Origin of the sequence: Streptomyces sp. NPDC102402, assembly GCF_044765765.1 — a bacterium.
GTDB lineage: Bacteria > Actinomycetota > Actinomycetes > Streptomycetales > Streptomycetaceae > Streptomyces.
Genome location: NZ_JBIWKR010000019.1, coordinates 57,672 through 115,342, shown reverse-complemented (window position 1 = coordinate 115,342; position 57,671 = coordinate 57,672). Strand labels below are relative to the sequence as shown.

34 protein-coding genes and 1 pseudogene (2 of these 35 cut by a window edge) are annotated in these 57,671 nt (G+C 73.3%); 29 read left to right on the top strand and 6 right to left on the bottom strand.

Annotation, left to right across the window (positions count from 1 at the left end):
* The 6 genes from ACIRJR_RS33490 to ACIRJR_RS33465 form a co-directional block, all read left to right on the top strand.
* A protein-coding gene (locus ACIRJR_RS33490; RefSeq protein ID WP_403787855.1) for an SDR family NAD(P)-dependent oxidoreductase crosses the window boundary here: on the top strand, positions 1 to 2,095 show its 3' end. 3,443 nt of this gene lie to the left of the window's left edge; the window shows 2,095 of its 5,538 coding nt (coding positions 3,444-5,538); its start codon lies off the left edge, out of view; its stop codon occupies positions 2,093 to 2,095.
* A gap of 13 nt (positions 2,096 to 2,108) precedes the next feature.
* Entirely contained in the window at positions 2,109 to 3,302 is a 1,194-nt protein-coding gene (locus ACIRJR_RS33485; protein ID WP_403787852.1) for a cytochrome P450, read from the top strand.
* Between the two features lie 85 nt (positions 3,303 to 3,387).
* The gene (locus ACIRJR_RS33480) at positions 3,388 to 4,695 is read left to right on the top strand and encodes an activator-dependent family glycosyltransferase (RefSeq protein ID WP_403787849.1); all 1,308 of its coding nucleotides are present in this window, start codon (positions 3,388 to 3,390) and stop codon (positions 4,693 to 4,695) included.
* Positions 4,692 to 5,435, top strand: coding sequence for a class I SAM-dependent methyltransferase (locus tag ACIRJR_RS33475; protein ID WP_403787846.1), 744 nt, complete (start codon positions 4,692 to 4,694; stop codon positions 5,433 to 5,435). The genes ACIRJR_RS33480 and ACIRJR_RS33475 overlap by 4 nt, the downstream gene beginning before the upstream one ends.
* 7 nt (positions 5,436 to 5,442) lie before the next feature.
* Positions 5,443 to 6,114: a 4'-phosphopantetheinyl transferase gene (locus ACIRJR_RS33470; protein ID WP_403787843.1), complete on the top strand. Its 672-nt coding sequence runs from the start codon at positions 5,443 to 5,445 to the stop codon at positions 6,112 to 6,114.
* 422 nt (positions 6,115 to 6,536) lie between these two features.
* Positions 6,537 to 8,480: a helix-turn-helix domain-containing protein gene (locus tag ACIRJR_RS33465; RefSeq protein ID WP_403787840.1), complete on the top strand. Its 1,944-nt coding sequence runs from the start codon at positions 6,537 to 6,539 to the stop codon at positions 8,478 to 8,480.
* Positions 8,481 to 8,997: 517 nt separating this feature from the next.
* Here the strand turns inward: ACIRJR_RS33465 and ACIRJR_RS33460 are convergent.
* Positions 8,998 to 9,690, bottom strand: a pseudogene (locus tag ACIRJR_RS33460) (transposase); the annotation flags it as partial.
* 408 nt (positions 9,691 to 10,098) lie between these two features.
* Here ACIRJR_RS33460 and ACIRJR_RS33455 point away from each other — a divergent pair.
* Positions 10,099 to 12,633 (top strand): beta-glucosidase, encoded by a 2,535-nt coding sequence (locus ACIRJR_RS33455; protein WP_403787837.1) that lies wholly within the window; start codon positions 10,099 to 10,101, stop codon positions 12,631 to 12,633.
* Between the two features lie 26 nt (positions 12,634 to 12,659).
* Complete coding sequence (gene hflX, locus ACIRJR_RS33450; RefSeq protein ID WP_403787834.1) at positions 12,660 to 14,069, top strand: GTPase HflX; 1,410 nt, start codon at positions 12,660 to 12,662, stop codon at positions 14,067 to 14,069.
* Positions 14,070 to 14,169: 100 nt separating this feature from the next.
* On the opposite strand, the gene rfbH is transcribed toward hflX, so the two are convergent.
* On the bottom strand, positions 14,170 to 15,471 hold the full coding sequence (gene rfbH, locus ACIRJR_RS33445) for a lipopolysaccharide biosynthesis protein RfbH (RefSeq protein WP_403787831.1): 1,302 nt from the start codon (positions 15,469 to 15,471) through the stop codon (positions 14,170 to 14,172).
* Between the two features lie 210 nt (positions 15,472 to 15,681).
* Here rfbH and ACIRJR_RS33440 point away from each other — a divergent pair, with 210 nt between their 5' ends.
* From ACIRJR_RS33440 to ACIRJR_RS33425, 4 genes are all read left to right on the top strand, one after another.
* A complete protein-coding gene (locus ACIRJR_RS33440; RefSeq protein WP_403787828.1) occupies positions 15,682 to 15,864 on the top strand; it encodes a DUF5302 domain-containing protein in 183 nt (60 codons plus the stop codon).
* 282 nt (positions 15,865 to 16,146) lie between these two features.
* Positions 16,147 to 17,985: a polyketide synthase gene (locus ACIRJR_RS33435; RefSeq protein WP_403787825.1), complete on the top strand. Its 1,839-nt coding sequence runs from the start codon at positions 16,147 to 16,149 to the stop codon at positions 17,983 to 17,985.
* Positions 17,982 to 18,806: a 4'-phosphopantetheinyl transferase family protein gene (locus tag ACIRJR_RS33430; protein WP_403787822.1), complete on the top strand. Its 825-nt coding sequence runs from the start codon at positions 17,982 to 17,984 to the stop codon at positions 18,804 to 18,806. The genes ACIRJR_RS33435 and ACIRJR_RS33430 overlap by 4 nt, the downstream gene beginning before the upstream one ends.
* Before the next feature lie 192 nt (positions 18,807 to 18,998).
* Positions 18,999 to 19,454, top strand: coding sequence for a nuclear transport factor 2 family protein (locus tag ACIRJR_RS33425; protein WP_403787819.1), 456 nt, complete (start codon positions 18,999 to 19,001; stop codon positions 19,452 to 19,454).
* Positions 19,455 to 19,463: 9 nt separating this feature from the next.
* On the opposite strand, the gene ACIRJR_RS33420 is transcribed toward ACIRJR_RS33425, so the two are convergent.
* Entirely contained in the window at positions 19,464 to 19,769 is a 306-nt protein-coding gene (locus ACIRJR_RS33420; RefSeq protein ID WP_403787816.1) for a hypothetical protein, read from the bottom strand.
* A 256-nt stretch (positions 19,770 to 20,025) separates the two neighbouring features.
* On the bottom strand, positions 20,026 to 21,381 hold the full coding sequence (locus ACIRJR_RS33415; RefSeq protein ID WP_403787813.1) for a lysine N(6)-hydroxylase/L-ornithine N(5)-oxygenase family protein: 1,356 nt from the start codon (positions 21,379 to 21,381) through the stop codon (positions 20,026 to 20,028).
* A gap of 297 nt (positions 21,382 to 21,678) precedes the next feature.
* Here ACIRJR_RS33415 and ACIRJR_RS33410 point away from each other — a divergent pair, with 297 nt between their 5' ends.
* Positions 21,679 to 22,350 (top strand): FMN-binding negative transcriptional regulator, encoded by a 672-nt coding sequence (locus ACIRJR_RS33410; protein ID WP_403787810.1) that lies wholly within the window; start codon positions 21,679 to 21,681, stop codon positions 22,348 to 22,350.
* Here ACIRJR_RS33410 and ACIRJR_RS33405 read toward each other — a convergent pair whose 3' ends face one another.
* Positions 22,351 to 23,124, bottom strand: a complete 774-nt coding sequence (locus tag ACIRJR_RS33405) for an LmbU family transcriptional regulator (protein WP_403787807.1) — start codon at positions 23,122 to 23,124, stop codon at positions 22,351 to 22,353. It abuts the gene before it with no gap.
* Positions 23,125 to 23,546: 422 nt separating this feature from the next.
* On the opposite strand from ACIRJR_RS33405, the gene ACIRJR_RS33400 reads away from it, so the two are divergent.
* The 12 genes from ACIRJR_RS33400 (at position 23,547) to ACIRJR_RS33345 (ending at position 51,140) form a co-directional block, all read left to right on the top strand.
* On the top strand, positions 23,547 to 24,680 hold the full coding sequence (locus ACIRJR_RS33400) for a serine hydrolase domain-containing protein (RefSeq protein ID WP_403787804.1): 1,134 nt from the start codon (positions 23,547 to 23,549) through the stop codon (positions 24,678 to 24,680).
* Positions 24,681 to 24,940: 260 nt separating this feature from the next.
* The gene (locus tag ACIRJR_RS33395; RefSeq protein WP_403787801.1) at positions 24,941 to 25,210 is read left to right on the top strand and encodes a hypothetical protein; all 270 of its coding nucleotides are present in this window, start codon (positions 24,941 to 24,943) and stop codon (positions 25,208 to 25,210) included.
* On the top strand, positions 25,207 to 26,196 hold the full coding sequence (gene argB / locus ACIRJR_RS33390; protein ID WP_403787798.1) for an acetylglutamate kinase: 990 nt from the start codon (positions 25,207 to 25,209) through the stop codon (positions 26,194 to 26,196). The genes ACIRJR_RS33395 and argB overlap by 4 nt, the downstream gene beginning before the upstream one ends.
* 320 nt (positions 26,197 to 26,516) lie before the next feature.
* Positions 26,517 to 26,732 carry an MbtH family protein gene (locus ACIRJR_RS33385; protein WP_403787795.1) on the top strand — a complete coding sequence of 72 codons (216 nt, stop codon included), beginning with the start codon at positions 26,517 to 26,519 and terminating at the stop codon, positions 26,730 to 26,732.
* Positions 26,733 to 26,861: 129 nt separating this feature from the next.
* Positions 26,862 to 27,182, top strand: coding sequence for a hypothetical protein (locus tag ACIRJR_RS33380; RefSeq protein WP_403787792.1), 321 nt, complete (start codon positions 26,862 to 26,864; stop codon positions 27,180 to 27,182).
* 363 nt (positions 27,183 to 27,545) lie between these two features.
* Positions 27,546 to 29,126 carry an amino acid adenylation domain-containing protein gene (locus tag ACIRJR_RS33375; protein WP_403787790.1) on the top strand — a complete coding sequence of 527 codons (1,581 nt, stop codon included), beginning with the start codon at positions 27,546 to 27,548 and terminating at the stop codon, positions 29,124 to 29,126.
* Positions 29,127 to 29,157: 31 nt separating this feature from the next.
* The gene (locus ACIRJR_RS33370; protein ID WP_403787787.1) at positions 29,158 to 29,391 is read left to right on the top strand and encodes a phosphopantetheine-binding protein; all 234 of its coding nucleotides are present in this window, start codon (positions 29,158 to 29,160) and stop codon (positions 29,389 to 29,391) included.
* Between the two features lie 239 nt (positions 29,392 to 29,630).
* Positions 29,631 to 30,818 carry an NAD(P)/FAD-dependent oxidoreductase gene (locus ACIRJR_RS33365; RefSeq protein ID WP_403787784.1) on the top strand — a complete coding sequence of 396 codons (1,188 nt, stop codon included), beginning with the start codon at positions 29,631 to 29,633 and terminating at the stop codon, positions 30,816 to 30,818.
* A 40-nt stretch (positions 30,819 to 30,858) separates the two neighbouring features.
* The gene (locus ACIRJR_RS33360; RefSeq protein ID WP_403787781.1) at positions 30,859 to 38,649 is read left to right on the top strand and encodes an amino acid adenylation domain-containing protein; all 7,791 of its coding nucleotides are present in this window, start codon (positions 30,859 to 30,861) and stop codon (positions 38,647 to 38,649) included.
* Between the two features lie 12 nt (positions 38,650 to 38,661).
* Entirely contained in the window at positions 38,662 to 46,428 is a 7,767-nt protein-coding gene (locus ACIRJR_RS33355) for an amino acid adenylation domain-containing protein (protein ID WP_403787778.1), read from the top strand.
* A 4-nt stretch (positions 46,429 to 46,432) separates the two neighbouring features.
* Positions 46,433 to 50,317, top strand: a complete 3,885-nt coding sequence (locus tag ACIRJR_RS33350) for an amino acid adenylation domain-containing protein (protein ID WP_403787775.1) — start codon at positions 46,433 to 46,435, stop codon at positions 50,315 to 50,317.
* Between the two features lie 103 nt (positions 50,318 to 50,420).
* Positions 50,421 to 51,140 carry a thioesterase II family protein gene (locus ACIRJR_RS33345; protein ID WP_403787772.1) on the top strand — a complete coding sequence of 240 codons (720 nt, stop codon included), beginning with the start codon at positions 50,421 to 50,423 and terminating at the stop codon, positions 51,138 to 51,140.
* A gap of 212 nt (positions 51,141 to 51,352) precedes the next feature.
* On the opposite strand, the gene ACIRJR_RS33340 is transcribed toward ACIRJR_RS33345, so the two are convergent.
* On the bottom strand, positions 51,353 to 52,855 hold the full coding sequence (locus ACIRJR_RS33340; RefSeq protein ID WP_403787868.1) for an FAD-dependent monooxygenase: 1,503 nt from the start codon (positions 52,853 to 52,855) through the stop codon (positions 51,353 to 51,355).
* Positions 52,856 to 53,195: 340 nt separating this feature from the next.
* On the opposite strand from ACIRJR_RS33340, the gene ACIRJR_RS33335 reads away from it, so the two are divergent.
* The 4 genes in view from ACIRJR_RS33335 to ACIRJR_RS33320 are tightly spaced (at most 46 nt apart) and all read left to right on the top strand, a layout consistent with a single transcriptional unit that may run on beyond the window.
* Entirely contained in the window at positions 53,196 to 53,516 is a 321-nt protein-coding gene (locus ACIRJR_RS33335) for a phosphopantetheine-binding protein (protein WP_403787769.1), read from the top strand.
* Positions 53,513 to 54,763, top strand: a complete 1,251-nt coding sequence (locus tag ACIRJR_RS33330) for a cytochrome P450 (protein WP_403787766.1) — start codon at positions 53,513 to 53,515, stop codon at positions 54,761 to 54,763. Before ACIRJR_RS33335 ends, ACIRJR_RS33330 begins: the two co-directional genes overlap by 4 nt.
* Entirely contained in the window at positions 54,760 to 55,494 is a 735-nt protein-coding gene (locus tag ACIRJR_RS33325; RefSeq protein ID WP_403787763.1) for a thioesterase II family protein, read from the top strand. The genes ACIRJR_RS33330 and ACIRJR_RS33325 overlap by 4 nt, the downstream gene beginning before the upstream one ends.
* Before the next feature lie 46 nt (positions 55,495 to 55,540).
* Positions 55,541 to 57,671, top strand: the 5' portion of a protein-coding gene (locus ACIRJR_RS33320) for a type I polyketide synthase (protein WP_403787760.1). It continues 938 nt past the right edge of the window; 2,131 of the gene's 3,069 nt are visible here — the first part of the coding sequence; its start codon is at positions 55,541 to 55,543; the stop codon falls past the right edge of the window.

Here is a 57,671-nt window from a genome sequence, read left to right as displayed (position 1 = left end):
CTGGCGGCTGCTGGCCGAGGTCCTCGGCGGCTCCGAGGACCAAGTGGCCGTCCGTGGCGCTCGCACCCACGGCCGCCGGCTCGCCGCTGCCCCCGCGCCGTGCGTCACCGCGCCGTACCGTCCCCGTGGCACCGTCCTGATCACCGGCGGCACCGGCGCCCTCGGCGGCCATCTCGCCCGCCGGCTCGCCCGCGAGGGCGCCGAGCACCTGCTGCTCGTCACCCGGCGCGGAGCCCGTGCACCCGGTGCCGCGGACCTGGAGGCCGAACTCCTCGCCCTCGGAGCCAAGGCCACCTTCGCCGCCTGCGACGTCGCCGACCGCGACGCGCTCGCCGCGCTCCTCGGAGAGATCCCCTCCGACGCCCCACTCACCGCCGTCTTCCACGCCGCGGGCGTGCCCCAGGTCAGCCCGCTCACCGAAACCGGACCCGAACTCGTCTCCGACGTCTACGCCGGGAAGGTCGCCGGTGCCCTGCACCTCGACGAGCTCACCCGGGACCTCGGCCTCGACGCCTTCGTCCTCTACTCCTCCGGCGCGGGCGTGTGGGGCAGCGCCGGACAGTGCGCCTACGGCGCCGCGAACGCCGGGCTCGACGCCCTCGCCGAACGGCGCCGCGCCGAGGGCCTGCCCGCCACCTCCGTGGCCTGGGGCCTGTGGGGCGGCGGCGGCATGGGCGACGGCGAAGGCGCCGCGTACCTGCGCCGCAGGGGGGTGCGCCCCATGGACCCGCAGGACGCTCTCACCGAGCTCTTCCGCGCCGTCGCCGCGGGCGAGGCCCAGATCACCGTCACCGACACCGACTGGGAGCGGTTCGCCCTCGGGTTCACCTCCCGCCGGCCCAGCCCGCTCATCTCCGCTCTCGCCTCCGCCGCTCCCGCCTCGGCCTCTGCCTCCTCCGCCCCGGCCGCCGGTGACGGGGCCGCGACCGGTCCCCGGCCGCGCGACCTGCGTGCCGAACTCTCCGTTCTCGGCCCGGCCGAGCACACCGCGGCCGTCCGGAACCTGGTCCGCACCGAGGCCGCCGCCGTGCTCGGGTACGAGAGCCCCGACGAGGTCACCGCCGACGTGCCCTTCACCCTGGCCGGGTTCGACTCCCTCGCCGTCGCGGAGCTGCGGCGCCGGCTCATCACCGCGACCGCCACCGATCTGAACCCCGAGACCTTCTACGACCACAACACCCCGGACGCGCTCGCCGCCCACCTGCTGGACCTCCTCCAGGAACCGGCCGCCCCGGCCGGCCCCGCGGACGCGGGCCCCGGCGACACCACACTGGTCGCGGTCTACCGTTCCGCGGTCGCCGACAGCCGGGTCGCCGAAGCCGTCGAGGCCCTCGGCGCCGTATCCGCCCTGCGCCCGGCCTTCACCGACCCCGCGCAGCAGCCCGTCACCCCCGTCCGGCTGGCCGACGGCCCCGCCGGGGACCAGGGCCCGCTGCTCATCGCGGTCACCGGCACCGCTGCCGTCTCCGGCCCGGCCGAGTTCGCCGCCTTCGCGGCAGCCCTCGCCGGCCGCCGCACCGTGGTCGCCCTGCCCCAGCCCGGCTTCCGGCCCGGCGAACTGCTGCCCGGCACCCTCGAAGCGCTGTGCGGGGCCCACGCCGAGGCCATCGCCCGGTACGCCGACGGGCGGCCGTACGCCCTGGTCGGCCACTCCGCCGGGGCCAACGCCGCCCACACGCTGACCCGGCACCTGGAGGCCCGCGGCACCGGGCCCACCGCCCTGGTGCTGGCCGACGTCTACACCCCCAGCGCCCCCGGGGCCATGGGCACCTGGCGGGACGTCATGCTCCGCTGGGCGACGGACCGCACGGTCGTACCGCTCGACGACACACGGCTCACGGCCATGGGCGCGTACCACCGGCTGCTGCTGGACTGGACCCCCCGGCCCACCCGCGCCCCGGTCCTGCACCTGCGGGCGGACGAACCCATGGCCCCGTGGACCGACCCGGTGACGGACTGGCGGTCCGTCTGGAACGGCGCCCACACCGTCACCGACGTACCCGGCAACCACTTCACGATGATGACCGAGCACGCCCCGACCACGGCCCGCACCGTCGATGCCTGGCTCGATGTGCTGGCCGGCGGTGACCGATGACGAGGAGTCGCACATGACAGCCGAGCTGCTGACCGACGCCCCGGTCCGCGAGACCGCCCTTGCGCGTGCCCGCCGGGCCCGCAGGGACCAGCTCACCCGCGCCGCCCAGTGGTTCGCGGGGACCCGGAACGACCCCTACGGCCTGATCCTCCGGTCCGGCACCGAGGACCCCCGCCCCTACGAGGAGCGCGTCCGCGCCGAGGGGCCGCTGTCCTACAGCGAGCCGCTCGACACCTGGGTGACGGCCGACCGCGCCGTCGCCCAGGAGATCGTCGCCGGCGCAGCCTTCGACGGCCCCGCCCCGGAGGCCGCCCCTGACGGGCTCGCCCAGTGCGGCGCGGTGCTCGACGTGGACCGGGAGACCGCCGCCCGCCTGGCCCCGCTCACCTCCCTCGGCAGCCCCCTGCTGTGGGCCCCCGAGGAGGGGTGCGTGGAGAAGCGGACCGTGACGCTCGCCCGCGCGATCCTCGCCGGACTCGGCGACCGCTTCGACCTCACCGAGGACTTCGCGCGCCGACTCGTCGGCCAGGTGATCGCCGAACAGCTCGGCCTGCCCGAGGGCGCCCACGAGCGGTTCGTCCAGATCCTGCCCGACTGCCGGCACGCCCTCGACGGGCTACTCTCCCCCCAGCTCCACGCAGTGGGCCGCGCCGCCGAGCGGGCCGAGGCCACCCTCTCCACGCTGCTCGCCGAAGGCCTCCACGAGGCCGGCGCCGACAGCGTCCGGGCCGCCCGGATCCTCGCTGTCAGCGCCGCCGAGACCACCGCCGTGCTCGTCACCAACGCCGTGCGCGGGCTCCTCGCCGAGCCCGGCGCGTGGAAGCGGCTGGCCGCCGGTCCCGCCCTGGCCGCCGGCGTCGTCGAGGACACCCTGCGCACGGACCCGCCCGTCCGGCTGGAGACCCGCAGCGTCATCGCCGACACCGTCCTCGCGGGCACCGCACTGCCTGCCGGCAGCCGCGTCACCATCCTCGTCGCCGCCGTCAACCGCGACCCCGGGACGCCCGCGGGCGCCGCTCCCTTCGGCCTCCCCGCCGACCTGCACTTCGCGCTCTCCGGCCAGCTGGTCACGGTGATCGCCCGCGCGGCGCTCGGCGCGCTCGCCGAGGCCCTGCCCGAGCTGCGCACCGCCGGCGAGGAGGTCACACGGCCGCGCTCACCGGTCCTGGGCGCCCCCGCGTCCTTCCCCGTCGCCAGGACCGCCTGATGGCCGGGGCCGGCGGCGGCGAAGGCACCGCCCGGCGAAGACCACCACCCCGACCGCAACGAGCCATACGAGGGCGGACGATGCCATGCGCGTACTGATCACGTGCTTCGCGCACAACACTCACTACTACAACCTGGTGCCGTTGGCCTGGGCGCTGCGCGCGGCCGGGCACGAGGTCCGGGTGGCCAGCCAGCCGGCGCTCACCGAGGTGGTCAACGGCTCCGGGCTGGCGGCCGTGCCCGTCGGCGACTTCGACTCGATCGTCGAGCTGATGACGCAGATCGGCGGCGACCCCACCCCGTACCAGGCGGGCTTCGACTTCGCCGAGACGGTCACCGAACCGATCGGCTGGGAGCACGCCCTCGGCCAGCAGACCATGATGACGGCCATGTCGTTCGCGCCGCTCAACGGCGACACGACCATCGACGACATCGTGGAGTTCGCCCGCGCCTGGCAGCCCGACCTGGTGCTCTGGGAGCCCTTCACCTACGCCGGGCCCATCGCCGCGCACGTCACGGGCGCGGCCCACGCCCGCCTCCTGTGGGGCCCCGACGTGATCCTCAACGCGCGCCGTCAGTTCCTCGAACTGCTGGCCGCACAGCCCGAGGAGCGCCGCGAGGACCCCATGGCCGAATGGCTGGCATGGACCCTCGAACGCTTCGGGATCACCCCCGACGCCGCGGCCGTCGAGGAGATCACCCGCGGGCAGGCCACCGTCGACCCGGCTCCCGCGAGCCTGCGCATACCCGTGCCCGGCGAACTCCTGCCGATGCGCTACGTCGCCTACAACGGCCCCGCCGTCATACCGGACTGGCTGCACACCCCGCCCGCCCGGCCACGGGTCTGCGTCACCCTGGGCGTCTCCGCCCGCGAGACCTTCGGCCGCGACGCGGTCCCCTTCGAGGACCTGCTGCACGCCCTCGGCGACATCGACGCCGAGATCGTCGCGACCTTCGACGCGACCCAGCTCGAGGACCGCGAGGCCCTCCCCGCCAACATCCGCGTCGTGGACTTCGTCCCGATGGACGCCCTGCTGCCGACCTGCGCCGCGATCGTCCACCACGGCGGCGCCGGCACCGGCTACACCGCGACCCTGCACGGCGTACCCCAGATCATCGTGGCCTCCCTGTGGGACGCGCCCCTCAAGGCCCGCCTGCACGAGCAGCAAGGGGGCGGCATCGACCTGCCGCCCGAGAAGCTCGACGCCGCGTCCCTGCGCGAGGCGGTCGTACGGGCCCTCACCGACCCCTCGATCACGGCGGCCGCGCACCGGCTGCGGGACGAGGCCCTCGCGGACCCCTCGCCGGCGGAACTCGTCCCGGCCCTCGAACGACTGGCGGCCCGACGGGGCCGCCCGCACACCGCGCACCCCAGCCAAGGAGAGACGACGTGACCACCATCGAAGCCCCCGCGGACCGCGGCTACGCGGACGGCATAGCCCGCCTCTACGACCTGGTCCACCAGGGCAAGGGCAAGGACTACGAGCGCGAGGCGGCCGACCTGGCCGCCCTGGTCTCCTCCCGCACGCCCGGTGCCCGCAGCCTCCTCGACGTGGCCTGCGGCACCGGCCTCCACATGGAGCACCTCGCCCGGGCGTTCGACACCGTCGAGGGCGTGGAGATCTCCGCGGACATGCGGGACATCGCCGTGCGCCGCAACCCGGGCGTGCCCGTCCACCTCGGAGACATGCGCGACTTCGCGCTCGGCACCACGTTCTCCGCCGTCACCTGCATGTTCAGCTCCATCGGCCACATGCGCGACCAGGCGGAACTCGACGCGGCCCTGGCCCGCTTCGCGGACCACCTCGAACCGGGCGGCGTCGTCGTGGTCGAACCCTGGTGGTTCCCCGCCACGTTCACCCCCGGCTTCGTCGGCGCGTCCATCACCGAGGCCGAGGGCAGGACCGTCTCCCGCGTCTCGCACTCGCGGCTGGAGGACGACGCCACCCGCATCGACGTGCACTACCTGATCGCCGAGCCGGGCCGGGACATCACGCACCTCTCCGAGACCCACCTCATCACCCTCTTCACGCGCGAGGCCTACGAGCAGGCCTTCGTCCGTGCCGGCCTCGCCGTCGAGTTCCAGGAGGGCGGCCCGTCCGGGCGAGGGCTCTTCATCGGCACCCGGCCGTGACCCCCGCATGATCGAGGCGATACTCCCGCCCGGGGCGGTCTCGGTCGACACGGCCGGGGAGTTCCCGCCGGAACTGCTCTTCGCGGGGGAGCGGGCACTGATCCGCGACGCCGTCGAGGAACGGCGGCGCGAGTTCGCCACGGTCCGCGTGTGCGCGCACCGGGCGCTCACCGCCCTCGGCCGGGCCGCCGAACCGGTGCTCACCGGGCGCCGCGGCGAACCCCTGTGGCCCGTCGGCACGGTCGGCTCCCTCACGCACTGCGAGGGCTACCGGGGCGCCGCCCTGGCGCCCGCCTGCCGGTGGCGGGCGCTGGGTATCGACGCGGAGCCGCACCTGGCACTGCCGCCGGGCGTGGCCCGTGCGACCGCCTCGGCCGCCGAACGCGAGCAACTGCGCGAACTCGCCCGCCGCCACCCCGGCACCCGCTGGGACCGGCTGCTGTTCAGCGCCAAGGAATCCCTGTTCAAGGCCTGGTCCCCGCTCACCCGCCGGACCCTGGACTTCGACTCCGCGGAACTCGAACTCGACCCGGCGGCACGCTCGTTCACCGCCCGGCTGCGGATCCCCGGACCGGTGCTCGACGGCCGTGCCCTGACCGCGCTGGCCGGCCGGTGGACGGTGGCGGACGGACTTCTCCTGACCGCGGTCGCCGTCCCGGGCCGCCGCTCCGGGCGGTGACCGGGACGGGCCGCCGCTCCTGACGGTGACGGTCCGCCGCCCCTGCCGGTGAGGGGCCGCCGCTCCTGACGGTGGCCGGGAGGGGCCCGCCGCCCTCGGGAACCGCCTGCGCCGTGAGGCAGAACGGCTTGTGATCCGGCGGAGGAACGCCCCGCGCCGCTCCAGGGGCATCCCGCTCGCCGAGGCCCTCGCACGCCCCCGCCGCCCCGCCCCGGGGCGAACTGACCAGCGTAGGTACGGAGCGCGCGTCCTCTCAAGGTGCGGGGAGCACACCGCGTGGCCCCGACCGGGGCCGCCCGTGGTGGCCCGGCCACCGCAGGCGGCCGCCGCCAGGCCCGCCGGGGGCGGTTGACGCTCCGTCGACGGGCCGGTTACGTTCCCCCGGGACGTCATGATCAGGTCGAATCCGCCGGGGGGCTGGGATGACAGGGGAGGACCCGCAGACGGGGACCGAGGTCCTGCGCATCCTCGAACTCCTCGCGGAGGAGGCACCGGCCCACGCGTACGACCAGGTCCTCGCCCAGGCCCGCCGCTCCGGCGCGGCACCCCACCGGATCGACCAGCTGACCCGTGCCAAGGGCCTCGCCCTGGAAGTCAACGCCCTCTTCGACCGGCGCCGCCAGCGCGAGGCCGAACTCGCGGCGCTCGTCGACACCGCCCTCGACCTCACCGCGCCCTCCCGGCTCGACGCCACCCTGCGCCTGATCACCCGCCGAGCCCGGCTGCTGCTCAACACGGACCTCGCCTGCACCGCCCTGGCCGACGAGGCCACCGGAGACCTGACGGTCGGCACCGCCGACGGCTCCGTCAGCGCGCGCACGGCCGGCCACCGCATACCCGCCGCCGCGCTGCACGGCGACGCCGGCGGCGAACTGCCCGGCCCCTTCTGGACCGCCGACCACCTCGCCGACGACCAGGCCGGCCACACGGCCGCCCTCGGCGACTTCCTGCAGGCCGAGTCCCTCCACGCCGTGCTCGGCGTACCGCTGCGCGCCGACGACCGGTTCCTCGGCTTCCTCTACGTCGCCGACCGCAGGACACGGCACTTCACTCCCGACGACGTGTCACTCATGTCCTCCCTCGCGGGGCTCTCCGCCTTCGCCATCAAGACCGCCCGCCTGCTGGAGACCGTGCAGGCCGCCAACACCGTGCTGGAGGACGCCGGGACCAGGGCCCGCGCCGGACTCAGCGACGCACTGCGGGCCAAGGAACTCCAGGACGGTCTCGTCCGGCTCGTCCTCGAAGGCATCAGCATGGACGAACTCCTGGCCCGCGCCGCCGCCGAGCTCGGCGGCGGCCTCTCCGTCTGGGGCCAGGGAGGTGAACGCCTCGCCGGCCACGGCCACACCCCCCGCCCCGACGGCGCCGAACTGGAGCGCGTACGGCTCAACGCCGCGGCCAGCGGCATCGCCTGCCCCCTGACCGGCGGCACCCTGGTCGTGCCGCTCTCCGCCCGCTCCGAGGACGTCGGCTCGCTCCTCTTCCACCCCGCAGAACCGGACACCGGCACCGGACCCGGCGAACAGGTCCTGCTCTCCTACGCGCGCACCGTGTCCCTGCTGCTCGTCATGCAGCGGTCCACGGACGCCGGGGGACAGGCCGACGACGACCTCCTGGAGGACCTTGTCACCTGGGACGGGCCGGCCGAGGGCCTGGAGCGGCGCGCCCGCCGGCTGGCGGCCCGGCTGGAGCGCCCCCACGTCATGGTCGTCGCCCGGCCCCGCAACGCGGCCGCCGACCTCGTCGAGAGCTGGGCCGCCGGCCACGTCCGTCGCCACCGCGGCATGAAGACCGTCCAGGGCGACCGGCTGGTCCTGCTCCTGCCCGGGGACGACCCGGCCGCCCGTGCCGCCCAGGTCCGCGCGGAACTCGCCGAGACCACGGGCGCCCCCGTCACGGCCGGGGCCGCCCGGGTCGCCAGAGGCGCGGACGCGCTCCGCCGCGCCCACCAGGAGGCCGTCCGCTGCCTGGACGCCCTCACCGCGCTCGGTGGCACCGGGCGCTCCGCCGCCGCCCGCGACCTCGGGTTCATCGGCATGCTGCTCGCCGAGGAACACGACGCCCCCGGGTTCGTGGAACGCACCCTCGGACCGCTGCTGGACCACGACGCCGAGCGGTTCGGCAACCTCGTCGAGACCCTCGACGGCTGGTTCACGGCCGCCGGCAGTCCCACGAGGGCCGCGGAAATCCTCTACGTGCACCCCAACACGGTCTCCCGCCGCCTGGAGCGCATCACCCAGCTGCTCGGCCCGGACTGGCAGCAACCGGAACGCTCGCTGGAACTTCAGCTCGCCCTGCGCCTGCAGCGGGCGCGCATCTTCCACGGCCTCGCACCCGACGGCCCCCGGTCATGGGGATCGGCGTGACCGTGCCGAGACCGTGGCGCGTCCTCGGGCCGAGCAACCGCACCGCGTGCGCCAGCGACACGAGCGTCACGTGCCGGTGCCAGCCGTGGTACGAACGCCCTTCGAAGTCCAGCGCCCCCACCGGCAGGCTCGTGCCCGTGAAGTCGGCGTCGGCCCGTCCGATCAGCTTGCCCAGCCCCAGCAGCGTGCTCCGGCTCGCACCGGCCAGATTCGTCAGCCACAGCTCCGACACCTCGTGGCTGTTCGGCGACCAGACCCCCACCAGCGTCAGCGGGGCGTCCGCCGACGGCATCCTGCCGAACCCCTGACGCGCCCTCGGCACCGACGGCCCCGGCAGCCGTACGGGCAGCAGGGACACGAGCGAGGTCTTCGGCAGGCCCGGGCCCGCCGGCTCGAACCACTCCACCGGCCGGCGCTGGGAGCGCGCCAGCTCCGCCAGCCGTCCCGCCGAGGCCGACACGGACCGGCTGCCCCCGCCGGACAGCGCGGGGGCCAGCAGACCCGCACCGCCTCCGATCCGCAGCAGGAAGGGGAGCCCGGCCCGGGAGAAGGCCTCCACCATCGACGGCACGGCCTCCTCGCGGGCGTCCGTCACGACGGGCAGCCGGTTGATCCCCCAGCCGGCCGTCTCCAGCGCCAGGTCCAGGGCGAGACCCTCCGCGGACCCGGCGTCCACCGAGTCGGGTATCGCGGCCCGACGGCGCATCTCGGCGTCCTCCAGCCAGTCGCCGGACAACGACAGCCGCCAGTTCACCGGAGCCGCGGCCGCCCCGGAGGCCAGCCACAGACCGTACCCGTGCTGGCTGTTGACCACCTGGCCCAGCTGCGGGACGAACCGGCGCCCCACACCCACCGAATGACGGCCCGTCTTCGGGATGACCAGCGGGCGCACCACCCACGCCTTCGGCGCGAGCAGCCGGTCCACCCGGGCCGCCAGCTCCGCCCGCAGCGGGGACCAGTCCCACGTCGAGCAGCTGATGAAGTGGTGCAGGCTCTGTTCCGCCGACCGCTCGTCCGTGCTCGCGGCCAGATTGCGCATGGTCTTGCGGCCCGGGGCGTGCAGGAGCCCGTTCACGTACAGCTCCCCCTTGTGCCGCTGGTCGCGGCGGCGGAGCGAGGACAGCACCGAAGCGACCAGGGCCCGCGACGCACCCGCCGCAGGATCGTGTAGCAGGCTCGGGGCTTCCACCGCTTGGAGAGTGGCCCTCATGACGCTCCTCGGGTCTCGGCGCCCCGGAACCAGCCTGGCCGGGACTGCAATCGCTGGGACCCCTCTACCGTCCCCGGCGGCCCGGTCACGGCCCAGGTAGACCGGAAACACACTTTTCGGCCCGCGCCGCACCCGCGCCCCGAGCGCCGCCGCGCACGCCCCGCACAGGCAGCGGGTGGTGGCCCCGCCACCACTGCCCGGGGCCGCGGGCTCCGCAGCGGGCCCGGCAGGGCCCGGCCCCGCCGGCCTCGAGCGATCCTCTAGCGTCCGCGCCCGGATGACACGGAGTGAAACCCCCGGAATCCGTAGAGTGTGACGGGACGACCTCGTCTCCCGCGGCCGGTTCCGTGAGCGTGGAGGCACGCGCAGCACGCGCGCGCACCGACGCACCGAACAACAGGAGACCGCATGCTGTCCCGCAGGCCGGCGGAGCGAACGACCCGCCCCCACACCAGATTCCGGACCGACGGGCGCAGACGCCCGGGCCGCGCACCGCGGCTGCTCGCCCTCACCGTCGCCCTCCTCTGCACGAGCGGTCTGCTCACGACGGCCAACGGCACCACCACATCGGCCGCGGCCGAGGAGGGCACCCCGCGCGTCCGCGGCCTCGTCGCGCGGATGACCCTCGACGAGAAGCTCTCCTTCGTCCACTGGACTGCCGGACCCCAGGACGGCCCCCTGGCCCGCGGCGTCGGCTACCTGCCCGGCGTACCCCGCCTGGGCATACCCCCGCTGCAGGCCGCCGACGGACCGGTGGGGCTGCGCATCAACGGCGGCCGCGCCACCGCGATGCCCACCCCCACGGCGCTCGCCGCCACCTTCGACGACGGCCTCGCCCTCGCGTACGGCAAGGTCCTCGGCCACGAGGGCCGGGCCCTGGGCCAGGACGTGGTCCTCGCCCCGATGGTCAACAACATCCGCGTGCCGCACGGCGGCCGCAACTTCGAGACCTTCAGCGAGGACCCGCTCGTCACCGCACGCACCGCCGCCGCCGAGATCAAGGGCATCCAGAGCCAGGGCCTGATGGCCACGGTCAAGCACTTCGCGGGCAACAACCAGGAGACCGACCGCTTCACCGTCGACGCGACCATCGACGAACAGACCCTCAACGAGGTGGAACTGCCCGGCTTCCGCAGCGCCGTCGAGGCCGGAGCCGCCTCCGTGATGTGTTCCTACAACGGCGTCAACGGCACCCCCGCCTGCAGCAGCGACCAGCTCCTGCGGAAGGTCCTGCGCGAGCAGTGGGGCTTCAAGGGCTGGGTGATGTCCGACTGGCTCGCCACCAAGGCCACCACCGACATCACCAAGGGCCTCGACCAGGAACTCGGCCTGGAGATGGGCAAGCCCACCGACCCGGTCCCCGACTCCCTGCACTTCGGCGCCGCCCTGAAGGCCGCCGTCACCGCCGGCACGGTCCCCGAGTCCGCGCTCGACCGCTCCGTGGTCCGCATCGTCGGCCAGATGGAGCGCTTCGGCCTCCTCGACCCCGCCGGTGGCACCGCACGGCCCGTACGCGACGCCTCGGCCGGCCGGGAGACCGCCCGCGAGATAGCCGAGAACGGCGCCGTCCTGCTGAGCAACACCGGCACCGGCGGCCACCGAGCCCTCCCGCTCACCGGGACCGCGGGCACCTCCCTCGCCGTCATCGGCGACAGCGCCAGACACCCCAAGGTCTCCGGCCTGGGCAGCGCGCACGTGGTGCCCGACGCGGCCGAGTCCCCGCTCGAGGCCCTGCGCGAGCGCGCGGGCGAGAACGCCACCCTCACGTACGAGCCCGGCATCGACCGGCTCGGCACCCCGCTGTCCGCGGCGGAGCTCAGCCCCGTCTTCCACAACGGCAAGCAGCTCGACCCGGGCGCCGACCGCGCGTTCTACGACGGCACCCTGACCGTGCCGGCCGACGGCGACTACCGCATAGGCGTACGTGTCGACGGCGGGCTCGCCATCCTCCAGGTCGAGGGCCAGGAACCCGTCTACGCCGCCGACTCGTTCAGCGAGACCACCAGCGTCGTCCTCACACTCACCAAGGGCACCCACAAGCTCGCCATGAGCGGCTGGGCCTGGCCGGACCGCCCGCTGTCCGTGGACCTGACCTGGGTCACCCCCGAGCAGTCGAGCCGGAACATCGAGCGGGCCGTCGCCGCCGCGGCCGGCGCGCGGACCGCCGTCGTCTTCGCCCAGGACGAGGGTTCCGAGGGATGGGACCGCCCCTCGCTGTCCCTGCCGGACGGCCAGGACGAGCTGATAGCCGCGGTGACCGAGGCCAACCCCAACACGGTCGTCGTCCTCAACACCGGCTCCTCCGTCCTGATGCCGTGGCTGGACTCCACCGCCGCGGTGCTGCAGATGTGGTACCCCGGCCAGGAAGGCGCCGGAGCCACCGCCGCGCTCCTGTACGGGGACGTCAACCCAGGCGGAAAGCTCACCCAGACCTTCCCCGCCGCCGAGAACAGCCACCCGATGGCCGGCAGGCCCGAGCGCTTTCCCGGCGTCGCGGGCAGGCAGGAGTACAGCGAGGGCGTCCACGTCGGCTACCGCTGGTACGAACAGCAGGGCGTGAAGCCGCTGTTCCCCTTCGGCCACGGCCTGTCGTACACCTCCTTCTCCTACCGCGACCTCGCCGTCCAACGGACCGCCACCGGCGCCACGGTCCGCGTGACCGTCCGCAACAGCGGTCACACCACCGGCAAGGAGGTCGTGCAGGTGTACCTCGGCCCGAGTGCCCAGGTGAGCGCCCCTCAGGCGGTCAAGAAGCTGTCCGGCTACACGAAGGTCACCCTGGCCCCCGGCCAGGAGAAGCGGGTAGCCGTCACCGTCGACGCCCGCCGGCTCCAGTACTGGGACACCGCCCGGCACGCCTGGCAGGACGCCCCCGGCGCCCGCACCGTCCAGGTCGGCTCCTCCTCGGCGGACATCCGCCTCACAGGCCGCCTCGCCCCCTGACCCCCCACTCCAGTGAGAGGAATCGCATGACCGCGACAGACAACGGATCCACCCCCACCGGCAACCGCATCGGCGCCGCCGCCGCCATCGACACCACCCAGAGCACCGGCCTGCACCACGTCGCCGCCCTGTCCACCGAACTCAGGGACGTCGTCGAGGTCGAGCAGCGCCAGGTCCGCCTGGAGCGCGTGGTGCTCGTCGGCGTGTGGACCTCCGGCACGGTCGCGGAGGCGGAGAGCTCCCTCGCCGAGCTGGCCGCCCTCGCCGAGACCGCGGGCGCCCTCGTCCTCGACGGTGTCGTCCAGCGCCGTGACAAGCCGGACCCGGCCACCTACATCGGCTCCGGCAAGGCCGGGGAGCTGCGCACCCTCGTCGAGACCACCGGTGCGGACACCGTCGTCTGCGACGGTGAGCTGAGCCCCGCCCAGCTCGTCCGCCTGGAGGAGTTCGTCAAGGTCAAGGTGGTCGACCGGACCGCCCTGATCCTCGACATCTTCGCCCAGCGCGCCACCTCCCGGGAGGGCAAGGCACAGGTCGCGCTCGCTCAGATGCAGTACATGCTGCCGAGGCTGCGCGGCTGGGGCGCCTCGCTGTCCCGGCAGATGGGTGGCGGCGGTGGGGCGGGCGGCGGCATGGCCACCCGCGGCCCCGGCGAGACGAAGATCGAGACCGACCGGCGCCGGCTGCGCGACAAGATGTCCAGGATGCGCCGGGACATCGAGGAGATGAAGACCGCCCGCGACCTCAAACGGCAGGAACGGCGCCGCAACAAGGTCCCGTCGGTCGCGCTCGCCGGCTACACCAACGCCGGCAAGTCCTCGCTCCTCAACCGTCTCACCGGCGCCGAGGTCCACGTCCAGAACGCCCTGTTCGCCACCCTCGACCCGACCGTGCGCCGCAGCGAGACACCCGGCAGGCGGGCCTACACCCTGGCCGACACCGTCGGCTTCGTACGGCACCTGCCGCACCAGCTCGTCGACGCCTTCCGCTCCACACTGGAGGAGGTCGCCGAGGCGGACCTCATCCTGCACGTGGTGGACGGCGCGCACCCCGACCCGGAGTCCCAGATCGAGGCCGTGCGCACCGTCATCGGCGAGATCGGCGGAGAGGGCGTGCCTGAGCTCGTCGTCATCAACAAGGCGGACGCGGCGTCGCCCGAGGCGATCGCGCGGCTCAAGCTCGCCGAACCGACGGCGATCGCGGTGTCCGCCCGCACCGGTGAGGGCATCGAGCACCTCCTGTCCCGCATCGCGGAGGAACTCCCGCACCCCGACGTCGAGGTGGAGGTGGTCATTCCCTACACGGAGGGGAACCTGGTGGCCCGTGTCCACACCTCGGGCGAGGTGCTGACGGAGTCGCACGAGGAGAACGGCACCCGGCTGAAGGCGAACGTCGACGCCTCCCTCGCCGCGGACCTGGCCGACTACACCGCCTGACACGACCCGGCGGGCCGGCCCTCCCGACTGCTGGGAGCGCCGGCCCGCCGGGAACGTGCGCGCCGGGCCCCGCGCCACCGAGGCGGCGGGGCCCGGTGGGTCAGTGGGCGCGGGTGGTGAACTCGCGGATCGAGGCGATCACGTAGTCGATCATCTCCTCGGTGAGGCCGGGGTAGACGCCGATCCAGAAGGTCTGGTCGGTGATCAGGTCGCTGTTGACCAGCGGCTCGGCGATCCGGTGCGGCTTCTCGGCGTACGCGGGGTGGCGGGTCAGGTTGCCCGCGAAGAAGCGGCGCGTGTGGATACGCCGCGACTCCAGGAAGTCCACCAGCGCGGCCCGGGTGTAGGCCGCGTCCGGGTCCACCGTGATCAGGAAGCCGAACCAGCTCGGGTCGCTGTCCGGGGTCGCCTCCGGCAGCAGCAGGCCCGGCAGCCCCTCCAGGCCCTCGCGCAGCTGCCGCCAGTTGCGGCGCCGGGCAGCGGCGAACTCCTCGATTCTCTCCAGCTGGCTCAGCCCCAGAGCGGCCTGGAGGTCCGTCGCCTTCAGGTTGTAACCCACGTGGGAGAAGATGTACTTGTGGTCGTAGCCGTGCGGCAGCTTCCCCATCTGCTGGTCGAAGCGCTTCATGCACCGGTTGTCCTCGCCCGGCTCGCACCAGCAGTCCCGGCCCCAGTCGCGGAAGGACTCCACGATCCGCGCCAGCACCAGGTTGCTGGTCAGGACACAGCCGCCCTCGCCCATCGCGATGTGGTGCGCCGGGTAGAAGCTCGTGGTCGACAGGTCACCGAAGGAACCGGTGCGCTTGCCCCGGTACGTCGAGTCGACCGCGTCGCAGTTGTCCTCGATGAAGAACAGGCCGTGCTGCTCGGCGAGCTGGGCGACCTCCTCGACCCGGAAGGGGTTGCCCAGCGAGTGCGCGATCATGATCGCGCGGGTCTTCGGCCCGATCGCCGCCGCGATCCGCTCGGGAGTCGTGTTGTACGTGCCCAGCTCGACGTCCACGAAGACCGGCACCAGGCCGTTGTGCAGGATCGGACTGACCGTGGTCGGGAACCCCGCGGCCACCGTGATGACCTCGTCACCCGGCCTCAGGCGCTGCTCCTCCAGCTGAGGGGAGGTCAGGGCGCTCAGCGCCAGCAGGTTCGCGGACGAGCCCGAGTTCGTCAGATGCGCCTTACGGGTCCCGATGAACCGGGCGAAGTCCCGCTCGAACCGGCGCGAGCTGGTGCCTGCCGCGATCCGCATGTCCAGCGCCGCCGAGACCAGGGCCAGCCGGTCGTCGGCGCTGAGCACGGCGCCGGACACCTGAACCGGGGAGACACCGGGCTCGAAGGGACCGGGAGCCTGCTCCCGGTGGTATTCACGGACGAGCTCCGCGATCCGGTCCTTGGTCTCGCCCATGGCCGTTCCCTTCTGATGGCACCGCTGACTGAACTGTGAGGCTAGGCCCGGAAGCACGTCGAATCAGCAGAGCGCCGGTCTACTTCATCAGGTCCGGGAGGAATCCGGGCGGATGGCGAAAACGAATCCATCGGGAGATGAAGAGGATCGCCTGACGGGCGCTCGGATGCCACACTGAAATCGCTATGGAGCACGCTCTGGAGGTAATGCATGACTGATAAGCCGGAAAACAACTCCGTTGAGACCGACGCCAAGCGCAAGTTCCAGGAAGCTCTGGAGCGCAAGTCCCGCAACGCCAGATCCCAGCAGGCCCACCACGAGGCGCGGCTGAAGATCAATGGCTCCAGCGGCCTCAACCGCCAGAACCGGAATTACCGGCGCAAGGCCGGCTGAACCCGCGCAGGCCTTTCCCAGGGTCGCCGCGATCCCCCTCCAGGGATCGCGGCGACCCTTTTTTCGTGCGGTCGTGGCGCCCCGTCCGGAGGTCCGGGTGGATTTTCCCTCAAGCCCTGGTGGAGAAACGCTCGACAAATTCTTGGAATGAGCTCTGTATTCAGCCTAAGTGGGTTCCATCGGGGTCGCCCCGACTGTCTCCGGCTGCGAACGTGTCGTGTGTGTCCGTGCGCGCGACCGTCTGGCCGCCGGCGCTCTCGTCCGAGGGAGGAACGTGTCCGGATGGACGACAAGGAGATACTGACCCGCTTCAAGGACGGCGGCCTGGACCGTACCCGGGCCGCCGCCCTTCTCACGGCCCGGGCCGGGGCCCGGCACCTGCCGGACAACGCCCCGGCCCCCCGCGGCACGACCGCCCCCGCCCCCGCCCCCGCCCCCGCAGGCCCGGCCGCGGCAGTCCCCGGCCCCGGCGTGGCCGGTGAGGCCGAGGACGTCCGGGGCACCACCCGGGGCACTCAGGGCACTCAGGACAGCGGGGCAACGGGCCGCGTGGCCGTCGTCGGCGTCTCCGGCCGCTTCCCGGGGGCCCAGGACCCGGACGCCCTGTGGAAGCGGCTCCGCGCCGGCCGCGCCGCGGCGGGAACGCTCCCGCGGGACCGTCCCGGCAGCGGTACCGGCGGCACGGGGACGGGCTACTACCTGGACCGCGTACAGGACTTCGACCCGGAGTTCTTCGGGATCGATCACGCCGAGGCGGCTCTGATGGATCCCCAGGAGCGGATCTTCCTGGAGACCGCCTGGGAGGCGTTCGAGGACGCGGGCTGCACCGGCAGCCGCCTCGACGCGCTGGCCGCGCCGGACGGGACCCCGCGCAGCGTCGGTGTCTTCGTCGGGGCGAGCGCGGGCGACTACGCGCTGCTGGCCGCCGAGGCCTGGACCCGCGGCGCCCGCGCCATGCCCCGCCGCGGCCACTGGAGTCTGCCCAACCGGCTCTCCGGCCTGCTCGGCCTGGCCGGCCCCAGCCAGAGCGTCGACACCGCGGAGTCCTCCGTGCTCGTCGCCCTCGACCTCGCCCTCGCCGCCCTGCGCCGCCGCGAGTGCGAGGCCGCGCTCGTGGGCGGGGTCCAGCTGCTGCTGCACCCCGCGAGCCGCCGCCCCGGAGCGGGGGAGTGCGCCGGCGCGCTGCTGCTGAAGCCGCTCGACCGGGCCCTGGCCGACGGCGACACCGTCCACGCCGTGGTCCTCGGCGGAGCGGTCGCCCACGCGGGCGGCACCGGTGCCCCGCACCGTGTGGCACGGGCCGCCCTGCGCCGGGCCGGCCATGGGACGGTGGAGCCCGAGCTCAGGGAGAGCGCCGGTACGGCGGCCGCGGCCGTGGGCGACGCCGGCGCGGCCACCGGCGTCGCCGTACTGGCCCGCGCGGTGCTCCAGTTGCGCCACCGGGTGCTGCTGCCCGGAGTGGAGCGCCACGAGGCCGAGCCCTGGGTGCGGTCCGGGCCCGGACCGCGGCGTGCCTCGGCGTCGGTGCGCGGAGCGGGCGGGGTCGAGGCCCACGTGATCCTGGAGGAGTTCCGGCCGGAGTCGGCGGAGTCGCGGGGCTTGCCGGACGGCCGGGGCGGTCCGGCCACGGGAACCGGTCCCGAAGGAGAGCTGGTCCTGTTGTCCGCGCCCACCCCCGCCCACCTGGTGGCCACCGCCGCCCGCCTCGCCGCCCGGCTCGCCGAGCACGACGTCCCCCCGCTCGCCGCCCTCGCCCGCTCGCTGCGGACCGGGCGGGCTCCGATGGACTGCCGCTTCGCCGTCGTCGTCCACGACCCCGCCGAACTCTCCGCCGCCCTCGAACGGCTGGCCGCGGGCGCCATGCGGGGCGTCGCCGACCTGCGCGGCGGTGCGGCCGACCCGCTGGGCCTGGGAGCGGTCCCCGAGACCCGCGCCTACCTCGCCGGGCTCTGGGAGGCCCGACGGCTGCGCCAGCTGCGCGCACTCTGGCTGTCCGGGGTGGACACCGACTGGGCGGCCCTGGAGCGGGCGGCCGGCCCCGGATCCGTCTCGGTGCCGCTGCCGCCCTCCGCGTTCCTGCGCACGCCGCTGTGGTTCGCCGGTGCGGGAGAGGGCGGATGAGCACGGTGACCGCGCCGGCGGGGCGACGGGCACCCGGCGGGGAGGAGCCGCCCCCGGTCAACCTCTGGTTCTGCCCCAACGACGACCTGGCGCCCGCCATCGCCGCCACCCTGTGCACCCACTGGCTGGACGAGAGCGAGCAGGAGATCGCGGGCCGCTTCCTCTTCGAACGCGACCGCCGGCAGTACCTGGTCGCGCACGCTCTGGTGCGCCGCGTCCTCGCCCTGGAGACCGGCATCCCCGAGGCGGAGGCCATCATCTGGCGCTCCTCCCGTGGCCGCCCCCACCTCCAGAACCCTGCGGGGGGCCTGCCGCGAGGCGGCGACGCCCTCGACTTCAACCTCTCGCACTCGCAGACGTACAACCTCCTCGGAGTCGCCCGCGGGCACCGGATCGGGGTCGACGTCGAGCGGCTCGACCGCTCCGACGTGGGCCTGTCCACCATCGCGAACACCTTCACCCCCGCCGAGCGCGACTGGATCGCGCGCCTGGCCCCCGGCCGCCCCCACGACCAGCGGGTGCTGCGCCTGTGGACGCTCAAGGAGGCGTACTCCAAGGCTGTCGGCCTCGGCCTCGGACTGCCCTTCGACTCCTTCGCCTTCACCCTCGCCGACGACAGGGGCGTGCTCCACTTCCAGCCGCCGGAGAACGACGCGGCGGACCGCTGGCGGTTCCTGGAGTTCGAACCGGCTCCCGACGTGCTGGCCGCGGTCGCGCTGGAGGTCGGCGGGGCTCACCCGCCCCCGGTCCACCTCCACCACGGCTTCCCGTGGGGCCGCGCCGCCCCCCGCCGCCTCGTACTCCCGGCGGCGAGCACCTGATACCCGCCCGGACGGCGGGGGCGTGGCGGGCTCCCGGGTCCGGACCACCGGTGAACAGGCCCGTCGGCGGGAGCGCTTGAGGAGTATTCGAAGAATCCTCGATCCCGCCGAAGGAGACTGTTCACACCGAAGTGAGGGTCCCCTCGGCCGCCCCCACACCCCGGGGCACGGCCGGAAGCGGAGGCAGCGATCATGCCCGTCGAACTGGTGCGCACCGGGGGGGACCCGCTTCGGAACGGATTCCCCGCCCTCTACGCCGAGATGCAGCGGTTCTACGCGCGCCAGATGGAGTTCCTGGACACCCACGACACCGGGCCCTGGGCCGAAACCTTCACCGAGGACGCCGTCATCGAACTGCCCTCACCGGCCCCGCCCGTGCCCGCCCGCGCCGGGCTCGCCCACTACGTGCGCGCGGGCGCGGCCCGGCGGCGGGCCGGCGGCCTCCTCGACCACTGGGTCGGCATGCTCGACGTGCGGCCCCAGGAGGACGGCACGCTGCGGACCCGATGCTCGGCCCTGGTGCACGCCGTGCCGGACGGCGGCGGCCCCCCGGTCCTGTACGTGTACGCCATGGAGGACGTCCTGGTCCGTGCCCGCGGCACGTGGCACACCGCGCACCGCCGGGTGACCCGCGACGACCTGGCGTGAGCGCCCGTCTCAGGGCAGCGCGGTGAACGAGGCCAGGACGTCGTCGAGTTCGTACGAATGGACGGTGAAGGCCTCGGGGGCGACCGCGGTCGAGTCGAGGACCCCGATCACGGCCCGCACCGTCTCCACCACCGCCTCACCGCGGATCATCAGGACGAGCGTCTCGGCGTCGCTCCACGCGTCGCCGAGCCCCGGGACCGCCCCGGTGCGGAAGGCGGCCTCGGCGCGTCCGAGGTCCGACGCGTCGCCGAACCGCAGCCGGACGAGACCACGGGGCGCCGGGCTGGGCTCGCTGACCGTACGGCTGGTGCGCATGGCACGACTCTTTCGGGGAGACGCCCGGCCGCGGACCGGACCGGTGAAGTGGGATGGCGGGAAAGGGGAGCGGCTCGGCGAACGGCAAGCCGCCCGACGGCACCGGGGCCCGGTGCCGCGTACGGGTGGTGAGGACGGCAGACCGCCCGCGGTCCACGTTCACCGCGTGCCCGCCGGCCGACCGTGTCCGGGAAGGAGAGCCGAGGACGACCGCCGAGGGGTGCCTCACCCGTCCGCAGGCGACGCGCCCGCCGGCTCACACGGCCGAGGACGCCTTCTCCACAGGGCCGGTGCGGCCCAGCTCCCGCTCGGTGCGCCGCAGCACGATCGAGTCGGCGATCTCGCCGCTGCGCACCGCGATGTTCGACAGCAGGGAGGAGGACAGGCCGTGGGTGTGCTCGGTACCGCCCTGGAGGTAGACCCCGCAGGTCAAGCCGGAGGCGTTGACGAGGCGGTAGTCGCGCTCCACCCGGTGCCTGCCGGCCGCGTCGCGCTCGAAGTTCCGGTCGAACTCGCCGAGCAGCAGGGCCGGGTCCAGGCCGTCGTACCCGGTGGCGAACACCAGGGCGTCCACAGCCGTCTCCTCGACCGTCTCGTCGAGCAGCGAGCGCAGGACCACGCGCGTCTCGTCCCCGGCGCTCTTCACTCCGTCGACCCGGGTCAGGTTGCGGAAGTGCAGCCTCCGGCTGCCGTGGACCTGCTCCTCGTACGAGCGCTGGTACAGGGACCTGATGACATCGGCGTCGACCACCGAGTAGTTGGTGTTGCGGTGGTAGCGCCAGAAGGAGTCCCGGGCCTGCTCGGTGCCGAAGTAGTAGTCGTCCACCGAGGAGGGGTCGAAGACCTGGTTGGCGAAGGGGGTGTCGTCGGCGATGGAGTAGCCGTACGACGGGATGACCGCGCTGACCTCGGCGTGCGGCAGTGAGTCGTGGAGGAACCGGGTGATCTCGGCCGCGCTCTGGCCGGCGCCGACCACCATCACCTTCCTGAGGTCCTCAGGGGCCCGGGCGCCGAACCTGCTCAGGAACTCGGAGCTGTGCCAGACCCGCTCATGGCCGTCCATGCCGTCAGGCAGGCGTGGAACCAGGCCCGTGGAGATGGCCACGTTGCGCGCGGCGACCACGCGGGTGGTGCCGTCGCCGTCGCGCACCTCGATCTCCAGCAGGTCGGGCGCGCCGCCCCCGCCGCCCTCGGTCACCGGCCGGATCGAGGTGACCTCGGTCCCGTAGGAGACCCGGTCGCCGAGTCCGGCGGCCGCCCACTCCAGGTACTGGTGGAACTCGTGGCGGGTCGGGAAGAAGTCCTGGTTGTTCACGAACTGCACCAGCCGGTTCGAGGCGTGCAGGAACGAGACGAAGCTGTACCGGGACAGCGGGTTCCTGAAGGTCACCAGGTCCTTGAGGAAGGAGATCTGCATGGTCGCCGACGGCAGCAGCATGTCGCGGTGCCAGCCGAACGCCGGCTGCTTCTCGAAGAAGTGGGACGTGACCGGATGCCGGGGAGCGCTCTCACCGTGCTCCTCCAAAGCGATCGCGAGCGACAGGTTGGACGGGCCGAACCCGATGCCGACAACGTCGTAGATCTCTTGGCTACGCCTGCCCTTTATGCCCATAGAAATTCTCCCGATGACGTCTGGAAAACTTGGCCGGTGGCCCGGAAGACCGCTCTGCAGTGTGCTTCTGAAGGTCCCTCAAAAGCAACTTGAGGACGAGATGAAGGGCATTTGAGGGCCGCTGGAGATGCTCGGCATTCGCAATCGTTGTCCCGTCGGCAGGACGTCGTTATGGTCGGCCCGGATTCTCGATGACTCCATACGTCCGGCTTCAGCCGGCCCGGTGCCGGGGTGACCGCTTCGGCATGCCCTGAGCCGGGGCCTCGCTACGGGGGAAATACCGAAAGGCGAATCCGTATGTTCGTACCCAGTTTCTACCGCGAGCCCGACAGCTCGTGGATGGTGGATGTGATCCGCGACAACCCGCTGGCGCTCGCGGTGTCCAACGGCGGCTGTGACGACGGTCCCTTCGCCACACACCTGCCGGTCATCTTCGACCCCGAGACCTCCGCCGACCCCTCCGGGGACCTGCGCGGAGTCACGTTGCTCGGCCACATGAACAAGGCCAATCCGCACTGGAAGGCCCTGGAGACGGGCAGCGTGGTTCTGCTGACCTTCACCGGCCCGCACTCCTACGTCTCACCCACGGTGTACGAGAAGTCCCCGGCGGCCCCGACCTGGAACTTCACCGCCGTGCACGTCCGGGGTGTGGTCAGGATGCTCGGCTCCGCCGACGAGACGCTGAGCGTGGTGGAGTCCACCGTCCGCGTCTTCGAGAAGGACTTCGGCGACGGCTGGGACATGACCGAGTCGCTCGGCTACTTCCGGAAGATCGTGCCCGCAGCCGGGGCCTTCAGCGTCGACGTCACCGGAGCCGAGGGGATGTTCAAGCTCAGCCAGGAGCAGCCGGGCGAGGTGCGCGAGCGGGTGCGGGAGTCGTTCGGCCGGAGCGCGTGCACGTACAAGCACGAGACCGCCGGGCTGATGGGCCGGCTGCGCGGCGCCGCGGCGCCACCGTCCGGCCGGTGATCAGTCGACGACGGCCGCCACCATCAGCGCCCGGCCCAAGGGCCCGGGACTCTGCGCGGCGCCGGGCAGCCCGCCGGGGGCGTTCGGCCCGGCCGGCTCGTCCAGCGGCTCCGCCGGCTCGTCGAGCGCGCTCGCGGCCGCGCTGTCCAGGGCGCTCGTCACCCACCGCCCGAACTCGACGCCCGACTGCTCCGCGGCCTTGTGCCACCACTCCAGGCGGCCACCGGGAACCTCCAGGCGGCCGTTCGGCCCGACGGCGGGGCGCACCGGCTCCCCCGTGCCGCGTCCGTCGCGCAACGCGCCGCGCAGCTGCTTGGTCGTCCACCGCAGCCGTTCGGTCCGGTCGAGCCAGACGTCCTGCTCCTCGGGCGGCAGGGAGGCCAGCTCGGCGTGGTGCTGGAAGCTCAGCGCGGACCTCCGCCGGTCCAGTCCGAAGCGGCGCGAGACCCAGGCGTAGTTGCGCAGGGTCTGGTAGGAGAGGCCCACGGCGCGGATCCCGCGCTGGTACCGGTCGGCGTAGTGGTCCTTGCCGTAGACGAGCCAGTCGCCCAGCCACCAGCAGGAGGAGTCGACGATGCCGGCGAGCCGGCGACCGGTCCGCTCCCACTCGGCGTAGGCCATGGCGCCCGGCATCTGCAGGCCGACCTTGGTCGTCAGCACCTGCCGGTCGTGGTACGCCGCCGCGGGGCGCGGCTGCTGCGGCAGGGTCTGCGGAAGAGCGGTTCCCGGGCCGCCGTGCGACCCCGCGGTCCGACCGGCCTGATGCACCATCATGCCTCCATGAGAAGGGTCCACATATCCGGCGAGCAGTTTCCGGGCATCGGCTGGAACGGCGCCGGAGCAGCGTTCGAGCCCGCGTGGGGGTTCGGGCGAGCGGCGGAGATGTACCGTCGACAGGACGCCCGCACGGTCGGTAAAGCCGCCGTGGACCGAGCATGATTTTCTTGGCCGCTTTCCGGCCGGAAGGCTTTTGTCGATCCGGTCGGGAGTTATTCGTCGCTACCCGGCGCCGCTTCTGTGCGGACAGTTCCGGTCGACGTGTGTGCGGCAAGGGCGAATCGCCCTGCCGCCGTGTGCCCGAAACGCGGAATCGGCCGGATGGGCCGACCGCGAAAACAGACTCAGAACGGGGTATGGCGATGCGGACGATGCGGAAGAGACCAGGAGCAGCAACGGTCGGAATTCTCGTCATATCGATGGCGGCCACCCTTTTCACGGGCTCCGCTCAGGCGTCGCGGGCGACCGGGCCCGACGCCCGGGGCGGACACGAGGCGACGCAGCAGGCGATCGACGCCGCCGTCGCGGCGGGCATCCCCGGCATCACCGCCGAGGCGCGCGACTCCCACGGGGTCTGGAAGACCGCGGCGGGCGTCGGCGACCTGACCACGCGCGCGCCGCGCGGCAGGAACGACCGGTTCCGCGTCGGACACCTCACCAGCACCTTCGTGGCGACCGTCCTCCTCCAGATGGAGGCGGAACACGTACTGGACCTCGACGACAGCGTGGAGCGCCACCTCCCCGGCCTGGTCACGGGCAACGGCAACGACGGCGGCGCGATCACCGTCCGGCAGCTCCTCAACCACACGAGCGGCCTCCCCGACTACTACGCCGACAGCGCGTACGTCGACACGTACGTCCTGGGCGACGGCTTCTTCGCGCACCGGTACGAGACCATGCCGCACGACAGGCGCGTGCGGGTGGCACTCGCCCACCCGCCGCTCTTCCGGCCCGGCGCCCGGCACGGGTTCTCGAACACCAACGACGTCCTCGCCGCGATGGTGGTCGAGGCGGCCGGCGGCAGGTCGTACGAGGAGGAGGTGCGCCGCCGCATCATCAGGCCCCTGGACCTCAGGGCGACGACCACCCCCGGCAACGGTGTACACCTGCCCCAGCCGAGCGGGCGCGGCTACTCCAAGCCCTGCTTCCTCACCCAGCCCGACCGGATCGAGGACGTCACCGACCTGAACGGCTCGCAGAACTGGGGCAACCTCGACATCATCTCCAGCACGGCGGACCTGAACCGGTTCTACGGGGCCCTGATGCGCGGGGGCCTGCTGCCGCCGGAGCAGCTGCGGGCGATGAAGACGACCGTCGTCAACCCCGACGTCCCGATCGCGGCCTACGGCCTGGGCATCGAGCGGCTGACGCTCGGCTGCGGGACCACCGTCTGGTACCGCGACGGCGGCACGGTGGGCTGGCTCTCGATGGTCGCGCTCACCGACGACGGCCGCCACCAGCTCACCTTCAACTACAACAGCGACTGGAGGGCGGACGACCTCCTGTCCATCCTCAGCGCCGAGTTCTGCGACCCGGCCTCGCGCACCCGCTGACGCCGGCCGGGGAAAAAAACGCGGCACGTGAGCCGTCGGCAATCCCACCGACGGCACGTGAGCGCCGTCGGCAATCCCACCGCGGCCCGCGGGCGGGGCCGTCCAGAGCGTGGACGCCGTACCCGGCCTCCCGAGGCGCCCGGGCTTCCCACGACCGGAACCGCACCGTGACCGATGCGCACGCCCGCTCGGCGGACCGTGGCCGGCGACCGCCGTGCCGCACGTCCGCGCCGCACGGGCGGAGCAGCGAAGGAGATGCAGTGAGCGTCACCGCAGCACGAGGCTTCACGGCGGCGGACACCGCCGCGGGAATCAAGGAGAACCGCGCACCGTGCCGGCCCGGCGCCGCCCTCGACGGCGTCCGGGGCCACCGCGGGGGAGCAGCCGGCGGGGGCCGTGCCCCGTCCGGCACGGAAGGCCGCGAGGCGGGCGTCACCGCCGGTCCGGCCCACGGCCGCGAGTCCGCCGTGATCCGGGCCGCCCTCCTCACCACCGCCCACGTCCACGAGAACAGCGAGTACGCCTCATGACCGCTTCTCCGTCCCACCTCCTCCCGGCTCCGGCCTCCCGCTCCAGCGGCCCCCGCGGGAACACCGGGCCCGCGGCCCTGCCCAAGGCCCGCGCCCTGGTGGAGGCGCTGCCCTGGCTGGCGCGCCACCGGGGGAAGACCATCGTCATCAAGTTCGGCGGCAACGCCATGGGCGACGGGAGCCTCAAGGCGGCCTTCGCCCAGGACGTCCTCTTCCTGCGGCACGCCGGCCTGCGCCCCGTCGTCGTGCACGGCGGAGGCCCGCAGATCGACGCGCAGCTCGGCCGGCTGGGTCTGGAGTCCCGGTTCGAGGCCGGTCTGCGCGTCACCACCGACGAGGCCATGGACGTCGTCCGCATGGTTCTCGCGGGGCAGGTGCAGCGCGAACTCGTAGGGCTGCTCAACGAACACGGGCCGCACGCCGTGGGCATGACCGGCGAGGACGCCCGTCTGATGACCGCCGTCAAGCGCTACGTCGACGCCGGGGGCAAGGCTGTGGACATCGGCCGCGTGGGGGAGGTCACCCACGTCGACCCCGGGGTCGTACGGGCCCTCGTCGAGGACGGGCGCATCCCCGTGATCTCCTCCATCGCCCGGTCCGGCGACGCCAAGGACGCCGCCGGGGGCGGGGTCTTCAACGTCAACGCCGACACCGCGGCCGCGGCCCTCGCCGCCGCTCTCGGCGCCGAGACGCTCCTGGTCCTGACGGACGTCGAGGGCGTGTACGCGGACTGGCCGCACAGCGACGAGGTCATCCCCCGGCTGACCGCGGCCGAACTGGCCGAACTCGTCCCGAGGCTGTCCGCGGGGATGATCCCCAAGATGGAGGGCTGTCTGTACGCCGTGAACAACGGTGTGCGCACCGCCCGCGTCATCGACGGCCGGGTCGAGCACTCGGTCCTGATGCAGATCTTCGCCGGCGGGGGCACCGGTACGGAGGTCGTGCCGGACGGCGGGGCACGCTCCGCCCGGGTAGCGACGGCGTGAGCGGTGGCGTGTGCGACGGCGTGAGCGGCGGCGTGCGCGGCGGCGTGCGCGGAGGCCGCGCCCCACCTGCCGCGGGCCGCGCGGGAGCCTTCCCCCTGCACCTGGATCGGGGAGCCTTCCCCTTCCACCTGGATTCGCAAGCTTGAGCGAATCTCGACCGGGCCCCGAGGGCCCGTGAATAGATTGCGGCGAGCCGCCTGCCCGGCAACATGGGCGGCCGAGCCCGTACGAGTCCCCCCGGCCCGGCGCAGGGCGCGGTTCTCCGCCGCGGCACCACTCGAGACGCCGAGCCGCCTCATGACTGCTAAGGACGGTGCCAGTTGAGCACGAACCCCTTCGACGACGAGAACGGCCGCTTCAACGTCGTGGTCAACGACGAGGACCAGCACTCGCTGTGGCCGGTCTTCGCCGAGGTGCCCGCCGGCTGGCGGATCGCCTTCGGCGAGGCGTCCCGGGCCGAGTGCCTGGAGTACGTCGAGCGGAACTGGACCGATCTGCGTCCCAGGAGCCTGCGGGAAGCCATGGCCGCGGGCTGAGCACCGCCCGGGTGCTCCGTCGGCCGGCGGAGCGGTTCACGCCCTGGGCCGAGCGAGCGAGTCGGAGGAGGGCCCGAGGCGATCGAGCGCACCGGCCCCGACTGCCGGACCCCGCGCGACCACGCGTGGGTGGCCCGGCGGTTCGACCACCACCGCGGGCGCGGCGGGCGTAGCTTCGCCCACCACGCCGAGGCCGCCCGCCTTGCCCCGCCGGAGCAGGACCACCGGCTGCGCGAGGCGGAACGGCGGACGTGGCCCCGCACCGAACCCCGCAGGTCCGACCGTGCCGACCGTGCGGAACACGCCGACCATGCCGGTCCGGCCGCACAGGCCGGCACGGACGGACCGTCCGCCGCGGACGGCGAGGAGTACGGGGCGCGCCGGACCGCCGGGCAGATCCGGCGGGCCGCCACGCTCACCATCGAGTCGACGCGGAGCGTCGGCGACTGACGACAACGCCGCGCGGGGGTACCCCCGGACCGAGTCCGGGGGAGTGCGGCAACCGGGGCGCACGAGCCCGGCACGATCCGGACGAGAGGCCCCGGGGGAGTGTCTGCCGTCCGGTCTCCTGGCGAACCGGCGGTGCGGGAAGCCCCGGCGGGACCACCGGCCGGTGCTGAAACGGACCGCCAGGAAATTCGGACCGGTTCGGCCCGGCCTCTCTCCGGAACCGACCTTCGAAGACACTCCCGAGGCCCTGTCCGGCGTCCCACCGCCGGACAGGCCCCGGGTGCGCCTGCCCGACCCGCCGGCCCGTCCCTGGGATGCCCCGGCGCCCCTCCGGCCGTACACCTCGCACATTGGAGCCAGTTGATGATCCTTCAGGGAAAGCGGGTCGCCCTGCCCGCGGTACCCGTCGTGCACAAACGGTTCGAGGAGCACGTGGCCGCCGCCCCCGACGCCGTCGCCGTCGTCGTGGCCGGCCGGCAGCTGACGTACGCGGAGCTCGACGCGCGGGCCAACCGCTTCGCGCACTTCCTCGTCGCACGCGGCATCGGCAGGGGTGCGAAGGTCGGCGTCTGCCTCGACTACTCGGTCGACCTGCTCGTCACCATCCTCGGCACGCTCAAGGCGGGAGCGGCCTACGTGCCCTTCGATCCCGCGTACCCGGCGGCGCGGCTTCAGCTGCTGCTCGACCAGGTCCCGGGCCTCGCCCTGATCACCGCCTCCCCGGCCACCGCGGCCATGGTCGGTTCGGCGGACGCCGAGGTCGTCGACCTGGAGCGGCTGGCCGGCGAGCTGGCGGACCTGCCCGCCACCGCCCCGGGGACGGAGGTCACCGGGGACGACATCTGCTACGCGGTCTTCACCTCAGGGTCCACCGGGACGCCGAAGCTGACCGCCGTGCGCCACGAGGGCTGGTTCAACCTGATGAACTGGCTGACCCTGGAGTACGGCCTGCACGACGGGTCGAACCATCTGGTCGTCAGCGCCTTCGGGTTCGACCTGTCCCAGCGCAGCCTGATGACCCCGCTGTTCTGCGGGGCCACCCAGCACCTGATGGCGAGCCGCAACTTCGACGCCATGCTCGCCTACCGCATCCTCGACCAGTACGACATCCGCGTCGTGCACTGCGCGTCCAGCACCCTGTACCTGCTGGTGGACTGGGAGACGGCCCGCGGCGGCGACGCGCTGACCCGCCTCGACCACGTGCTCTTCGGCGGCGAGGCCCTCAAGGCCGAGCGGCTCGCCGAATGGGCGGGGCGCGAGGGCAACGACTGCGTCCTCCTGCACCAGTACGGCGTCGCCGAGTGCACCGACGTCGCCACCTCCTTCGACCTGGCCGGCTACCGGCCCGGCGTCCACGACATCCCGCCGGTCGGCACGCCAGCCCACAACACCGACATCCACCTCGTCGACGAACACCTGCGCCCGGTCGGGCCGGGGGAGGAGGGCGAGATCTGCATCTCAGGAGCCGGCGTCGGCGCCGGATACCTCAACAACGGCCCCGAGAACGCCAGGTTCACGCACATCGTGGTCGAGGGGGAGCCGCGCCGGATCTACCGCACCGGCGACCGCGGCCGGGTGGACGGGGCAGGCGACCTCGTGGTGCTGGGCCGGATCGACTCCCAGGTGAAGGTGCGCGGTATGCGCATCGACCCCACCGACGTCGAGCGCGCGCTCGCCCGGCTGGACGGGGTCGGCGAGGCCGCCGTGGCCGTCTCGTACGACACCGGGGACGCCGAGCTGATCGCCTTCCTCGTCCCCGCGGGGGCGGAGCCGGCGGAGGCTGATCTGCGCTCCGGCCTCCTGGAGAACCTGCCGCGGAACATGGTCCCGGCCCGGTTCGTGCACGTCCCGGTGCTGCCGCTCAGCCCGCACGGAAAAGTGGACAGGACGGCGCTGCTCGACGCATTCCGGAAACAGTTCGCCGGGAGCGGGGCGGCAACGTGACGGCGAATCCCGATGAAATACCGAGAGGAATATGATGATCGTCGACGACGTGCGCGCAATTTGGTGCCGAGAACTCCAGACGGATGACATATCGGTGGACGACGACTTCTTCGCTCTGGGCGGCCAGTCGCTGGTCATGACCAGGATCCAGGGTGCCTTCCTGGAGGAGCTGGGAGCGGAGGTCCCGATGGACCAGCTGTTCCTCAACCCGACCGTGGCCTCGATCTCCGCGTACATCGAGTCCCTTGGCGCGGCGGCCCGTTGAACTGCGGCGGACGGAGGCGCCCGGCGTCCTGCCGTGTCCCGTCGGCGAGACACGGCATCGTCGGACAGCTTCGGTCCTGCCGGATCTATGCTCCCGCTAGTTCGAATGACTAGCATCGAATTCATGCCCGGTGGCGGAATTTCGATCCGCCGCGTCGATGGCGCGCTCAATTACGGTGGATTGTTTCGGTTGCGGCCGGCGTCGGGTGAAAACTACCTGGTAGGAGAGGCGGAGACGCCGTGTACGACGTGATTGTCATAGGGGCCCGTTGTGCGGGTTCTCCGACGGCCATGCTATTTGCGCGCCAGGGATACCGCGTACTTCTCCTGGAGAAGGCGAAATTCCCGCAGGACACCCTGTCCTCGCACTACCTGCACATGCAGGGCGTGGCGCTGCTCGAACGCTGGGGGATCCTGGAGAAGCTCCGGGCGGCCGGCTGCCGGCCGATCACCCGGCAGATCTACGAGGGCCCCGGCGTCCGCATCGAGGGCTTCTCCCTCCCGATGGACGGCATACGGGCCACATACGCGCCGCGGCGCTTCGTCCTCGACCCCCTCCTCGCCGAGGGCGCCGTCGAGGCGGGCGTGGAGTTCCGCGAGGGCTGCGCGGTCAACGACCTGGTCCACGAAGGGGACCGGATCGTCGGGGTGCGCTACACCACCCCCGCCGGCACCGAGACGACGGAGCGGGCCCGGCTGGTCGTCGGCGCCGACGGCATGCGCTCGCTCGTCGCCCGCAAGGCCGGCGCGGAGAACGTCATCGAGCACCCGCGGATGACCTGCACCTACTACAGCTACTGGGCCGGAGTCCCCTCGGACTTCGAACTGTACGAGCGCCCGGGCCGGTGGATCGGCGTCCTCCCCACCAACGACGACCTGACGCTGCTCATGGCCTACTTCCCGCAGGCGGACTTCGGCACGGTCCGCAAGGACGTGGAGCCCGCCTACCTGGACGCCTTCCGCACCACCGCCCCCGAGCTGTGGGAGCGGATGCGGAAGGGCGAGCGGGTCGAGCAGCTGTACGGCACCGGCCATCAGGACAACTACTTCCGCAGGGCCTACGGTCCCGGCTGGGTCCTGGTCGGCGACGCGGTCAACCACAAGGACTCCATCACCGCCCGCGGCATCACCGAGGCATTCGTACAGGCCCAGAACCTCACCGACCGCATCGGCGACGGCCTGTACGACGACGACCGGCTCAGGTCGGCACTGCGGCGCTACGAGAACGACCTGGGCGACGAGGCCCTGAACCACTACCAGGGCGCGCTCAACGTCGCCGAGCTCAAGCCCGAGGGCCGGACCGAGATGCTGCGGAAGCTGGCCGGACACCAGGAGCACATCGACCGCTACTTCTCGACGCTGTCGGGGGCGTGCTCCATCGACGACTTCTACAACGACGAACTTCTGACCTTGCTCGACCAGAGCTGAACGCCGATCCGCTCCCTGGTTCCGCCGATTTGGAGAAACAATGATCCCGTTGTCGTTCGCGCAGCGCCGGCTGTGGTTCGTGGACCGGTTCGAAGGCCCTTCGCCGACCTACAACGGCGCCTTCGCCCTGCGGCTGACCGGTGAGCTGGACGTGGCGGCGCTGCGGTCGGCGTTCCACGACCTCATCGACCGGCACGAAGTGCTCCGCACGGTGATCGTCGAGGGCGAGGACGGCATCCCCCACCAGCAGGTGCTGACCGCCGGCCGGGCGCCGTTCGCCCTGTCGGTCGTCGACGCCGCGCCGGACCGACGGGCCGCCGTGGTCGACGAGGCGGCCAAGGAGACCTTCGACCTGGTCACCGACGTGCCGATCCGCGCCCGTCTGGTGAGGACCGGACCGGCCGACCACACCCTGGTCCTCGTCGTGCACCACATAGCCCTGGACGGCGAGTCCCTCGGACCGCTGCTGCGCGACCTGGCGGCGGCGTACGCGGAGCGCAGGGAGGGCCGGGCGCCGGCCTGGGAGCCCCTGCCGGTCCAGTACGCGGACTACACCCTGTGGCAGCAGGACGTGCTCGGCGACGAGTCCGACCCGGAGAGCCTGGCCGGCCGGCAGCTGGAGTACTGGCGCGGGGCGCTGGCCGGCATGGCACAGCCGCTGGCCCTGCCGACGGACCGCCCCCGTCCCAAGAGGACGAGCTCGGACGGCGGCCTGGCGCAGTTCGCGATCGGGCCCGACCTGCTCGCGGCCGTGGAGAAGCTGGCCGCCGAGCAGGACATCACCGTCTCCATGGTCATGCACTCGGCGCTGGCCGTGCTCCTGCACCACCTCGGCTGCGGTGAGGACATCCCGATCGGTGCGCCCATCGCGGGCCGCACCGACGAGGAACTGCGCGATCTCGTCGGGTTCTTCGTGAACACCTGGGTGCTGCGCGTCGACCTCTCCGGCAATCCGGCCTTCCACGAGCTGCTCGGCCGGGTGCGGGACCGGGCCCTGGGCGCGTACGACAACCAGGACATGCCCTTCGAGCGGCTGGTGGAGCTGCTCAACCCGGACCGGTCCACGGCCTACCACCCCTACTTCCAGGTCATGCTCGCCTGGCAGGAGCCCCTCGGACGGCTGGAGTTCGCAGGTCTGGACGTCGAGTCCGAGACGCTGGAGACCGGGACGGCCAAGTTCGACCTGTTCTTCAACATGATCCCGGACGCGTCCGGCGGCGCCGGGGTCCGCCTGGAGTACGCCACCGACCTCTTCGACCGGGGCACGGCCGAGACCCTCGGCAACCGGTTCGTGCGCGTGCTCGACCAGCTCGTGGCCGACGCGGGCCGCCGCATCGACGGCGTCGACGTGCTGGACGCGGCCGAACGCGAGTTCCTGCTCACCCGCCTCAACGCCGTCCCCGGCGCCACCGTGCCGTCCGAGCTCACCGTCCCCGGCCTCTTCGAGCGCCAGGCCGCCGCGACCCCGGACGCCCCGGCCCTCGTCTCTGGGGACCGCACGCTGACCTACCGGGAACTCGACGACCGGGCGAACGCCGTCGCCTGGGAACTGATCCGGCGCGGCGCCGGTCCGGAGGACCTGGTGGTGCTGGCCCTGCCGCGCACCGAGGACCTGGTCGCCGGCCTGCTCGGCATCCTCAAGTCCGGTGCCGGGTACGTGCCCATGGATCCGCAGTACCTCGCCGGACGGGCGCGGACCGTGCTCTCCGAGGCCCGCCCGCGTTTCGTGCTCACCGACACCGCGACGGCACGGGAACTGCCGGAGCACGGGCTGCCGGTCGTCGACCTCGCCCTGCGCGCCGAGTGGCCGACGCCCGCGGCAGCCCCGGACGACTCCGCCCGCACCGCGCCGCTGGGCCCGGACAACCTGGCGTACGTCATGTACACCTCGGGCTCCACCGGCAAGCCGAAGGGCGCGGCGGTCACCCACCGCAACCTCGTCAACGGCGTGCGGGAACTGGTGCGCGTCCTCGACGCCCCGGCCGGGTCGAAGATGCTCGCCGGCACCTCGGTCAACTTCGACGTCTCCGTCTTCGAGCTGCTGACCACCCTGACGACCGGCGGCACCGCCGAGTTGGTGCCGAACGCCCTGGCGCTCGCCGATCGCGACTCCTGGGACGGCCACGTCATCAGCGGCGTCCCCTCGGTCATCGGCGAGCTGCTCGGCCACCTGGAGAAGGCGCCCGACGTCCGCTCGGTCGTCTTCGCCGGCGACGTGCTCCCGGCGCGGCTGGTGCGACAGGTCCGCGAGGTCCTGCCCGGCGCCCGGATCGTCAACTCGTACGGGCAGAGCGAGAGCTTCTACGCCACCGCCTTCTCCCTCGGGCCCGACGAGGCGTGGCCGCCGGGCGACGTCCTGCCGATCGGCACCCCGCTCGGCAACATGCGCGCCTACGTGCTCGGCCCGGGGCTGGATCCGGTGCCGCAGGGCGTGGCCGGCGAGCTGTACGTGGTGGGCACCTGCCTCGGCCGCGGCTACCACGGCCGCCCGGCCCTGACCGCCGAGCGCTACGTCGCGAGCCCCTTCGGTCCCCCCGGCGAGCGCATGTACCGCACCGGAGACCTCGCCCGCTGGAACGCCGACGGCCGCCTGGAGTGCATGGGCCGCGGGGACGGCCAGGTCAAGGTGCGGGGCTTCCGCATAGAGACGGCCGAGGTCGAGGCGGCGCTGACCGCGCACCCCGGCATCAGCGAGGCCGTGGTCGTCAGCCGCGAGGTGCACTCGGGCGGCAAGCGGCTCGTCGCCTACGTCGTGCACACCGGAGAGGGCGGCGTCGGCGACAACGGCGCCGGCGGCATAGGTGACGTCGACGTGCAGGCCGGCGCCTCCGCCGCCGAGCTGCGCAAGTTCGTCGCGGCCCGGCTGCCCGACTACATGGTGCCCTCCGCCTTCGTGGCCCTCGGCGGGCTGCCGCTGGGGCCCACCGGAAAACTGGACCGGTCGGCGCTGCCCGAGCCGGAGTTCCTCGGCGAGGCCTACCGCGAGCCCCGCACCGAGGCCGAGAAGATCGTCACCGCGGTCTACGCCGACGTCCTCGGTGTGGACCGGGTGGGCGTCGACGACGACTTCTTCGCGGTGGGCGGCGACAGCCTGAGGTCGATCCAGGTGGTCGCCCGTGCCCGGGCCCGGGGTCTGGAGCTGACCACCCGCGAGGTCTTCGAGTGCCGTACGGCGGCCCGGCTGGCCGAGGTGGCCGCCGACCGCCGCGACCAGGCCCCCGTCCTGGAGGAACTCGAGGGCGGCGGCATCGGCGAGCTGGCGCTGCAGCCGGTGGCACGGCACGTGTTCGAACACGGCGGCGGCCTGGACCGCTTCGCCATGTCGATCGTGCTGGAGCTGCCCACGGGCATCGACGGGACCGGACTGGCCGCGACGCTGGACACCGTGCTCGACCGCCACGACCTGCTGCGCGCACGGCTCGTGCCCGGCGACGAGCCCACCCTCCTGGTCCGCCCGAAGGGCGCCGTGCGGGCCGCCGACCTCATCCACCGCGTCCCCGTCGCCGGCGGCTGGGACCACCCCGCCGCCCTGGCGGCGGCCAAGGCGGAGCTGGACGCATCGGCCGGGCGGCTCGACCCGCGGGCCGGCACCATGGCCGACTTCGTCTGGTTCGCCGCGGACGGGGGAGCCGGCCGCCTCCTCGTGGTCCTGCACCACCTGGTCGTGGACGGCGTCTCCTGGCGCATCCTCATGTCGGACCTCGCCGAGGCCTGGCAGGCCGTCCGTTCCGGCGGGACGCCCACGCTCCCCGAGCCCGGCACCTCGGCCCGCCGCTGGGCCGCCGCCCTGGAGGCCGAGGCGTTCACCCCCGAGCGGGAGGACGAGCTCGACTACTGGCGCGAGGTGCTGGAATCCCCCAACCCCCCGCTGGGAGAGCGCACCTTCGACCCGGCCGTCGACGTGATGTCCACCCTCGACACCGTGCGCGTACAGCTGTCCGCCGAGGTCACCGAGGCGGTCCTCACCAAGCTTCCCGCCGCCTTCAGGAGCACCGGCACCGACGTCCTGCTCGCCGCCCTCGCCCTCGCGGTGAACCGCTGGCGCGGCGACAGCCGCTCGACCCTGGTCCGGCTGGAGGGCCACGGCCGCGAGGAGGAGGCCGTCCCCGGCGCCGACCTCTCGCGGACCGTCGGCTGGTTCACCAGCATGTACCCCGCCCGCGTCGACGTGCGGGGCGTGGACATCGCCGAGGTGCTGGAGGGCGGCACCGCCGCCGGCCAGGCGGTCAAGCTGGTCAAGGAGCAGCTGCGCGGGATCCCGGACAAGGGGCTCGGATACGGCCTGCTGCGCTGGCTCAACCCGGAGACCGCCCCACAGCTCGCGGACTACGCGGCTCCGCAGATCGGGTTCAACTACCTCGGCCGCATCTCCGACGCCGACGTGCCCGAGCACCTGCGCGCCGAGGGCTGGGTGCCCGCGCCCTGGTCCTCCGAGCTGGTACCGGCGCCCGACCCGGACCTGCCCGCCCTGTCGGCGCTGGAGGTGAACTCGGTCGTCACCGACACCGAGGACGGCCCGGCCCTGCAGGCCGCCTTCATGTTCCCGACCGGGGTCCTGACCCGCGAGCGCACCGCCGAACTGGCCGGCCTGTGGACCGAGGTGCTGCACGGCATGGCGGCGTACGCGGCCCGCCCCGGCGCCGGCGGCCTCACCCCTTCCGACGCCCCGCTGGTCAAGGTCCGCCAGGACGAGATCGACGCCTGGGAGGAGCGCTACGGCCGGCTCGTCGAGATCTGGTCACAGGCCCCGGGCCAGTCGGGCATCCAGTTCCAGGCAGCGCTCGCCGAGGGCACCTTCGACGTCTACCACATGCAGTTCGTCCTGCATCTGTCCGGGCACGTGGACCCGGAACGGATGCGGGCGGCCGGGCAGGCCCTGCTCGACCGGTACCCGAACCTGCGTTCCGCGTTCCTCACCGGCGCCGACGGCGACCCCGTGCAGATCGTGGCCGAGCACGTCGACCTCCCCTGGCGCCACACCGACCTCACCGGCCTCGGTGACGCCGAGACGGACGCGGCGCTCGACAAGGCCCTCGCCGACGACCGGGCCGACCAGCTCGACCCCACCCGGCCGCCGCTGATCCGCCTGAACCTGCTCACCTGCGGACCGCGGCAGGCCAAACTCGTCGTCACGGCACACCACACCCTCTTCGACGGCTGGTCGTCGCCGATGGTGATCACGGACCTGGTCCGGCTCTACTCCGACGACCGGAGCCTCGCCCCCGTCCGCAGCTACGGCGACTACCTGGCCTGGCTGTCCCGACAGGACCAGGAGGCGTCGGCCGCCCGGTGGAAGGCCGAACTCGACGGCTTCGAACAGCCGACCATCGTGGCCCCGAACGCCGCCCTCCAAGGCACGGCCTCAGCCCTCGGGCGCGTCGAGGTACCGCTGTCGATCGACCAGGGACGCGGACTCGCCCGCCGCGCCGCCGAACTCGGCGTCACCCTGAACACCCTCCTGCAGGGGGCCTGGGCCATCCTGCTCGCCCGGCTGACCGGGCAGCAGGACGTCGTCTTCGGCGCTGCCGTCAACGGCCGCCCCCCGGACCTGGTCGGCTCCGACGAGATGGTCGGACTGTTCATCAACACCCTGCCGACCCGCGTGTTCTGCCGCCCCGACGACACCATGGGCGAGGTCGTCTCCGGCCTGCAGGACCGCCAGACCGCCCTGCTCGACCACCACCACCACGGACTGGCCGACATCCAGCGCGACGTCGGCCTGCCCGCCCTGTTCGACACGCTCATCGTCTTCGAGAACTACCCGATCGACCGCGAAGGCATGATCGACGCGAACGAGTCGGCCGGGTTCGCCATCGACGGGATCCGCCCGTTCGCGGGCTCCCACTACCCGCTCACCCTCAACTCGGCCGACCCCTACCTGCGCCTCTCCCTCGACTACCAGGACAACCTCTACGGCCGCGCGGAGGCCGAGGAGATCGCCGCCCGGCTCGTCCGGGTGCTGGCGCAGTTGCTCGCGGACCCGGGCACCCGTCTCGGGGACATCGACGTGCTCGGCGTCGAGGAACGCGACCGGCTGCTCCGCGGGGCGAACGCCACGGCCGGACCCACCCTCGGAGCGGGGCTGGCCGAGACCGTGCGGCGGCAGGCCGGGACCACCCCCCAGGCCCTCGCCGTCGTGGCCGAGGACCAGACGCTGACCTACGGCGAACTGGAGGAGCGCGCCAACCGGCTGGCGCACTGGCTGGCCGGCCGCGGCGTGCGGCCCGAATCGCTGGTGGCCGTGCGGCTGCCCCGTTCCGCCGAACTCGTGGTCGCCCTCCTCGCGGTCCTCAAGGCCGGCGCCGCCTACGTCCCGATCGACCCGGAGCACCCCGCCGCCCGGATCGAGTACATCCTCGAGGACTCCCGCCCGGTGCTCGTGCTCGACGCCGAGACGCTGGCCGCGGCGGACCGCTCCGGCTGCCCGGCGACGCCGCCGGAGATCGCCGTCCGCCCGGACAACACCGCGTACGTCATCTACACCTCGGGCTCCACCGGCAAGCCGAAGGGCGTGGCCGTCCCGCACGGCGCCCTGGCGAACTTCCTGGCCTCCATGGCACGCCGGTTCGCCCTCACCCCGCAGGACCGCCTGCTCGCCGTGACCACGGTCGCGTTCGACATCGCGGGCCTCGAGCTGTACCTCCCGCTGATCTCCGGAGCGGCCGTCGTACTGGCCGGCGAACAGAGCGTCTCCCGGCCCTCGGCCGCCGTCGAGACGATCCGCCGCCACGGGGTCACCCTCGTCCAGGCGACACCGGCCTTCTGGCAGATGCTGCTCATGGACGAGCCGGAGGGCGCACGGGGCCTGCGGATCCTGGTCGGCGGCGAGGCACTGCCCCCGCGGCTGGCCGAGGCCCTGGCCGCCCAGGCCGCCGAGGTCACCAACATGTACGGCCCGACCGAGACCACCATCTGGTCCACGACCTCGGCGGTCCTGCCCGGATCCGGGGCCCCGGCGATCGGCGCCCCGATCGGCAACACCCGGGTGTACGTGCTCGACACCCGGCTGCGGCCGGTCCCCACCGGGGTCCAGGGAGAGCTCTACATCGCCGGCGACGGCCTGGCACGCGGGTACCAGGGCCGGGCCGGCCTGACCGCGGGACGGTTCGTGGCCTGCCCGTTCGGCGGGCCGGGCACGCGGATGTACCGGACCGGCGACCTGGTCCGCTGGGGCCGCGACGGCCGTCTGGAGTACATCGGGCGCACCGACTTCCAGGTGAAGGTCCGAGGCTTCCGCATCGAACTCGGCGAGATCGAGAACGTCCTGGCCGAGCACCCCGCCGTGGCCCAGGCCGTCGCCGTGGTCCGGGAGGACCGCCCCGGCGACCAGCGACTGGTCGCGTACGTGGTGCCGAGCCGCAGGGCGGACCCGGCCGCGCTCGACCTCACGGCGCTGACGGCACTGCTGCGCGGGAGCCTGCCCGACTACATGGTCCCGTCGGCCGTCGTGCCGCTCCCGGAGTTCCCGGTCTCGCCGAGCGGGAAGCTCGACCGCGGCGCGCTGCCCGCACCCGACCAGGGCGGGGCCGCACCGGGCCGGGAGCCGGACAGCCCCACCGAGAAGACCCTCTGCCGCCTGTTCGCCGACCTCCTCGGCAGGACCGGGGTGAGCGTCGACGACGACTTCTTCGCCTGCGGCGGACACTCCCTGCTGGCGACCCGGCTCAGCGGCCGGATCCGCACCGAGTTCGGCGTCGACTCGAAGGTGACGATGGTCTTCCGCAACCCGACGGTTGCCCAGCTGGCCGTCCACATCGACGAGCTGACCTCGTCGGACAGCCCCCGGCGCCGCAAGGCCGACCGCCCGCAGCTACGCCAGATGACCGTGTAGGAGTACCTGTCGATGATCCCGCTGTCGTTCGCCCAACGTCGGCTCTGGTTCCTCCACCGGCTGGAGGGCCCGTCCGCGACGTACACCATCCCGTTCGCGCTGCGCCTGGAAGGACCACTGGACACGGCGGCCCTGGCCGCGGCGGTGACGGACGTCGCCACCCGGCACGAGACCCTGCGCACCCTGATCGTCGAGAACGAGGACGGCACCCCTGAGCAGCGGATCCTGCCGCCGGAGGAGGCGGTCCACCCGTTCCGGGTGGTCGACGTCACGGCGGACGCGGTGGACGCGGCCATGCGCGAGGTCCTGCGGGAGGGGTTCCGCCTGGAGGCGGAACTCCCCCTGCGGACCACGGTGCTGCGAGTGTCCCCGCAGGAGCACGTCGTCGTGTTCGTCTTCCACCACATCGCGGTGGACGGCGCGTCGATGGCGCCCTTCCTGCAGGGCCTGGTGTCCGCCTACACGGCCCGCCGCCGGGGTGAGGCACCGCGGTGGACCCCGTTGCCGGTGCAGTACAAGGACTACACGCTGTGGCAGCGGCAGCTGCTGGGCGACGAGGCCGACCCGGAGAGCATCGCCGCCGCGCAGATAGGCCACTGGCGTCAGGAGCTCGACGGGGTGCCGCAGCCGGTCCAGCTGCCGCTGGACCGGCCACGCCCGACGATGTCCGACCACCGCGGCGGCTACGTCTCCTTCACGCTGGAACCCGAACTGCTCACCGGCCTCGGCAAGCTGGCCGCCGACCACGGCGCCACGGCGCCGATGGCGGCCCAGGCCGCCCTGGCGGTGCTCCTGTGCAAGCTGGGCGGCGGCCACGACGTCACGGTCGGCAGCCCCATCGAGGGCCGCGCCGACGAGCAGCTCGACGACCTCATCGGCTTCTTCGTCAACACCTGGGTGCTGCGCGCCGACCTGTCCGGCGACCCGGCCTTCGGCGACCTGCTGGAGCGGGTGCGCGAGAAGGCCCTCGCCGCGTACGACAACCAGGACGTGCCCTTCGAGCGCCTGGTCGAACTGCTGGGCCCGGAGCGCACCACCTCGTACCAGCCGCTGTTCCAGACCATGCTGGCCTGGCAGTTCGTCTGGCCGCGGATCGAGATGCCTGGGCTGAAGGCCACCCCTGTCGCCGCCGACACCGGGACCGCCAAGTTCGACCTGTTCTTCAACGTCGTCCCGGACGCCTCCGGAGGGGCGTACGGCCGGCTGGAGTACGCGACCGAACTGTTCGACCACGGCACGGCCGTGAGCGTCGCCGAACGCTTCGTCCGCGTCCTGCGGCAGGTCGTCGCCGACCCCGGGGCACGCCTGAGCGAGCTCGACGTGCTCAGCGGGACCGAACGGGACTGGCTGGCCGGGCTCAACGGCACCGCCGGACCCGACCGGACGGCCACGGTGCCCGAACTGGTCGCCGCCCAGGCGGCGCGCACCCCGGACGCCACCGCCGTGGTGTCCGGACGGACCGTCCTGACGTACCGCGAGCTGGAGGAGCGGGCCGGCCGGCTCGCCGCCGAACTGCGCCTCCGCGGGCTGGGGCCGGACGTCCTGGCCGCCGTCGCCCTCCCCCGCACCGCCGACCTGGTGGTCGCCCTGCTCGGAGTGCTCAAGGCGGGCGGCGCCTACCTGCCGATCGACCCCGGCCACCCGGCCGCGCGCATCGGGCTGCTGCTGGAGACCGCCGCCCCCGCGTTCGTCCTGACCGACCGCGCCACGGCCGCGACCGTGGCCGCGGGCGGCTCGCCCCTGCTCCACCTCGACGAGCTGCGGCTCGACGGCCCCGCGCCCGAGGCGGCCCCCACGCCCCGCAGCGGGCCGGACGACCTGGCCTACGTCATGTTCACCTCGGGCTCGACCGGCACCCCCAAGGGGGTGGCCGTCACCCACGCCGCCGTGGTCAACGGGGTGCGGGACCTGCGCCGGACCGTGCGGGCCGGCGAGGGGTCCCGGATGCTCGCCGCGACCTCCGTGAACTTCGACGTGTCCGTGTTCGAGATCTTCACCGCGCTCACCGCCGGAGCGACCGTCGAGGTCGTACGGGACGTCCTCGAACTCGCCGAGCGCGACCACTGGTCGGGCACCACCGTCAGCGCCGTGCCCACCGTGTTCTCCGTGCTGCTCGACCAGCTGGCCGCAGAGGGCCCCGTCACCTCACGGCTCGACGTGGAGACCGTCGTCCTCGCCGGCGAGGCTCTGCCCGCCGGCCTGGCCGCCAGGATCCGCGCCGCCCTGCCCGGCGTACGCGTCGTCAACGCCTACGGCCAGACCGAGAGCTTCTACGCGACCACGCACATCCTCCCGGCGGGGCGGGACGGCACCGGCGCGGTCCCCGTCGGCCGCCCGCTCGCCCACATGCGCGCCCACGTCCTGGGCCCGGACCTCACCCGGGTACCGCCCGGTGTGACCGGCGAACTCTACGTCGGCGGCCTGACCGCCCGGGGCTACCACCGCGACGGCCCGGCCACCGCCGAACGGTTCGTGCCCGACCCGTTCGGACCCCCCGGCAACCGCATGTACCGCACCGGCGACCTGGCCCGGTGGGCAGGGGACGGCAGCCTGGAGTACGAGGGACGCGCCGACACCCAGGTCAAGGTCAACGGCATCCGCGTCGAGCCGACCGAGATCGAGACCGCCCTCGGCCGCCACCCCGCGGTCGGCCGGGCCGTCGTCACCGTGCGCGAGGACCGTACCGGGGCCTCCCGGCTCGTCGGCTACGTGACCCCGGCCGGCGGCACCGCCACCCCTTCGCCGGCGGAGCTGCGGCAGTTCGCGGCCGAGCGCCTGGCGGACTACATGGTGCCCGCCGTGCTCGTGGTCCTCGACCGGCTGCCGCTGACCCCCAGCGGCAAACTGGACCGGGCCGCCCTGCCCGACCCGGAGTTCACCGGCACCGAGTACCGGGCCCCGCGCGGCGAGACCGAGCGGATCCTCGCCGAGGTGTACGCGGACGTGCTCGACACCCCGCGGGTGGGCATCGACGACGACTTCTTCACCAGCGGCGGCGACAGCATCCGCTCCATCCAGGTCGTCGCCCGCGCCAGGGCGCGCAACGTCCGGGTCGGCACCCGTGAGATCTTCGAGCACCGCACGGTCGCCCGGCTCGCGGAACTGGTCGACGGCCGGAGGGACGAGGAACCCGTCGGCCTCGCCGAGCTGCCGGGCGGCGGCGTCGGCTGGTCCCCGCTGCCGCCCACCGCCGCGCACGTCCTCGGACAAGGCGGCGGCATCGGCCGGTTCTCCATGTCCGCGCTGCTGACCCTGCCCGAGGACATCGACCGCACCGGACTGGTCGCCACCCTGCAGTCCGTACTGGACCGGCACGACGTCCTGCGCTCCCGGCTCGACCGGCAGCGGCCGGGCCTGCGCACGGCCCCCGCCGGCAGCGTGGACGCCGCCGCGCTGGTGCGGGAGGTCCGCCACGAGGGCAGCGACCCCAGGGCCGAACTGGACGCCGCCGCGGACCGCCTGGACCCCGACTCCGGTGTGATGGCCCAGTTCGTGTGGTTCACCTCCGGGACGGAGGCGGACCGGCTGCTGATCGTCCTTCACCACCTGGTCGTCGACGGGGTGTCGTGGCGGATCCTGCTGCCCGACCTGGTGGCCGCCTGGCAGCGGGTCCGCCACGGCCTCGCCCCGGAACCCGCCGCCCCCGGCACCTCCCTGCGCCGCTGGGCGCACGCGCTCGCCGACGAGGCCGCCGCACCCGGGCGGGTCGCCGAACTGCCCCTGTGGCAGGAGATCCTCGGCGGCGGGGACCCCGCCCTGGGCGCCCGCGACCTCGACCCCGCGGTCGACGTGGCCGCCACCGTGGACACGGTGCGCGTCCGGGTTCCCGCGGAGGTCACCGAGACCCTGCTGAACACGGCCCCGCAGGTGTTCGGCGCAGGCGTCGACGACGGCCTGCTGGCCGGACTGGCCCTGGCCCTGGCCCGCTGGCGCGGGAGCGGGGACTCCACCCTGGTCCGCCTGGAGGGCCACGGCCGGGAGGAGCACGTGGTGCCCGGCGCGGACCTGTCAGGCACGGTCGGATGGTTCACCGCCATGTACCCCGTACGCCTGGACCTGGACGGCGTCGACCTGGACGACGCCTTCGCCGGCGGCCCCTCCGCAGGCCGAGCCGTCAAGGCCGTCAAGGAGCAGCTGCGGGCGGTGCCGGACAACGGCATCGGCTACGGCCTGCTGCGCCGGCTCAACCCGGCGACCGCTCCCGCGCTCGCCGGACTGCCGGAGCCCCGGATCGGGTTCAACTACCTCGGCCGCTCCTCCGCCGCCGACATCCCCGAGGAACTGCGCGGCCTGGGCTGGACGCCCGACACCACCGCGCAGGACCTGATCGCCGCCCCCTGCCCGGACATGCCCGCCCTGTCCGCCCTGGAGATCAACGCGGTGGCCGCCCCCACCCCCTCCGGCGAGGAGCTGACCGCCTACTTCGGCTTCCCGGCCGGGGTGCTCTCCCCTGAGGAGGTCACCGGACTGGCCGGGCTGTGGGTCGACGCGCTCACTGCCCTGGCCCGGCACGCCCGCACCCCCGGAGCCGGCGGACTCACCCCCTCCGACGCGCCCCTGGCAGGGGTGAGCCAGCCCGAGATCGACGACTGGGAGTCCCGCTTCGGCAGGCTCGCCGAGGTCTGGCCGGTCACCCCGGCCCAGTCCGGCATGCTGTTCCACACCATGCTGTCCGGGGCGTCCTTCGACGCTTACCACATGCAGATGGTGTTCCACCTCTCCAGCGCCGTCGACCCCGAGCGGATGCGCCGGGCCGGACAGGCCCTGCTGGACCGCCACCCCAACCTCCGCGCGGCCTTCGTCACCCGGGCCGACGGCGAGGTGGTCCAGGCCGTCCCACGGAACGCGGACCTGCCCTGGCGGCACATCGACCTGACCGCCGCCGGCGAGGCGGAGCGTACCGAGGCCTTCGAGCGGTTCCTCGAGGCGGACCGTGCCGACCACTTCGACCGCGAGGCCCCGCCGCTGTTCCGGCTGTCGCTCGTCGTCCTCGCGCCCGACCGGGCCGAGCTCGTGATGACGGCCCACCACGCGCTGTTCGACGGCTGGTCCACCCCCCTGCTCGTCCGCGACCTGCTGCTGCTCCACGGCGCCCACGGCGACCCGGAGGGCCTGCCGCCCACCCGCGGTTACGGCGCGTTCCTGTCCTGGCGCGCCCGCCAGGACCCACGGGAGTCGGCCCGGGCCTGGGCGGCCGAACTGGCCGGCTTCGAGGAGCCCACCCTGCTCGCCCCCGGTTCCGAGGGCGCAGGCGAGGAAGGGCTCGACGAGATCGAGGTCCCCCTCCCCGCCGGCCTGGCCCGCGAACTGGCCCACGTCGCCGCCCGGACGGGCGTCACCGTCAACACCCTGGTCCAGGGCGCCTGGGCGCTGCTGCTCGGCGGGCTCACCAACCGCCAGGACGTGGTGTTCGGCGCCACCGTCTCCGGGCGCCCGCCCGCCGTGGCGGACGTCGAGTCGATGGTCGGGATGTTCATCAACACCCTTCCCGTGCGCGCCGGACTCGCCCCGGGCGACACGCTCGCCGAGGTCCTCGTCCGGCTCCAGGACCGGCAGGCCGCGCTCCTGGAACACCACCACCACGGCCTCACGGAGATCCAGCGGGCCGCCGGGCTGCCGTCCCTCTTCGACACCCTGGTCGTCTTCGAGTCGTACCCCGTCGACCAGCGGGGTCTGAGCGCCGCCACCGATGCCGCGGGCGGCATCTCCTTCACCGGCCTGCGCCTGGCCACCGGCACCAACTACCCGCTGACCCTGATGGCGCTGGTCGAACCGCACCTGCGGCTCACCCTCCAGTACGCCCGCGGGGTCTTCGGCCGGGAGACGGTGGAAGGGTACGCGGACCGCCTGGTGCGCGTACTGCGGCAGCTGGCCGGCACCCCCGGCGCGAAGGTCGCCGACCTCGACCTCCTGAGCCCCGCCGAACACCGGCGGCTGCTCACCGAGTTCAACGACACCGCCGTCGGGACCCCGCACACCACGATCTGCGGGCTGGTCGAGGCCCAGGCGGCACGCACCCCCGACGCACTCGCCGTCACCGCGGACGGCACCTCACTCACGTACCGCGAGCTGGAGGCCTGGGCCGGCCGACTGGCCCGCGAACTGGCCGGCCGCGGCGTGGGCCCCGAGTCGGTGGTCGCGGTGTCCCTGCCACGCACGGCCGACCTGGTCGTCGGGCTGCTCGCGGTCCTCAAGGCGGGCGGCGCGTACCTGCCGGTCGACCCCAGGTACCCCGGCAGCCGCCTCCGGGCGATCCTGGAGGAGGCCCGGCCGAGCCTGGTCCTCACGCACTCCGGGACGGTCGGCGCGCTGCCGGAGCACGAGGCCCCCGACCTGCTCCTCGACGCGATCACCCTGCCCGCGGACGCCTTCGGGCCGGAACGGCCCGTGCACGCGCAGCAACTGGCGTACGTGATGTACACCTCCGGCTCCACCGGCAAGCCCAAGGGCGTCGCCATCACCCACGCCAACGTGGTCAACGGCGTCCTGCGGCTCGCCCCCCTCGTGGGTATGGAAGCGGGCGGACGGCTGCTGGCGGGCACCTCGGTCAACTTCGACGTCTCGGCGTTCGAGATCTTCACGACCCTCGCCGCCGGCGGTGTCGTCGAAGTGGTCCGGGACGTCCTGGTCCTGGGAGAGCGGGACGGCTGGAGCGGCAGCGTCATCTCCACCGTGCCCTCCGCCTTCGCCGAACTCGTCGACGGCATCGCCGGCCGCACCCGCGTGGAGACGGTCGTCTTCGCCGGGGAGGCCCTGCCCGGCTCGCTCGTGGAGAAGACCCGCCAGGCCTTCCCGGGTGTCCGCGTCGTCAACGCGTACGGCCAGAGCGAGTCGTTCTACGCCACCACCCACACCGTCCGCGGCAGCACCGGCGACCGGGCCGGCAGCACACCCGTCGGCACCCCCCTCGGCAACATGCGCGGCTACGTCCTCGGCCCCGGCCTCGCTCCCGTGCCCCCGGGCACCGTCGGCGAGCTGTACGTCGCCGGCAACGTCGGCCGCGGGTACCACGGACGCGCCGGACTCACCGCCGAGCGCTTCGTGGCCGACCCCTTCGGCCCGCCCGGCGACCGCATGTACCGCACCGGCGACCTGGCCCGGATCAACGGGGAGGGCCACCTCGAGTACATGGGCCGGGGGGACGCCCAGGTCAAGGTGCGCGGCTTCCGCATCGAGCCCGCCGAGATCGAGGCGGTGCTCACCGCGCACCCCGGCATCGCGCAGTGCGTGGTCGTCGCCCGCGAGGCACCGGGCCGCGGGACCGGAAAGCGGCTCGTGGCGTACGCCGTGCCCGCACCGGCCGCGGACGCCGGAGCCGGGAACACCGTCGGCGAGGCCACCGCGGCCCCGGCGGCGAAGGAACTCGACGCCTTCGTCTCGGAACGGCTGCCGGAGTTCATGGTCCCGTCCGCCTTCGTCGTGCTCGACCGGCTGCCACTCACCCCGAACGGCAAACTCGACCGGGCCGCGCTCCCCGAACCGGAGTTCGCGGGCGCCGGCTACCGGGCGCCCCGCACCCCGCGCGAGGAAGCACTGGCAACGCTGTACGCGGAAGTGCTCGGCGTGGACCGGGTCGGCGTCGACGACAGCTTCTTCGACCTCGGCGGGCACTCCCTGCTCGCCACCCGGCTGATCACCCGGGCCCGCACCGAGATGGGCGTCGAGATCCCCATCCGCAAGATCTTCGACCTGCCGACACCCGCCGAACTGGCCGCCTGGTCCGAGGAATCGGCTGTGCCGGCCCGCCGCAGCCTGCGCCCGTTGATAGTCAAGGAGTGAAGCGATGATTCCCCTGTCGTACGCACAGCGCCGTATGTGGCTTCTGCACCAGCTGGAAGGCGGGGCGGCGACCTACAACATCTCGGCGGCGTTCCGGCTCACCGGCGACCTGGACGCGGCCGCCCTGGGCGCTGCGGTACGCGACCTGGCCGGCCGGCACGAGATCCTGCGCACCGTCTACCGGACGGACGAGCAGGGCGAGCCCTACTCGGTGCTGCTGTCCGAGGAGGAGGCCGCGCCCTGGGTGCGCCTCGCCGAGACGGCACCCGCGGACACCGCCGCCGCCGTCGACGAGGCCGTCGCCCACCGGTTCGACCTGTCCGCCGAACTCCCCTTCAGAGCGAGCCTGCTGCGCTGCTCCGCCGAGGAGCACGTCCTCGTCCTGGTCATCCACCACATCGCCTCGGACGGCAGCTCCAGCGCGCCGATGATGGGCGACCTGATCCGGGCCTACACCGCACGCAAGGAGGGCGTGGCCCCCGTCTGGGAGCCGCTGCCCGTGCAGTACAAGGACTACGCCGTCTGGCAGCGCGACGTGCTCGGCGACGTGTCCGACCCGGAGAGCCTCGCGGCCGCCCAGGTCGAGTACTGGCGCAAGGAGCTCGCCGGGGTCCCCCAGCCGCTCAACCTGCCGCTGGACCGGCCGCGCCCCGCCGAGGCCGGGTCGCACGGCGACCGGGTCGGCCTCGGCGCCGACCCCGAGGTGACCGCGGGCCTGCAGAAGCTCGCCCAGGAGAGCGGCACCTCCATGTCGATGGTCCTTCAGGCCGCCCTCGCGGTGCTGCTGCGCAAGCTCGGCGGCGGGGACGACGTGACGATCGGCTCGCCGATCGCCGGGCGCACCGACGAGGCGCTCACCGACCTGATCGGATGCTTCGTCAACACCCAGGTCCTGCGCGCCGACCTCACCGGCAACCCGGTGTTCACCGACCTGCTCGCCCAGGTCCGCGACAAGTCGCTGACGGCGTACGAGCACCAGGACGTGCCCTTCGACGTCATCGTCGAGGCCATCAACCCCGACCGCTCGGCCGCCTACCAGCCGCTGTTCCAGGTGATCTTCTCCTGGCAGAGCTACGAGAAGCCCGAACTCGAACTCCCCGGGCTCACCATGAGCTTCGAACAGGCCATCCCCTTCACCGCCATGGTCGACCTGACCTTCTTCATGGCCCTGGACGCCGAGGGCGCGCTGCGCGGCGACCTCCAGTACTCCACCGACCTGTTCGACCGCGACTCGGCCGAGCTGATCGCCGCCCGCCTCGCCCGGGTCCTGGAGCAGCTGGCGGCCGACCCCGGCATGCGCGTCGGCGACGTCGACGTGCTGACCGCGGGGGAGCGGGCGGAACTCGCGCCGGCCGCCCTCGACGCCGTACCCCCCACCACCCTGGTCGAGCTCTTCGAGCGGCAGGCGGCACAGCGGGCCGCCGAGACCGCCGTCGTCTTCGAGGGCACCACCCTCACGTACGGCGAGCTCAACGCCCGCGCCAACCGGCTCGCCCGGCACCTGGTCTCCCACGGAGTCGGCCCGGAGTCCCTGGTCGGAGTCTGCCTGGAGCGTTCGGCCGAACTGGTCGTCGCCCTCCTCGCCGTACTCAAGGCCGGCGGCGCCTACCTGCCCGTCGACCCGGACTCGCCGGCCGACCGCATCGCCCACATCATCCAGGACGCCCGGCCCGTCCTCCTCGTGACCACGAGCTCCACCGCCGCCGCACGGGAACTCGCCGGGGACCTCCCCGTCGTCCACCTCGACGGGACCGGGGACCCGGCCGAGTCCGACGCCGACCTCACCGACGCCGACCGCCGCTCGGCCCTGACCGCCGCGCACCCGGCGTACGTGATCTACACGTCCGGGTCGACCGGCCGCCCCAAGGGTGTCCTGATCCCGCACCGCAACGTCGTCGGCCTCTTCACCGCCACCCGGGACTTCGGCTTCGGCGCGGACGACGTGTGGACCCTCTTCCACTCCTACGCCTTCGACTTCTCGGTGTGGGAGCTGTGGGGGCCGCTGCTCCACGGCGGCCGCCTCGTCGTGGTCCCGTACGACGTCTCCCGGTCCCCCGCCGACTTCCTGCGGCTGCTGGTCCGCGAGCGCGTCACCGTCCTCAACCAGACGCCCTCGGCCTTCTACCAGCTCGTCCAGGCCGACGCGGACGCCCCCGGCCAGGACCTGGCCCTGCGGTACGTGGTGTTCGGCGGCGAGGCCCTCGACCTGAACCGCCTCACCGACTGGTACACCCGGCACGCCTCCGGCACGCCCGTGCTGGTGAACATGTACGGAATCACCGAGACCACCGTGCACGTCACCCGCGTCGACCTGGACGAGGACTCCTGCGCCCGCCACCGGGCCAGTGTGATCGGCCAGGCCGTCCCCGGTCTGCGCGCCCACGTCCTGGACGCCGACCTCAAGCCCGTTCCCGCCGGCGTCACCGGGGAGCTGTACGTGGCCGGCTACGGTCTGGCCCGCGGCTACCTCGGCCGCCCCGGACTGACGTCCGGACGCTTCGTGGCCTGTCCCTTCGGCGAGCCCGGCGAGCGGATGTACCGCAGTGGCGACCTGGTCCGCCGAGGCCGGAACGGCCGGCTGGAGTACGTGGGCCGCGCCGACTCCCAGGTCAAGATCCGCGGCTTCAGGATCGAGCTCGGCGAGATCGAGCACGCCCTGGCCGGGCACCCCGGCGTGGCTCAGTCCGCGGTCCTGGTCCGCGAGAACCAGGACGGCGACAAGCGCCTCGTCGGCTACGTCGTCCCCCAGCCGGACGCCACGATGGACGCGGCCGGGCTCGCCGGGCTGACCGCGTACCTGCACGAGCGCCTGCCGGACTACATGATGCCGTCCGCCGTCGTCCCGCTGCCCAGCATTCCGCTGACCCCGAACGGCAAGCTCGACCGGCGGGCCCTCCCCGCCCAGGACGCGGAAGCCGAGGCCGGCAGGGCTCCGCGCAACGCCTACGAGAAGCGGCTGTGCGAGCTCTTCGGTGAACTGCTGGGCCGTGAGAAGGTCGGCATCGACGACGGCTTCTTCGCGCTGGGAGGCCACTCGCTGCTGGCCACCCGGCTCAGCGTCCGCGTCCGCAACGAGTTCGACATCGACATCCCCATCCGGACGATCATCCGGTACCCCACGGTGGCCGAGCTGGCGGCGCTGATGCTCGCCGGAGGCGTCCCCGACGACGACGCCGACTCCTTCGCGGTCGTACTGCCCCTGAACACCGACCCCGGCACGGGCAAGCCCCCGGTGTGGTTCTTCCACGGCGGCGGCGGTCTCGGCTGGGCGTACTACAGCTTCGTCCTGCACCTGCCGGACCGGGCCGCCTACTCCCTGCAGTCGCGCGGATCCGACGGCGTGGAGCCGCTGGCGGGCTCGGTGGAGGAGATGGTCGAGGACTACGTCACCCAGATCCTGAGGACCCAGCCGGAAGGCCCCTTCAACCTGATCGGCTGGTCCTACGGCGGCTCCGTCGTACAGGCCGTCGCCGACGCTCTCGACCGGCGCGGCCACGAGGTCGCCCTGGTGGCCGTCCTGGACGCCCAGCCGGGAGGCCACGGATTCGCCGAGGTGCACGCCGGCAAGGACTCCTCGGACTTCCGGGCGGAGCTGGAGGACGACTTCGGCCAGTACATCCGTACCGGCAACCGGCAGGGCTTCCTCGACACCATGTCGCGGGTCCTGGCCAACAACACGTCTCTCATGATGGATTTCGAGTCGCCCGTCTACCGCGGCGACGTGGTGTATTTCAACGCCACGCTGGAGGAGACGTCGTACGCGCACCTGTGGCGCCCGTACGTCCTCGGCTCCTTCGAGGTGCACGACGTGCGCGTCACGCACCACGAGATGCACATGCCGGGGCCCGTGGCCCAGATGTTCGAGGTCTTCGACCGCAAGCTCGCGTAGCCGCCCCGCGGCACCGCCGGATCCCGCCGCGGTCCGGTACCTGTTCCGTTTCAGTCAACGATCCGATGGAAGATGGGGGTTGGTCGGAGTGACAGAGTCCGGCATGTCCGCCGAACAAGGGGACCTGACGCTGCTGTGCGTGCCGTTCGCAGGAGCGGGTCCGTCGTTCTTCCACCCGTGGCGGGACCTGTCCGCCGGCCGCTGGCGGGTGACGTCCGTCGAACTGCCGGGCAGGGAGCGGCGGATCATGGAGGAGCCGTACCGGAACGTCCACGAGGCCGCCAAGGGCTCGGTCGACGACATCGTCGCGGACCTCGGCGAAGGCTCCCGGACCGTACTGTTCGGGCACAGCCTGGGCGCCGTTCTCGCCTACGAACTCGTGCACCTGCTGGGTGCGCGCGGCGTGCACGTCGAGCGGCTGGTCGTCAGCGGCTCCCCGGGGCCCTGGACCCAGCGCGAGCGGCGGGCCTCCGGGCTGGAGGACGAGGAGTTCCTCGCCCGGGTCGAGGAGTTCGCGGGCTTCCGCCACGAGGCTCTCGACCACCCGGAGATGCGCGAGCTGATCCTCCCGGTGCTGCAGGCCGACTGCGAGATGCACGAGAACTACGTCCCGAGCACCGACACGCCGGTCTCCGTGCCGATCACCTCCCTGCGGGGTGACGCCGACGGTCTGGTCACGGCCGAGGAGGCCCGGCAGTGGCGGTCGGCGACCGCCGCGTCGTTCGGCTACGTCGAGTTCCCCGGCGACCACATGTACCTGGTCGACGCCGGCCGCGAGGTGCTGGACGCGATCGAGTCGGCCTCCGCCGACGACCACGGGTAGGGCTCATGCCGCTACGAGGTACGACATGTCGCGGTGACAGGCGGGGCGGGCGCCGGTCCAGGCCGAGGGCCGGGCGGTCCACGCCGCCGCTCGCCACCGCGGCCGGCGGCGCGGCCCGGTGGATCAGGTGGCCGTACCGGCCGCGGGTCCGCCGGGCGTGCTGCGGACCAGGACACCGCCGGGCGGCCCCCGGGAGACCGCTCGACAGCCTCTCAGCCCTGCCGGGCCGGGCCGAACCAGGCGGCGAGCGCCGACCGCAGCGCGGCGGCGTCGACCGTCTCGCCGGGGCCGGACGCCCAGGCCACGTGACCGTCGGGCCGGATCAGGACCGCGTCGGGAGCCGGGACCTCGTCGATGACCGGCACGGGCCAGGCGTCGTCCTCGCTGCGCGCCTGGACCAGGTCCACGCGGTCGGCCCAGCCCTCGGCAGCCGCGGCCACCGCGGCCCCGGCGCCCAGGTCGAGCAGGACGGGACGGCCGGCGTGCAGCAGCTCGTACACGCGGGAGACGCCGTCGGCCGCCTTGATGTCGGCGTCCGGGACCCGGCGGCCGGCCAGCGGGTGGCCGCAGCCGGCCGGGTAGCGGACGTCCAGGGCGTTGAGCATGTTGCGCAGCAGCCGGTTCACGTCGTCGAAGACCATCAGCGAGCCGAAGACCTCGCGCAGTGCGTCCGTCTGCGCACCGGGACGGGCCAGGGCCGACTGCGCCCGGGTGTTCCGCAGCACCTGCTCGCCGACCGGGTGACGCTCGTCGTGGTACGTCCCCAGCACGCTCTCCGGAGCCGTGCCGCGCACCACCGAGGCGAGCTTCCAGCCGAGGTTGACCGCGTCCTGCACACCCATGTTCAGGCCCTGCCCGCCGGCCGGGAAGTGGATGTGCGCCGCGTCGCCCGCCAGCAGCACCCGGCCGTGCCGGTACCGGTCGGCCTGGCGCGCGGCGTCGTTGAAGCGGGAGATCCAGCGCGGGTTGCGCATGCCGAAGTCGGTGCCCGCGAGCCGGATCAGCGACGCGCGCAGCTGCTCGAAGGTCACCGGCTCGTCGCGGTCGGCGACGTGGTCGTACTCGGAGGTGATCACCCGGTGCCAGCCCGGCTCGAAGGCGATCGCCGAGTAGTCACCGCCGGCGCGGCGCCGGATCCAGACGTAGTCCTCGGGCAGGTCCGGGAGCTCGACGTCGCCGATCATGGCGGTCATCGTCGCCTCGGTGCCCGGGAAGCCGATGCCCGCCAGCCTGCGCACCGTGCTCCGCCCGCCGTCGCAGCCCACGAGGTGGCCGGCGCGCAGCGCTGCGGGGCCCGCGTCCGCGGCGTCCAGCTCGACCGTCACCCCGGACGTGTCCTGGGTGACGCCGGTGACCCGGCAGGATCTGCGGATCCGCACACCGAGCTCCTGCGCCCACTCCTCCAGGAGCCGTTCGACGGCGGACTGAAGGATCATCAGGGGATAGGGGTGCCGGGACTCGTACTCGTCGAACTCCAGGTACAGGCCGGAGAAGTGGCCCACCGGCTGCAGTTCGCCGGCCGCCAGGAAGCGGTCCAGGACCCCGCGCTGGTCGAGCACCTCCAGGGTGCGCGAGTGCATGCCGCCGGCCCGCGATTCCCCCGAGCGTTCCGCGAGCCGCTCGACCACGACCACGTCGACGCCCGCCAGCCGCAGTTCACAGGCGAGCATCAGACCGGTCGGTCCGGCGCCCGCGATCACGACCTCGGCGTCCATACCGGTGTCTGCCACGTCGGTCCTCCTCATTCCAGTGCGCCTCTAACGCCGCTGAATAGCCTCCGCTTCACTGAACGTGGATCAGCCCGGTCGAGGAACGCTGGTGCCGGGACGGGCCCGCCGCCGGTGGCACCCGTCCCGCCGCCGGTGCCGGGTACCCGGGCACGGTGCGGGCGGACGCGAATCCGCGCAGGACCGTCCCGGCCGTCCGGAAGAACGTGTTCCGCCGGCCGGGCGGCGCAGGGGGCCGAGGCCCCGGGCGGATGGCGAAGGCCCGGGACAGGGCCGCAGACGACGCGAGCGGGCACTCCCGGTCGGTGGATGAACGGAAGGCTGGCAGATGGAATCGGCGACGCAGGCGGTCCACACGAGCGGTGGGCAGGACGAGACGTCGGAACGACCGGCCGCGGTCGCGGCACCGGAGGGGACCGTTTCGCTGGCGGAGGAGATCGCGGCCCTGTGGGCGGAAGTCCTCCACGCCCCCGGGGTCGGCGTGGAGGACGACTTCTTCAGGCTCGGCGGGAACTCCCTGTCCGGAATCAAGATCATCGAACGGGTGGAGCAGGACCACGGGGTCCAGCTGTCCGTGCGCGACTTCTACCTCGCGCAGACCCCCGCCCGTGTCGCCGAGCTGATCGAGAGAGGGAGGGCGGAGGTGTGAGGCTGACGCCGGGCCCCGCCCACGGGATCGACCTCGAGGCCGTCAACCTGTTCGACCTGGACCTGTACTCCTCCGGAGACCCGCACCGGATCTGGGACGTCATGCGGGCGAAGGCGCCCCTGCACCACCAGGTCCTGCCGGACGGCCGGGAGTTCTGGTCGGTGACGCGCTACGAGGACGTCCACCGGGTCCTCGCCGGCCACCGCGAGTTCACCTCGGAGCGCGGCACGGTGCCGACCCACCTCGGGACGGACGACGCCGCGGCCGGCGTGCTGATGACGTCCACCGACCCGCCACGGCACACCGAGGTCCGCCGGCCGCTCGGCTCCAGGCTCACCGCGCGCGCCGTGAGGTCCTGGGAGGACGGCATCCGCGCCACGGTGGCGCGCTTCCTGGAACCCGCCCTCGACGGCGAGGTCTTCGACCTGGCCGAGCGGGCACTGCTCCTTCCGGCGATGGTCACCGGACCGCTGCTGGGCATCCCGGAGAAGGACTGGGCCGAGCTCGTCCAGCTGACCGCCATGGTCACGGCCCCCACGGACCCGCACTTCATGGTCGGCCACGAGGCCGCGACCCTCGCCATCTCCCACCACGAACTCGTCACGTACGTCCGCGAGTGGGTCAAGGCCCGGCGGGCGAGCGGCGAGGAGGACGACAGCCTCCTCCACCACCTCATGAGCGTCCGTCCGGGCGGTGAGCCGCTGAGCGACGAGGAGATCGCCCTCGACGGCTACAGCATCCTCCTGGGCGCCAACGTGACCACCCCGCACACCGTCTCGGGCACCGTGGAGGCACTGATCGAACGGCCCGCGCAGTACGCGAAGGCGGCGGCCGACCCCTCGCTGGTCCCCGGCCTGGTCGAGGAGGGCCTGCGCTGGACCTCGGCCGCGTGCAACTTCATGCGGTACGCGGTCGACGACGTCGAGATCGCCGGGGGCACGATCCCGGCCGGCGGTGCCGTCGTGGCGTGGATCGGCTCGGCCAACCGCGACGAGACCCTCTTCCCCGCCCCGCACACCTTCGACATCACCCGGGCCGGAGCCAAGCGCCAGGCCGCCTTCGGCTTCGGCACGCACTTCTGCATCGGCGCGCCGCTGGCCCGCATGACGCTGCGGATCTTCTTCGAGGAACTGCTCCGGCGGTTCGAGTCGGTCGAGCTCGCCGGCGAACCGCAGCACCTGCGGTCGTACTTCATCGCGGGAATGACCCACCTTCCCATCGTCGCCCGGAAACGGCGGACGCCATGACCCCCTCCACCACCGCTCCCTCACCGTGGTTCGTCCGGCCGCGGTCCGGCGAACACCCGGGCACGCTCTTCTGCTTCCCCTTCTCCGGGGCCGGGGCCTCGGCCTTCAGCGCGTGGCCCGCCGCGATCGGCGGGGCCGAGGTCTGCCCGGTGCAGTTCCCCGGCCGCGAGAACCGGCTCGGCCACCCCCACTACGGCACGTACGAGGAACTGGCCGACGCCCTGGCCGACGCCCTGGCCCCGAGGCTCGACCGGCCGTACGCCTTCTTCGCGCACTGCGCGGGCGCCCTGCCCGCGTACGAGACCGTGCTGCGGCTGGCCGCACTCGGCCTCCCCGGCCCCGAACACCTCTTCGTCTCCGGCCAGCCCGCCCCGCACGACGCCTCGCGCGACCGGATGCTCACCATGACCGAGGCCGAGCTGCGTGCCGAACTGGAGGCCTTCGTCCGGGGCCGCGGGATCGAGCCCCGGCCCGACATGCTCGACCTGGGAATGCTCGTGCTCCTGCGCGACCACGCCGCCGCGGGCGCGTACCGGCGCGGAGAGCCGGCCGCGGTGGACTGCCCCGTGACCGTCCTGCACTGGAGCGAGGACCCCGACGCGGGCCTCGACGAGCTCGACGGCTGGCGCCGGTACGCGGACTCCGTCGAGTTCCGGACGGTCGGCGGAGGCCACTACGACTTCATGGACGCCCCGGCCGAGCTGCTGAACCTGTTGACCTCCTGGCGGTAGTGCCGCCCGCACGTGCCGCGACCCGTGGGAACCGGAAGGAATTCGTATGAGTGGCGCAGCCGCCGACATCGCCGTGATCGGGATGTCGTGCCGCTTTCCCGGTGTGCAGAACCCTGGTGAGTTCTGGCGCCTGCTGTTCGACGGCGAGTCCACCGTCGGGACCTTCCCCGAGAACCGGGCGGCCGACGCGAGCCACGGCTCCCACCCCGACGCGCCCACCCTGGACGCGGGCTCGTTCCTGGAATCCGTCGCCGGCTTCGACGCCGGATTCTTCGGCGTCGGCCCCGCGGAGGCCGCCGCCATGGACCCCGTTCAGCGACTGGGGCTGGAACTCGCCTGGGAAGCCGTCGAGGACGCCCGCGTCCCGGCGTCCGCGCTCGCCGGCCGCGAGATCGACGTGGTCGTCGGCGCCGGACCCTCCGGGTACGAGCAGCTGCGCAAGCGCTCCGGAAGCGACCGGGACGACCACTACGCCGCGCTCGGCTCGTCCGGCGCGCTGATCGCCAACCGGATCTCCGGGCTCCTCGACGTCCGGGGCATGAGCTTCTGTGCCGACTCCGGCCAGTCCTCCTCCCTCGTGGCGCTGGCGCTGGCCTGCGAGCGGATCCGCGGCGGCGCCGTCGACACGGCGATCGTGGGCGGTGTGCACCTGATCGTCGACCCCGAGGCGGGCACGGGCCTGGTGAACCTGGGCGCGCTGTCGCCCGATGGCCGTTGCTTCACCTTCGACGAGCGGGCCCGAGGCTTCGTCCGGGGCGAGGGCGGCGCCTTCGTCCTGCTCAAGCGGCTCGACCTGGCCCTCGCCGACGACGATCACGTCTACGCCGTGGTCCGCGGCTGGGGCGTCACCGGCGGCGGCGCCTCCACCCGCATACCGGACCCCAGCCCGAGCGGTCAGGCGGCGGCCGTGCTGGCCGCCCTCGACCGCGCGTCCGTCCCCTTCGACAGCGTCGACTACGTCGAGGCCCACGGCACGGGCACCCGTATGGGCGACCCCGCCGAGATCGCCGGACTGCGCGAGGCGGCCCGCGCCGCCGGCCGCACCCGCCCCCTGGTCATCGGATCGGCGAAGACCAACGTGGGCCACCTGGAGCCGGCCGCGGGCATGGTCGGCTTCGTCAAGGCCGCCCTCTGCGTGGACCGCGGGCAGCTGGTCCCGAGCCTGAACTTCCGCTCCCCGAACCCCGCCGTCCACGACTTCCACGAGGACTTCGAGGTGCTGCGGGCCGCACGCCCCTGGCCGGGAGGTCCCGGCCGGCCGCGCCGGGCCGGCGTATCGGCCTTCGGCATGGGCGGCACCAACGCCCACGTCATCCTCGAACAGGCCCCCGAGGCACCCCGGCCGCCCCGCACCGCGGACGGCGCGGCCGCCGGCGTGCTGCCCTGGGTTCTTTCGGCCAGGTCCGAGCAGGCCCTGCGGGAGCAGGCGGCGAGGCTGCGCGATCTGGTGGCCGCGGACCCCTGCCTCTCACCGGTCGACATCGGGCACTCGCTGGCCTCGACCCGGTCCGTCTTCGAACACCGGGCGGTCGTCCTGGGCGACGGGCGCGAGGAGACGCTGGCCGGCCTGGACCTCATCGCCGCCGGCGGCGACTCGGCGCGGGCGCTGCGCGGGACGGCGGCCGAAGGCCCCTTCGGCCCGGTGGTCTTCGTCTTCCCCGGACAGGGCTCCCAGTGGCTCGCCATGGGCAGGCGGATGTACGCCGAGTCGGAGGTCTTCGCACGGTCCGTCGACGCGTGCGAGCGGGCTCTGGCACCGTACGTGGACTGGTCTCTGGTGGACGTGCTGACCGGTGCGGAGCCGGCCGCCTCCCTCGACCGGGTGGATGTGGTCCAGCCGGCGCTGTTCGCGATGATGGTCTCGCTGGCCCAGGTGTGGCGGTCCCTGGGGGTGGTCCCCGACGCCGTCGTGGGCCACTCGCAGGGCGAGATCGCCGCGGCCTGCGTGGCCGGTGCCCTCACCCTCGACGACGCGGCGCGGATCGTCGCCCTGCGCAGCCGGGCCGCGATCGGGCTGCTCGGCGGGATGAGTGCCGTGGCCGCGTCCGCCGCCTGGGCCGAGGAGCGGATCGCGTCCTGGCCCGGGCAGCTCTCCGTGGCCGCCGTCAACGGCCCGTCGTCCGTCGTGGTCTCCGGGGACGGCGTGGCACTCGAGGAGTTCGGCGCGGCGGCGGAGG

Coding starts and splice junctions, on each gene's coding strand:
- ACIRJR_RS33485 (WP_403787852.1), top strand. CDS start 2,109: ATGACAGCCGAGCTGCTGACCGACGCCCCGGTCCGCGAGACCGCCCTT.
- ACIRJR_RS33480 (WP_403787849.1), top strand. CDS start 3,388: ATGCGCGTACTGATCACGTGCTTCGCGCACAACACTCACTACTACAAC.
- ACIRJR_RS33470 (WP_403787843.1), top strand. CDS start 5,443: ATGATCGAGGCGATACTCCCGCCCGGGGCGGTCTCGGTCGACACGGCC.
- ACIRJR_RS33465 (WP_403787840.1), top strand. CDS start 6,537: ATGACAGGGGAGGACCCGCAGACGGGGACCGAGGTCCTGCGCATCCTC.
- ACIRJR_RS33455 (WP_403787837.1), top strand. CDS start 10,099: ATGCTGTCCCGCAGGCCGGCGGAGCGAACGACCCGCCCCCACACCAGA.
- hflX (WP_403787834.1), top strand. CDS start 12,660: ATGACCGCGACAGACAACGGATCCACCCCCACCGGCAACCGCATCGGC.
- rfbH (WP_403787831.1), bottom strand. CDS start 15,471: ATGGGCGAGACCAAGGACCGGATCGCGGAGCTCGTCCGTGAATACCAC.
- ACIRJR_RS33440 (WP_403787828.1), top strand. CDS start 15,682: ATGACTGATAAGCCGGAAAACAACTCCGTTGAGACCGACGCCAAGCGC.
- ACIRJR_RS33435 (WP_403787825.1), top strand. CDS start 16,147: ATGGACGACAAGGAGATACTGACCCGCTTCAAGGACGGCGGCCTGGAC.
- ACIRJR_RS33430 (WP_403787822.1), top strand. CDS start 17,982: ATGAGCACGGTGACCGCGCCGGCGGGGCGACGGGCACCCGGCGGGGAG.
- ACIRJR_RS33425 (WP_403787819.1), top strand. CDS start 18,999: ATGCCCGTCGAACTGGTGCGCACCGGGGGGGACCCGCTTCGGAACGGA.
- ACIRJR_RS33420 (WP_403787816.1), bottom strand. CDS start 19,769: ATGCGCACCAGCCGTACGGTCAGCGAGCCCAGCCCGGCGCCCCGTGGT.
- ACIRJR_RS33415 (WP_403787813.1), bottom strand. CDS start 21,381: ATGGGCATAAAGGGCAGGCGTAGCCAAGAGATCTACGACGTTGTCGGC.
- ACIRJR_RS33410 (WP_403787810.1), top strand. CDS start 21,679: ATGTTCGTACCCAGTTTCTACCGCGAGCCCGACAGCTCGTGGATGGTG.
- ACIRJR_RS33405 (WP_403787807.1), bottom strand. CDS start 23,124: ATGATGGTGCATCAGGCCGGTCGGACCGCGGGGTCGCACGGCGGCCCG.
- ACIRJR_RS33400 (WP_403787804.1), top strand. CDS start 23,547: ATGGCGGCCACCCTTTTCACGGGCTCCGCTCAGGCGTCGCGGGCGACC.
- argB (WP_403787798.1), top strand. CDS start 25,207: ATGACCGCTTCTCCGTCCCACCTCCTCCCGGCTCCGGCCTCCCGCTCC.
- ACIRJR_RS33375 (WP_403787790.1), top strand. CDS start 27,546: ATGATCCTTCAGGGAAAGCGGGTCGCCCTGCCCGCGGTACCCGTCGTG.
- ACIRJR_RS33370 (WP_403787787.1), top strand. CDS start 29,158: ATGATGATCGTCGACGACGTGCGCGCAATTTGGTGCCGAGAACTCCAG.
- ACIRJR_RS33360 (WP_403787781.1), top strand. CDS start 30,859: ATGATCCCGTTGTCGTTCGCGCAGCGCCGGCTGTGGTTCGTGGACCGG.
- ACIRJR_RS33355 (WP_403787778.1), top strand. CDS start 38,662: ATGATCCCGCTGTCGTTCGCCCAACGTCGGCTCTGGTTCCTCCACCGG.
- ACIRJR_RS33350 (WP_403787775.1), top strand. CDS start 46,433: ATGATTCCCCTGTCGTACGCACAGCGCCGTATGTGGCTTCTGCACCAG.
- ACIRJR_RS33345 (WP_403787772.1), top strand. CDS start 50,421: ATGTCCGCCGAACAAGGGGACCTGACGCTGCTGTGCGTGCCGTTCGCA.
- ACIRJR_RS33340 (WP_403787868.1), bottom strand. CDS start 52,855: ATGGACGCCGAGGTCGTGATCGCGGGCGCCGGACCGACCGGTCTGATG.
- ACIRJR_RS33335 (WP_403787769.1), top strand. CDS start 53,196: ATGGAATCGGCGACGCAGGCGGTCCACACGAGCGGTGGGCAGGACGAG.
- ACIRJR_RS33325 (WP_403787763.1), top strand. CDS start 54,760: ATGACCCCCTCCACCACCGCTCCCTCACCGTGGTTCGTCCGGCCGCGG.